This is a genomic window from Actinomadura soli (assembly GCF_005889715.1).
Lineage (GTDB): Bacteria > Actinomycetota > Actinomycetes > Streptosporangiales > Streptosporangiaceae > Spirillospora > Spirillospora soli.
The window spans coordinates 1-41925 of sequence record NZ_VCKW01000046.1; the positions used below are offsets into that span (position 1 = coordinate 1).

Sequence of the window (41925 nt, forward strand, 5' to 3'; positions counted from 1 at the left end):
CAAGGGCGGGATGGTGAAAGCCTGGAACCTCGTTGGACGGCCGTCGAGACGGGCAAGCATGCGATCTCATGTAGTGATCGATAAGAACCGCTTGCCCTTTCGGCCTCGACAGCGCGGGAACGCGCTCGCGAGGATCGGATCATGGCCGACGTCCTGCTGCTTTCCGCCGCCGACGTGCGCGCGGTGTTCGACCTTCCGGCGGCGATCGCCTCGCAGCGGGCCGCGTTCGAGGCGCTCGGCCGCCGCGAGGCGCGGCTCGCGCCGCGGCTCCTGCTGGACGGCCCGGACGGCGGCATCGCGTTCTGCTACGTGTCCCGCCTGCCCGGCACCGGCGCGGTCTCCAAGTTCGGCAGCGTCACCCCGGGCAACGCGGCGCGCGGCCTGCCGACCGTGGCGGCCCTGGTGACCGTCCAGGACCCGGTGGACGGACGCCCCGTCGCGATCATCGAGGGCGAGGCGGTGACGACGCTGCGGACCTCGGCGGCCAGCGCGGTGGCGGCCGACCATCTCGCCGTCCCGGACGCGTCCCGGCTCGCGGTGATCGGCTGCGGCGTCCAGGGGCGGGCGCACGTCCGGGCGATGGCGCGGGTCCGTCCGATCGGCCATGTGGCGATGGCGTGCCGCCACCCGGAGACGTGCGGCGTCGCGGCCGGGCTGTCGGCCGAGCTGGGGATGCCGGTGGAGACGGCGGCGTCCGCGCGCGCGGCCGTGGAGGGGGCGCAGATCGTCGTCACCGCCACGACCAGCGCGGAACCGGTCGTCCTCGGCGAATGGCTCGACCCCGGGTGCACGGTCCTGAGCGTCGGCTCCTTCGCCCCGGACCGTGCCGAGGTGGACGACGACGTCCTCACCCGCGCCGCCCTGGTCGTGGTGGACGACGTGCCGACCGGGCTGGAGCACGCCGGGCCGGTCGTGGCCGCGATCCGGTCGGGGCACCTGAGCCCGGAGCAGGTGCGGCCCCTCGGGCCGGTCGTCGCGGGCCTCGCCGCCGGGCGGGAGTCCGCCGGCGACATCGTCTTCTACAACAGCGTCGGCGTCGGCGTGCAGGACACGGCGGCGGCCTCCGTCATCGTCGAGCGGGCGCGCGCGGCCGGGGTCGGGAGGCTCGCGGAACTCTGACCCGCGCCCCGGTACAATTCGTTCGATACATGGACGGCTCACCGGCACCGCTGAGGTGGGCGGGCTGCCCGCCGTCGTCCCGGAGATCTCCGGACGCGCGTGGATCACCGGTACCGCGAACTACCTGCTCGACCCCGCCGACCCCTTCCCCGAAGGCTTCTCCTTCTGATGGCACCGGACGACGTGATCACCGCCGCCGTGTCCGCCGTGCTCGCCGGGCGCAGCGGCCGCGTCCTGTGGAACCAGTGGCCCACCGGCGTGTCCGTCACCCACGCGATGCAGCACGGCGGCCCGTTCCCGGCGACGACCTCGCCGTCCACCACCTCGGTCGGCACGGCCGCGATCGACCGGTTCCTGCGTCCGGTCGCGTACCAGGGGTGGCCGCAGGACCTCCTCCCGCCCCCGCTCAGGGACGGCAACCCGTGGAAGATCCCGCAGACCGTCCGGTAGAGGCCGTTCAGCCGACCCAGACCGTCTTGGCGTTGCAGAAGGCGTGCATGCCCTCCGCCGACAGCTCCCGCCCGTAGCCGGAGCGTTTCGTCCCGCCGAACGGCAGCTCGGGATACGACGTCACCATCCCGTTGACGAACACCTGCCCGGCGTCCAGCTCCCGGACGAACCGCTCCCGCTCGGCGTCGTCGCGCGTCCAGGCGTTCGAGCCGAGCCCGAAGCCCGTCGCGTTCGCGACCTCCACCGCCTCCGACACCCCGCGGACGCGGAACACCGACGCGACCGGCGCGAAGACCTCCTCGTGGTACATCCGCATGTCCGGCGTCACACCGGAGATCACCGTCGGCGGGTAGAACCAGCCGGGTCCGCCGGGCCGCTCGCCGCCGCACAGCACCGTCGCGCCCTTGGCGACCGCGTCCGCGACCTGCTCCTCGACCTCCGCGCGCCCCTCCTCGCTGACGAGCGGGCCCACGTCCGTGGCGTCGTCCATCGGGTCGCCCACCCGCTTCGCGCGCATGTTCTCCACGAACAGCCGCTCGAACTCGTCCGCGCAGCCGATGTCGACGATGAAGCGCTTCGCGGAGATGCAGCTCTGCCCGTTGTTGAGGCACCGCGACTCCGTGGCCGTCCGCGCCGCCGCCTCGATGTCGGCGGACGGCATCACCACGAACGGGTCGCTGCCGCCCAGTTCCAGCACCGACGGCTTGACCTCGCTCCCCGCGATCGACGCGACGGACCGTCCCGCGGGCTCGCTGCCGGTGAGCGTCGCGGCCTTGACCCGCGGGTCGCGCAGCACCCGCTCGACCTTGGACGAGCTGATGAGCAGCGTCTGGAACGCGCCCTCCGGGAACCCGGCGCGGCGGAACAGGTCCTCCAGGAACACGGCCGTCTGCGGGACGTTCGACGAGTGCTTCAGCAGCCCCACATTGCCCGCCATCAGCCCCGGCGCCGCGAACCTGATCACCTGCCAGAGCGGGAAGTTCCACGGCATCACCGCCAGCACCGGCCCGAGCGGCTGGTAGCGCACGTAGGCGTCCCGCGCGCCCACCGCGTCCGCGCCGGCGGGACGGCGGTCGGCGAGGAACTCCTCAGCGTGCGCGGCGTAGTACCTGCACGCCTTCGCGCACTTCTGCGCCTCCGCCCCGGCGGCCTTCAGGGTCTTGCCCATCTCGGTCGTCATCATCGCGGCGACCTGCTCGGACTCCCGGTCGAGGATGTCCGCGGCGGCGTTCATCCATTCCGCGCGCTGGGCGACGTCGGTCGTCCGGTAGGAGGCGAACGTCTGCGCCGCCCGCGCGATGCGCCGGTCGACCTCCTCGTCGGTCAGCGCGTCGAAGGTCTTCTCGACCTCGCCCGTCGCGGGGTTGGTCGTGGCGATCGTGGTCATGTCCCGGGACGTGCCCGGGGGACCGGACCGGAAACACCCGCCCGGCGGCGGTCAGGCGGGGATCACGCACACCGGGGACGGCACCGGCAACGGCGTCCCCACCGGCCCGGGGACGCCGTCCGCGCCGATCCGGAACGTCGCGATCGTGTCGCTGTGCTCGTTGGCCACGTGCATCCATTCGCCGTCCACGTGCAGGTCGCGGGGCCAGGCGCCGCCGGACGGGACGTCCGCGACCGGCTTGAGCGCCGCGCCGCCGTCCACGACCCGGTGGGCGGTCACCACGGCGGTCGCGCGCGTGGAGGTGTAGACGTACCGGCCGCCGTCGCCGAGCTTGAGCGCCGCGCAGTAGGCCGGATCGCCGGCCGGCCCCGCCGTCGCGGGCGACTCCGCCACGACCTCCAGGCGCGCGTACCCGTCCAGCGGACGCAGCACGAGCATGGACGCGGCCAGCTCCGCCACCACGTGGACGTGCCCGCCCGGGTGGACGACCAGATGCCGCGGCCCGCACCCGGCCGGTAGCGGCGTCTCCCCGGCGAGCCGCAGCGCGCCGTCCTCGATCCGGAACGACCGGATCAGGTCCGCTCCGAGGTCGGTCGTCAGGATCGTCCCGTCCGGGGCGTTCGCGCTCGCGTGCGCGTGCGGACCCTCCTGCCGGTCGGCCACCGGGCCGCTCCCGTGGCCCTCGGCCACGTCGGCCTCACCGGCGAACCCGCCGTCCGGGCCCAGCGGAACGGCCCTGACCGTCCCGGACCCGTAGTCCGCGACGATCAGCCGCCGGCCGCCGGGCGTCACCGACAGATGGCACGGCAGCGCCCCCGCCGCGCGCACCCCGATCTCCCGCAGCCCGCCGCCGGACGCGTCGAACGCGACGATGCCGCCCTCGTCCTCCTCACGCACCGCGTAGAGGACGTCCCTGCCCGGATGCACGGCCAGATAGGACGGGCTCACCGCCTCCGCGGCGAGCTCCGGCCCCGCGAGGACGCCGTCGCTCCGCCGCGTCACCCGGTAGATCCCGGACCCGTTCCCGGCCTCGCCCGTGTACGTGCCGACCCATAACGCCCGCTCGCTCATTCGCGCCACCCTAGCCCCGCCCCGGTGCGGCCGGTTCGGGGGCGGGGGCGGGGACGGCCTGATACGGTCACGCGCGGTCGACCTATGATCGCCGGTTGGGGACGGGGCGGCGCCGCGGGGGACGTCGGCGCGCCTCACCCGCCGAGGAGATGAGAGAGGCAATGGCAGATATCACCGAGTCGCCCGAGTGGTCCGCGCTGGCCGAGCACCAGGCGGCGCTCGCCGGGCGGCACCTGCGCGAGCTCTTCGCCGATGATCCGGGGCGGGTCGGCCGCATGACCGTGACCGCGGGGGACCTCCACCTGGACTACTCCAAGCACCGCGCCACCGCCGAGACGATGCGGCTGCTGGTGGCGCTCGCCGGGCGGGCCGGGCTGCGCGGGCGGATCGACGCGATGTTCTCCGGCGAGCACATCAACGTCAGCGAGGACCGCGCCGTCCTCCACACGGCGCTGCGGCTCCCGCCCGCCGAGGCCCTGACGGTCGACGGGCAGGACGTCGCCGCCGACGTGCACGCCGTCCTGGACAAGATGGCCGACTTCGCGGGACGCGTCCGCGCGGGGGAGTGGACGGGCTTCACCGGCAAGCGCATCACCACGGTCGTCAACATCGGCATCGGCGGCTCCGACCTCGGCCCCACCATGGCCTACGAGGCCCTCCACGACTACGCCGACGCAGGCATTTCGTGCCGGTTCGTGTCGAACATCGACCCGGCCGACATCGTCGGGAAGCTCGCGGGCCTCGACCCCGAGCGGACGCTGTTCGTCGTCGCCTCCAAGACGTTCGGGACGCTGGAGACCCTCACCAACGCCAAGGTCGCCCGGCGGTGGCTCGTCGACGGGCTCGGCGACGACACGGCCGTCTCCCGCCACTTCGTCGCCGTGTCGACCAACGCGGACCGGGTCGCCGAGTTCGGCATCGACACCGCCAACATGTTCGGCTTCTGGGACTGGGTCGGCGGCCGCTACTCCTTCGACGGCGCCATCGGCCTCGCGCTGATGATCGCGATCGGCGGGGAGGCGTTCCGGGAGATGCTCGCCGGGTTCCGCGAGATCGACGAGCACTTCCGCAGCGCGCCGTTCGAGGCGAACATGCCCGTTCTGATGGGCCTGCTCGGCGTCTGGTACACCGACTTCTTCGGCGCGCAGACCCGGGCCGTCCTGCCCTACAGCCAGCGCCTCGCCCGGTTCCCCGCCTACCTGCAGCAGCTCACGATGGAGTCGAACGGCAAGTCGGTGCGGGCCGACGGCGCGCCCGTCGTCGCGCAGACCGGCGAGATCTTCTGGGGCGAGCCGGGCACCAACGGCCAGCACGCCTTCTACCAGCTCCTGCACCAGGGCACCCGGCTCGTCCCCGCCGACTTCATCGGCTTCGCCGAGCCGTTCGAGGACCCCGTGGTCGACGGCCCGGCGGGAATGCACGACCTGCTCACCGCCAACATGCTCGCGCAGACGTCCGCGCTCGCGTTCGGCAAGACCGCCGAGGAGATCGCCGCCGAGGGGACGCCCGCCGCGGTCGTCCCGCACAAGGTCATGCCGGGCAACCGGCCGACGAGCACGATCCTGGCGCCGAAGCTCACCCCGAAGACGCTCGGCTCGCTCGTCGCCCTCTACGAGCACATCGTGTTCGTCGAGGGCACGATCTGGGGGATCGACTCCTTCGACCAGTGGGGCGTCGAGCTCGGCAAGGTCATGGCGATGGACCTCGCTCCCGCGCTCACCTCGCAGGAGCCGCCGGAGCAGGCCCCGGACGCGTCCACGGCCGCGCTCGTGCGCGCCTACCGCGCGCTGCGGGGCCGGAAGGTATAGGCGCGGGGGCCGCTAGCCCTGGGCCTCCATGACGGCGCGGAACTCCTCGAAGGAGATGAACCCGTCGAGGTTGGCGTCGGCCTTCTCGAACCTGTCCTGCGTCTCGGAACGCGTCCAGGAGAGGCCGAGGTCCTCCAGGACGAGAGTGAACTCCATCAGGTCGAGCCGCTGGTCGCCGCCGAGGTCCGCGCGGGTGAACACGATGTGCAGGTCGTCCCCGGCCGGTGTGGTCGTCATCTCGCTCCTCGTTCCGGTCCGCCCGCCCGCATCATCCCACAGGGCGGGGGCCGGACGGCCCGTCCCCGGTGAGCTCGGGGACGCGGTGCCGGTACCGCTCCAGCAGCGCGGCGTTGACCTCGTCGCCGCCGGGGACGTTCGCGCTCGTCCAGCGGGGCGGGTCCGCGCCGCGCGCCGCCGCGAGATCGTCCAGGGCGGCGAGGACGCGCGACCACGCGTACGCGCCGAGGATCGTGGAGACCGCCGCCGTGCGCGGCGCCGCCGCCGGGTGCACGACGTCGCCCGGCGGGACGCGGGTGTCGAGCACGATCGAGGCGTGGTCGGCCAGCGTCGTCGCCGTCCGCGCGGTGGCGCCCTCCGACGCCCGCGCCGAGGTCACCGCGATCACCGGCACGCCCCGCGCGGCGCACTCCTCGGCGACCTCGACCGGGTACGGGTTGCGGCCGCTGGTGGAGAACACCACCGCGACGTCGGGCGGGGCGGGCGCCGCCGCCGCGACGACCGCCCGCCCGATCCCGGTCCGCCGCTCGACGCGGGTGCTCCGCACGGCGTCGTCGAGCGGGAACACGCCCGGGTCCCAGATCGGGCGGACGGCGGCGAGCCCGCCCGCCCGGTAGAACGTCTCGAACACCATCGCCAGCGAATGCCCCGCGCCGGCGACGTGCACGATCCCGTCCGCCTCGACCGAGTCCAGCAGCAGCCCGGCGGCCTCGCCGATCGCCTCGCCGGCGGCGGCGTCGAGGTCGTCCAGCAGGGTCCGCACCCGGTCGGGGAGCTGCGGCCGGGCTTCAATCATTGGGTACGGCCTCCTTCAAGGTACGGGTCAGGTCGTCCTCGCCGGACGCGGCGCGGAGCCGGTCGGCCAGGCCGCCGGACAGCGCCCGGGCCAGCGCGGCCAGCGTCCCGACGTGCGCGTCCGGGTCGGGTGTGCAGAACGCGAGCAGCAGGTCGACGGGGTCGTTGTCAGGATGGCCGAACTCGACGGGCGCCGCCAGCCGGGTGACGCCCACGCCGACGGCGAGCCCGCCCTCCTCCGGACGGGCGTGGACGAGCGCGAGCCCCTTGGTCAGCACGATGTACGGGCCGTTCTCCTCGACCACCCGGACGCAGGCGTCCGGGTACCCGGCGCCGGCCGCGCCCGCGTCGACCAGCGCCGAGGCCGCCTTCCGGACGGCCTCCCGCCAGTCCCCGGCCGACACCTTGTCGGTGGCCGTGACCAAGGGCCGTTGCCGGGGGGTCTGGGGGGTCGCCCCCCCAGCGTGGGACGTCATGAGAGCCAGCCCTGCGCGGTCAGGTGCTCGCGGAGCTGCGCCTCCAGGCCCTCCTTGTCGAGGAAGTCGCTGATCGTGATGACGACGGGCGCGAGGTCGGCGATCTCGCTGGTGTGCATGCCCTGGCCGATCACCACGTCGGGCGACATCCCGCGCGCCGAGGACACGTCGGTGTTCTCCACCCGGGCGTCCACGCCGAGCGAGCGGAGCGCGTCCTCGGCGGTCATCTTCAGCATCAGGCTGGTGCCCATGCCGACGCCGCAGACCGCGAGGATCTCGAGTTGCCGGTCGAGTGCCATGTCGGTCCTCCTCTCCTTCAGATGGTGGTCAGGCCTTCGCGGGGGCCCTGTCCTCCGCCGCCGGGTCCGCCGCGGCGCGGCGCTTCTCGGCGCGGCCGAGGACCAGCAGCGTCGCGACCGTCGCGGCGAGCGCGACGGCGGGCACGGCCCAGACCGAGGCGTCGCCGACGACCGGGTCGATCGCCTTCAGCAGCCACGCGATCGCGTACCAGTCCGGGTCGGCGAGGGTGGCCAGCTCCGGGGCGGTCTTCTCGAACAGGTCCCAGGTGACGGCCTGCCCGATGGCGAGGATCAGCCCGGTGATCACGCCCCCGAGGACGGCGCCGCGCCAGCCCGCCACCACGTTGCCGAACAGCCCGGCCGCGCCGCCGACGAAGAACAGCATGATCATCGGCGGGGCGAGGGTGAACCAGCCGGCCCCGGCGAACACGCCCAGGCAGACCAGGAAAACGCCCGTGGACGCCACGAACCCGACCATGACGGCGGTCGGCGCGATGGGGAACACGGTCGGCGCGTCCAGCGCGGGACGGGTCCCCGGGATGACCTTGTCGCTGAACCCCTTGAACGCCGGGACGATCTCGCCGAGGAACATCCGCACGCCGAACAGCAGGATCGCGATGCCGCCCGCGAACCGCAGGCCGACCAGCAGCGCCCACACCCATGGGGACAGTTTGGGGTCCATCTCGGTCGCGGCCTTCGACACCACGCCGTCGTCGGCGAGCGCGACCCCGATCAGCATGATCACGGAGATGATCAGCGCGGTGCTGACGTTGACGTCCTTGAAGAACGACAGCTGGCGCGGCAGCTTCAGCTTCTCGGTGTCGTGCTTCTCCCGGCTGCCCAGCGGACGGGCCGCGTAGCCGGTGATCAGGCAGGCGAGCGAGCTGGTGTGCGCGAACCCGAACCGGTCGTCCGGCATGACGCGGCGCATCAGCGGCCGCATCCACAGCGGCTGGACGGTCCAGTACGCGGCGACGAACCCGGCCCCGCACAGCACCAGCGTGAGCTGGTCGGCGCCCGGCGCGATCGTCACCAGCGACGCGACCGTCACCGTGCTGACCCAGAACATCAGGTGCCCGGTCAGGTACAGGTACCGGGCCGCCGGGAAGAGCCGCACGATCAGCACGTGGAGGAGGAACGCGACCGTGATGACCAGCGCGATCGTCCCGCCCTGGTCGCCGAGGAAGCCGGCCAGCGTCTTGTCGGCCTTCGGCGGCGTGGTGCCCATCGCGCTCGCGAGGACGTTCTGGAAGCTGGTCAGCCCGCCGGTGAACACCTCGACGCCGATGAACAGGATGACCACGCCGATCGTGGCGCGCAGCGCGCCGGCGAAGACGTCCTCGAACCGTTTGCGCTGCAGGATCAGCCCGATCAGGGTGATGAGCCCGATCAGGATGGGCACCTGGCCGAACACGTTGTCGGCCAGGAAGGTGAGGATGTCCTTGATGACGTCCATGGTGAAGTCGCCTCACTTCTCGGGGGTGGGGTGGTGCGCTGTCGCCCCCGTCAGCGCGGTTGGACGGCCGTGAGTCCCGGGCGGCGTGCCCGGGTCGCGGTGGATCGGCCGGGTCGGTGGATCAGTGGTTCGGTGGTCTCAGGTCGAGTTCCAGGCGATAGCGGTCGCCGCGGTAGACCGACCTGACGTATTCGAGCGGCCGTCCGTCCTGGTCCCTGCTGATCCGCTCGAACAGGAACGCCGGCATGTGCACGGGGACGCCCAGATCGGCGGCCTCCTCGGCGGTGGTGACGGTCGGCTCGATCGTCTCGGTGCCCGAGGCGATCATGATGCCGCCGCTGCGCAGCAGGTCGTAGAACGACTGCCCCTCAAGGTCCTGTCGGCGCAGGCCGGGCATGAGCGACCGCGGCAGGTAGAGCGTCTCGATGGCCATGGTGGTGCCGTCCGCCAGCCGCAGCCGCCGAATGGTAAATACCTCTTCGATGGGTGACAGGGCCAGCCGCCTGCCGATCCGCGCCCCCGCGGCTTCCGTGCGGAACGACAGGACCCGGCCGCCGGGTTTCATCCCGCGCCTGATCATGTCCTCGGTGAACGACGTCATGGTCAGCGAGACCGCGATCCGGGGTTCGGCCACGTAGGTGCCGCTCCCGTGCCGCCGGTCGAGCAGGCCCTCGGCGACCAGACCGTCGATGGCCTGGCGCAGCGTGGGCCGCGACACGCCGAGTTCGGCGGCCAGCCGGCGCTCGGACGGCAGGGCGTCCCCGACGTCCAGGCCGTCCAGCATCGCGAGCAGCTCGCGGCGCACGGCCTGCCGTTTCGTGCTCCCGGACCGGGACTCACCGGTGGATGTCACGCCGCTCACCTCCCTTGATGCTGTTCCTGTCGTGGCACACGGTATGTCCCGATATGGCGACTGGTCAATACCACTTTGTCGATGTTTGCCGTGGTCGTGGTGCCGGGGCCGTCCTACCGTCGCGGAATGAGGAATCTCACACGCGGCGCCCTGGCGCTGGCGCTCCCGCTCGTCCTGCCCGCGGCCCTGAGCGCGGCTCCCGCCCACGCGGGCCCGCGCGCCGCCCCCGAGGGATGGCGGCTGGTGGCGGCCGAGCCGTTCAACCGGCACCTGGACGACCGGAGGGCGCCCTGGAGACCGGACGGCGACGGCCCGTCCAGCCCCTACAACGTCGACATGTACGACAACGATGGCGCCTACTTCGACACCGTCGGCGGCCCGGCGTTCCGCCAGCAGCTCGCGAAGATGAAGACCTACCGCAAGTCGTTCGCGTTCGGGAAGCGCGGCTGGCTCACCGCCGAGCTCGCCGCCCGCGACGCCGACGGGGACGGCCGCCCGGACGCGCCGCCGACGCTGACGTCCCGCGGGGGAGCCGCGCACCTGGACGAGCCGGCCCACCAGGCGGGCGTCGTCATCCGCTCCACCCGCGACCTGCCCGCCGAGTACCGGGTCGAGATGACGCTGCGCGGCCTCGACTTCGGCGGGCAGCGCGGCGGCTCGTGGGACTACCCGGACGGCCGGATCAACGGCTACTCCCCGGAGGGCTGCAAGACCAACTTCCCCTGGGCGTCCGGCGGGGACTTCGCCAGGCCGGAGTGCGAGTGGGCGGACGTCCGCACCGACTCCAACGGCTTCTACTACATGTCGATCATGGACTACCGGCAGGTGGCGCCGCACAACAACGTGTTCGTCCACGGCCACCGCAAGGTCGCGATGGACGGCTACAACCGCTACAAATACACGGGCTCCGGCCTGCTGAACTGCAATCCGGCCACCAAGCAGTACGAGCCGTACTCCGCGGGGACGGGCAACGGCGTCAACGCGATCTTCATGACCGATGACCGCCGGTACGCGACGTCACCCGGCACCGAATACCTGATGGAGAGCGAGTGCGGGCTCAGGAAGGGCGGCGCGATCGTCTCGACCGTCGACCTGAAGCCCGAGCTGCTGCCGGCGGAGCCGTACACGTTCGCGATCGAGCGGCGGGACGGCGCCTATACGATGGAGATGTCCGGAGTGTTCGCGCACGTGGGCCGCGCGACGTTCCGGTACACGCGGTCGTTCGTCCAGGACGGCGAGCCCATCTGGCACTACAACCAGCGCCCGGACGAGTACGACGGCCGGTTCAACGCCGGCTGGACGTGGAAGGGCCCGGGCGGCACGCTCACCGACCACGACACCTGGCCCGCCGGGTCCGCCTACCCGGACCGGTTCATGATCGGTGACCCGCACATGAATTTCTACGAGGGATCGGCGAAGGTGGACGATATTCGCCTCTATGTCCCGGACTGATTTGTCAGTGGCGTCGGCTAGGTTCCGTGGGAACGTGCCAAGCCATCGCTCTGGGGGGCCAGTGATTCGGCGGACGACGTGATTGCGGGAACGACGTGATCCCGGGGACGACATGATCCCGGGGACGACGGCGCCGGGCGTGCCGCCCGAGCCGTCCCTCGCCGACCCCTGCGCCGAGCGGGGGGCGGCGGGGGCGCGGCTGCGCGGCGGCGGGCCGGCCGCGCCCCCGACGCTGGACGTGTTCCTGTCCGGGCAGGTCTTCATGGACATGATCTTCACTGGCCTCCCGGGGCTGCCGCCGCCCGGCACCGAGATCGTCACCGACGGGCTCGGCTCCGCGCCCGGCGGCGTCGCCAACATCGCCGTCGCGATGAGCAGGCTCGGCCTGCGCGTCGGGCTGGCCGCGGAGTTCGGCGACGACATGTTCGGCGCCTACCTGTGGCGGACGCTCGCCGAGCAGGAGGGCGTCGACCTCGGCCTGTCCCGGCGGGTGCCGGGCTGGTCGACGCCGGTGACGGTGTCGATGGCCTACGACTCCGACCGCAGCATGGTGACGTACTCGCGCCCCGTCCCGTCCTCGCCGGACGGCCCGCCGGAGGTGCCGCCGCCGCCGTCCGCGCGGGCGTGCTTCGTCGACGTCGACCGGCCGCTTCCGCCGTGGGCCCCCGCGATGCGCGAGCGCGGCACGCTCGTCTTCGGCGACCTCGGCTGGGACCAGACCGGCGCCTGGCCCCCCGAGGTCCTCGACCGCCTCGACCACGTCGACGTGTTCCTCCCCAACGCCGCCGAGGCCATGGCCTACACGCGCACGGACACGCCGCCCGACGCCGCCGAGGCGCTCGCCGAGCGCGTCCCCGTGGTCGTCGTCAAGCGCGGCGGCGAAGGCGCCATCGCCGTCGACTCGGTGACGGGGGAGCGGGCCGAGGTCCCCGCCCTGCCGGTCGAGGCGCTCGACCCGACCGGCGCGGGCGACGTGTTCGCCGCCGGGTTCGTGTTCGCGACCCTCGCCGGGCTCCCGCTCGCCGAGCGGCTCCGGTTCGCCAACCTGTGCGCCGGGCTGTCGGTGCGCCACCACAGCGGCTCGCTCGGCTCGCCCTGCTGGGGCGAGATCGCCGCGTTCGGCGAGTCCGGCGAGGTGCCCGACACCGTGCTGGCCGACTACGCGTTCGTCATCCCGTTCATCCCCGACGCGGCGGACGAGACGGTCGTCCGCGCCGAACCCACCCTCCGCAAGGAGCGCTAGCCCTGCTTGCCCAGGGGGCGACCCCCTGGAACCCCCGTCACGGCCGGGGGGCCGTGCGACCTCCGGCGCGGGGCGCCTCCGGCCGCACGACCCGTGACTCCGGCTGGTGCGGTGGCGGATCAGGCGGTGCGGTACTCCTGGGGGCTGACGCCGTGCTCCCGTTTGAACGCGGTGCTGAGCGCGAACGCGTTGCCGTAGCCGACCTGGCGCGCCACCGCCTCCAGCGTCGCGTCGCTCTCGCGCAGCAGGTCGGCGGCCTGGGCGAGGCGGATGCCGGTCAGGTACGACATGGGCGGCTCGCCGATCAGCTTCGCGAACCGCTGCGCGAGGGCCGCGCGGGACACGCCGACCTCGGACGCCAGGTCGGCGACCGTCCACGGGTGGGTCAGGTCGTCGTGCAGGAGCCGCAGCGCCGGGCCCACGACGGCGTCGCCGTGCGCGCGGTACCAGCCGGGCGTCTCGGCGTCCGGGCGGGAGAACCAGGCGCGCAGCGTCGCGATGAGCAGCAGGTCGAGCAGCCGGTCGAGGACGATGTCCTGGCCGGGCTCGTCCCTGCCGATCTCCTCGCCGAGCACGTCGACGAGCGGCGACTTCCACGTGTCGCCGCGCACGATCGCGATCGGCGGGAGCGCGGACAGCAGCCGCTGCGTGACCGCGCCGCGCATCTGGTACGCGCCGATCAGCATGACCGTCGAGCCGTCCGGGGCGTTGCCCCAGGCGCGGACGCCGAGGTCCATCGCCTCGGACATGGGCGTCCCGTCCAGGGTGGTGCAGTGCTGGCCCGGGTGGATCACGATCTGCGGCTCGGTCGCCGGGTCGTCGCTCACCGTGTACGGGTCGGGGCCCCGGAAGATCACCATGTCGCCGGGGGAGACGCGCCGGGGTTCGCCGTCGTCCGGGATCAGCCACGCGTCGTCGCGCACCATGGACAGCAGCGTGATCGGCGCCTCGTCCTGGATCCGGACCGACCAGGGCGGGTTCAGCGACGCGCGGAGCATGAACGCTCCCCGCGCCCGCGGGCCGTCGAGGAGGTCGGTGAGCGCGTCCATGGGACCAGCGTAGACGCTCGCGTATGCGGGCGAGCTTCTCAACGATGGTGGCCGGGATCGGCCCGCTGTTGACTTAAGGGCATGACGAACAACGCGCAGAACATCGAGAACGGCCTCACCCTCGTCCTCGGCGGGACCGGCAAGACGGGCCGCCGCGTCGTCGAGCGGCTGGAGGCGCTGGACGCCCCGGTCCGCATGGGCTCGCGGTCGGCGTCCCCGGCCTTCGACTGGACGGACGAGACCACCTGGGCGCCCGTCCTGCGGGACGTCGAGAAGGTCTACCTGTCGTACTACCCGGACCTGGCCGCGCCCGGCGCGATCGACGCCGTCCGCTCGTTCACGGCGGCGGCGGCGGACGCCGGCGTTCGGCACGTGGTCCTGCTGTCGGGGCGGGGCGAGGACGAGGCGCGGGAATGCGAGCGGATCGTCCAGGCGTCCGGCATGGCGTGGACGGTCGTGCGGGCGAGCTGGTTCGCGCAGAACTTCAGCGAGGACTACCTGCTCGACCCCGTCCGCGAGGGCGAGGTCGTCCTGCCCGCGGGCGACGTCCCGGAGCCGTTCGTGGACGCCGACGACATCGCCGACGTCGCCGTCGCGGCCCTCACCCGCGACGGGCACGCCGGGGAGGTCTACGAGGTGACCGGTCCCCGCGCCCTCACCTTCGCCGAGGCCGTCGCCGAGATCGGCCGCGCCGCCGGACGCGACATCGCGTTCGTCCCCGTCCCCGTGGACGACTACGCCGCCGCGCTCAAGGACCAGGGCCTTCCCGACGAACTCATCGAGTTCCTCACCTACCTGTTCGGCACCATCCTGGACGGCCGCAACGCGCGGCCCACGGACGGGGTCCGGCGCGCGCTCGGCCGCGAGCCGATCGACTTCGCCGACTACGCCCGGACCACCGCGGCCAGCGGCATCTGGTCGAGCTGACTTCCCGCCGCTTGAGAAGAAATGGAGCACGACGATGCAATCCGCACTCGCCGCCGTCTCGGCGACCCTCTCGATCATCATGGCCGCCGGCATGGCCGGGACGTTCTTCGGCTTCTCCACCAGCGTGATGCCGGGCCTGGACGCCGCGCGGCCCGCCTCGGCGATCGACGCCTTCAAGGGCATGGACCAGAAGATCCAGAACCCGCTGTTCATTTCCATGTTCGTGCTGGTCCCGGTGGCGGCGATCGCGGCCGGGGTGCTGCTGCTGACGCTCGACGAGAACTCGGCCGCCGTCCTGTTCCTCATCGCGGCGGGCGTGTACTTTGTGGGCGCGCTCGTCCCGACCATCGCGGTCAACATCCCGATGAACAAGGCCCTGGAGGCGGTGACGATCCCGCAGGACGCGTCCGAGGCGGCGAAGATCTGGTCGGACCACTCCGGCCGCTGGACGACCTGGAACACCATCCGCACCGTGTTCACCTGGGCGAGCCTCCTCGCGATGAGCCTCGGCGTCTACCACTGGGGCAAGAACAACTGACACCGAAAACGCGAAGGAAACGCGGCCCGCGCTCCACCCGGAGCGGGGCCGCGTTCTCGTTCCGCCCGTCCCGGGGCTAGGGAATGAGCAACCCCCAATAGACCGCCCAAGGGACGAACACGACGCCCGCCGTGACCAGCAGCCCCAGCCGGACGCGCTCGCCCGCCGGGACGGTCGCGGCGGCCCGCCGCCACGCCACCGCCGTCGCGATCCCAGCGGCGACGGCCGCGACGGCGAGCGTCTGGAGCACCAGCCACGGCAGCGGCCTGCCCCCCAGGACGGGCCCCGGGTCCGGCGTCCGTCCGGCGGCCATGAGGTAGAAGATGTAGACGAAGAGGCCGAGTGCCGAGGTCAGCCCCGCTCCGGCGAGGAGCCGCGCCCACCGGCTCACCGGGCGCACCGTCCGTCCGCGGAGCCGGCGCACCAGCGCCACCAGGGGATACGCGGTGAACGCGACGACGAACAGCGCGAACGCCACGAGCTGCATCCACCCCGACGCCCACCACGGCGACGGCGAGATCTCCGCGCTCGCGTGGTCCTGCTTGGACGGCGTCGCGGCGTCGGCCACCGGCGGCCGCCCGCTCGTCGCGTCGTGGACCCAGGTGCCGACGAGGTCGGCGTATCCGGGGGCGAGCGCCTCGCCGCGGGTGACGCCGCCGTCCGGGGTGGTGTGCGCGGCGTGGTCGGCGCCGGCGAAGAAGCGGAACGTGTAGCGGGTGTTGCCGCCGCGGCGGAGCGCCCGCGCGAACAGCGGCGGGTTGTCCTCGGGCGGGGTCTGGAGGTCGCGCCCGCCCCAGACGCCGAGCAGCGGCTGCCTGACCCGTTCCAGGACGCCCTCGGCGTCGAAGAACGCCTCGGCGAACAGGCCCGCGTCCGCTCCGAGCCGGGCGAAGTTGCGCTTGCCGTGCTCGATCAGCGAGCCGGAGACGCCCGCGCGGCGCAGCGCGGACTCCTCGTTCCAGACCTGCTGCCGGATCGGCGGCATGGCGTTGCCGCCGACCACGATCACGAACGCCACGTCCGCCGACCGGGACGCGGCGAGCGGCGCCACCCAGCCGCCCTCGCTGAGCCCCCACAGCCCCACCTTCGCGGGGTCGACGCCGGGCCTGGCGCGCAGCGCGCCCACCGCCCCGAGCGCGTCGACCGCGAGCTCGGAATAGGAACGGCGGAAATCGCTGTAGCCCGCGGACCTCTTGTCGTAGATCAGGACGGCGACGCCCCGCCGCGCGAACTCCGTCGCCTCCGTCAGCAGATGCTCGCGCGGCACGCCCGCGCCGGACCCGGTGACGAGCACGACGCCCGGCACGGGCCGGGCGGCCTTCGCCGGAGCCAGGACCGTGCCATGCAGTGTGAGGCCGCCGAATCCCGTGAAGCTCACGTCGGCGGAGGTCAGGCCCGGCGGCGCCGGGATCGAGGCGGACGTCGGAGCCGGGGCGGACGCCGAGGCCGGGGCGGTTCCCTGCAGGGCGCAGGCGACGAGTGTCAACACGACCGTGATCGCTCTCTTCATGCCGAGCACCGTAGACCGCAGAGAAAGCTCTGCAAAGACTTCTCTGCAAAGATACCTCTGTAGTACTAGACTGCTCCTCATGAAGGACGACGCGGAGCCCGTGATCCTGGACGACCCGGGACGGATCAAGGCGCTGAGCCATCCGCTGCGCCGCCGGATCCTGCACCGGCTGCGCGCGCACGGCCCGGCGACGTCCACCACGATCGGGGAGGTGCTCGGCGCCAACACCGGCACGACCAGCTACCACCTGCGGCAGCTGGAGAAGTACGGGTTCATCGAGGAGATCCCGGAGCGGTCCGCCGGGCGGGAGCGCTGGTGGCGGCCCGCCGCCGCCCCGCGCGACCTGCGGCTGCCCGACCCCGCGACGGTGGCCCCGGAGGACCGGGCGGTCCTCGACGAGCTCATCCGGGTCGCGCACGCCGAGGACATGGAGCTGTTCCGGCGGCTGCCCGCCGAGTACGAGCGCGACCGCGCCTGGGCGCGGCTGTCGCGCGGCTTCGCGCACATGACCGAGGAGGGCCTCGTGGAGTTCTACGAGGCCTACATCCGCCTCCTGCACGAGCACGGCCACCGCCGCGAGGACGCCCCGCCCGGCGCCCGTCCGGTGCACATCCGGCTCTTCACGCTCCCCGCCGACGAGGACTGAACCCCGCCGCAGGGCCGTACGATCTTTGGATGAGCAGTGTCCACGCAATCAGCGACCTGCACGTCGGGTTCCGCGAGAACCGCGAGTTCGTCGAAGGGCTGCGGCCCGCGTCCGGCGACGACTGGCTCATCGTGGCCGGTGACGTCGCCGAATACGTCTCCGACGTCGAGTGGACGCTCAGAACGCTGCGCGAACGCTACGCCACCGTGATCTGGACGCCCGGCAACCACGAACTCTGGACCGTCAACAACGACCCGGTGCAACTGCGCGGCGAGGCCCGCTACGGCGCGCTCGTCGACATGTGCCGGAGCATCGGCGTCCTGACCCCCGAAGACCCCTACCCCGTGTGGGAGGGCGAGGACGGCCCCGTGACGATCGCGCCGCTGTTCCTCCTGTACGACTACACCTTCCGGCCGGAGGGGACGTCCACCAAGGAGGAGGCCCTGAGGGTCGCGCAGGAGGCGGGCGTCGTCTGCACCGACGAGGTCTACCTGCACCCCGACCCGCACCCCACGCGCGACGCCTGGTGCGACGCGCGCCTCGCCTACACCGAGAAGCGCCTTTCGGCCCTCGCACCCGGGACGCGGACGGTGCTGGTCAACCACTGGCCGCTCGTCCGCGAACCGACCCGCGTCCTGTGGTACCCGGAGTTCGCCCAGTGGTGCGGCACCGAGCGGACCGCCGACTGGCACAGCCGGTTCGGCGCGGTGTCGGTCGTGTACGGGCACCTCCACATCCCCCGCACGATCTGGACCGGCGACGTCCCGCACATCGAGGTGTCGGTCGGCTACCCGCGCGAATGGCGGCAGCGGGGCGGCGCGCCGCGCGGCCCCCGCCGCATCCTCCCCGTGCCGGAGACCTCCTGAGCGAGCGCGGCCCCGCGCTGATGTCGCGGGGTACCTGCTCTAGTGGGCGGCCTTGCCGGAAACCAGGCCGGTGGCGGCGAGGGCCAGCAGCCGGTCCGCCGTCTCGGGCTCCCGCTCGGTGACCACCGCGATCGCGCCCGTCAGCCGCAGCGCGTCGGCGAAAACGGCGTCCGCGGGCACGTCGCCTGCGTCCCGCGCGCGTGCGAACAGGGCCTCGCCCGCGTCGCGCATCGCGCGGCACGCCGCGGAAGCCCCGGATCGCCCGGGCCGCTCGTCGCGCAGCGACATTACGGCCGAGGCCGCCATCCCGGGGAACGCCGTGGTCCGCGCGATGAACGCCCGCAGCCAGGTGGTGAGCGCCTCCCCGGGCGCGGGCGAGACCAGGAGCTCGCGGCCCGTCGCGGCCAGCCCGTCGTAGACGTCGGCGAGCAGCGCCTCCAGGAGGTCCTGGCGCGTGGGGAAGTGCCGGTAGAGCGTCCCGATGCCGACGCCCGCCAGCCGCGCGACGCCCTCCAGCGAGGCGCCCGCCCCGTCCCGCTCGAACATCTCCCTGGCGGCGGCGAGCAGCCGGGCGCGGTTGCGCCGCACGTCGGCGCGCATCGCCCGGGCCGGGCCCGGCTTCGGCATGTCCTCGCTGGTCACCTGAGTCGTCGGTCCTTCCCGGTGGGTCAACGGGCCGGCGGCGATCCGGGGATCCGCGGCTTTGGAACGGTCCCTCGATAGTAGCCGCGCGCCGCCCTCGCCGGGGCGGCGGGCTTCGCCGGGACGCGGGAGGCCCGCCGCGGGGCCGTCCGCGGCGGGCCTCCCCTCCGTGTCCGGAGCCGGGCGCCGGGCGTCAGGTGCCGCCGGGGGAGAGCGGCAGGTAGACGCGGCCGCCCGCGGCCTTGAACTCGTCCGCCTTCGCCCGCATCCCCGCGGAGAGGGCCTCCTCCTCGGCCAGGCCGTGCTCGTCGGCGTACCGGCGGACGTCCCGGGTGATCTTCATGGAGCAGAAGTGCGGCCCGCACATCGAGCAGAAGTGAGCCGTCTTCGCCGGGGCCGCCGGGAGCGTGGCGTCGTGGAACGCGCGGGCGGTGTCCGGGTCGAGGGACAGGTTGAACTGGTCCTCCCACCGGAAGTCGAACCGGGCGTCCGACAGCGCGTCGTCCCACGCCTGCGCGCCCGGATGGCCCTTCGCGAGGTCGGCGGCATGCGCGGCGATCTTGTAGGCGATGACGCCGGCCTTGACGTCGTCGCGGTCGGGCAGCCCGAGATGCTCCTTCGGGGTGACGTAGCAGAGCATCGCGGTGCCGTGCCAGCCGATCATCGCCGCGCCGATCGCCGAGGTGATGTGGTCGTAGCCGGGCGCGATGTCGGTGGTCAGCGGCCCGAGCGTGTAGAACGGCGCCCCGTCGCACCACTCCTGCTGCAGGTCGACGTTCTCCTTGATCTTGTGCATCGGGACGTGGCCCGGGCCCTCGTTCATCACCTGGTTGCCGAACTCCGCGGCGATCCTCGTCAGCTCGCCCTGGGTGCGCAGCTCGGCGAACTGCGCCTCGTCGTTGGCGTCGGCGATCGAGCCGGGGCGCAGGCCGTCCCCGAGCGACCAGGTGATGTCGTACGCGGCGAAGATCTCGCACAGCTCCCGGAAACGCGTGTAGAGGAAGTTCTCCTCGTGGTGCGCCAGGCACCACGCCGCCATGATCGACCCGCCGCGCGACACGATCCCGGTCTTGCGACGCGCCGTCAGCGGCACGTACGACAGCAGCACCCCGGCGTGGACGGTCATGTAGTCCACGCCCTGCTCGGCCTGCTCGATCACCGTGTCGCGGAACACGTCGAAGGTCAGCTCCGCGGGGTCGCCGCCGACCTTCTCCACCGCCTGGTACAGCGGGACCGTTCCCACCGGCACCGGCGAGTTCCGCAGGATCCACTCGCGCGTGGTGTGGATGTCCCTGCCCGTCGACAGGTCCATGATCGTGTCGGCGCCCCAGCGGGTGGCCCACGTCATCTTCTCGACCTCGTCCTCGATGGACGACGCCACCGCCGAGTTCCCGATGTTCGCGTTCACCTTCACCAGGAAGTTCCGTCCGATGATCATCGGCTCGGTCTCGGGGTGGTTGACGTTCGCGGGCAGCACGGCGCGCCCGGCGGCCAGCTCGTCCCGGACGAACTCCGGCGCCACGCCCTCGCGCAGCGCCGCGAACTCCATCTCCGGCGTGATCTCCCCGCGCCGCGCGTACGCGCGCTGGGTGACCGCGCCGCCGGTCGCGCGGCGCGGCCGTCTCGGCGGGAAGCCGTCCTGGAGGGGCGGCGGCTGGGCCGAGGCCCTGCGGCCGTCGTCCTCGGGACGGGCGGCCCGGCCCTCGTACGGCGCCGTGTCGCCGCGCCCGGCGATCCACGGCTCCCGCAGCGCGGGCAGCCCCCGGCGGACGTCGGTCTCCCGCGCCGGATCGGTGTACGGCCCGGACGTGTCGTACAGGACGACGGTGTCGCCGCTGGTCAGCGGCACCTCCCGCATCGGGACGCGGATGTCGGGGCGCGAGCCCCGCAGATACGTCTTGCGGGCGGCTGGAACCAAAGGTTCGGTCATGACGACTCGATCTCTCCCTACGCCGGCATTACCCGGTCAGGTTCATGCGGTCAGCGGCCGTCTCAGCCGCTATCTCAGCCCGGTTCGCCGGACCCCCGCGATCTGTCGTGCTCGACGCTAACCCGGCCCACCCCCGTTGCCGCAACCGCCGCCTTTGGGATAAGGCCGCGAGGGCCGTCCCGTGTCAGGAGGACTGGCGGGCGAGCCGCACCACCATGGGCAGCGCCAGGGTGAGGGTGCGCAGCAGGTCCGGGGCGGACCGCGAGCGCTCCAGCCACATGCGGCCGTCGTCGGCGCCGCTCTTCGTCCGCAGCGACGCGGACTCGCGCCCGTCGACGCCGGTGACGATGTGGCGGTCGCCGTGCCGCCGGGTGGTGCCGAGGAGGGTCCCTCCGGCCGCGTGGAAGGACGGCTCGCGCAGCCGTTTGATCGTGCCGAGGTGCCGCCCGTCCGCGTCGAACACCCGCATGCGGCCGCCGCCCGCCAGCCGGGAGGTCTTCCTGAAGGCGAGCAGCCTGCCCGCGTGCGGGTCGCGGAGCACGATCGTCCGGCGGCCCCGGTCGGGGTTGCGGCGGAAGCGGGCCGGACCCGGCCCGCGCCTGGCGAGCCGCCCGCAGGCGACGGCGACGAGCGCGCCGCCGCCCTGGTCGCGGTAGCGGCCGGTGCCGTCCACCAGGAGGCGGTCGGCCTTGGCCAGCGCGTCCGCCCGCGGCTGCTCGACCTCCTCGCCCTTGTCATCGAGGACGCGCCAGGCGGTGCCGAGGGTCTCCGTGGCCGCGGTGCGCACGGACGGGAGCCATCCGGACGGGAGCGACCGGTCCCGGTGCAGCGCGACCGCGTCGCCGTCCATCTTCGCCACGGCGCCGACGTCCGGGGCCGCCTCGGTGTCGAACCAGACCGTCCAGACGGGGTCGGCGACCGGCCACACGATGCCGACCGCGTGCACGGCGTCGGCCGGGATGACCGCCTGCTGCTTGGCGCGCCGCAGGACGAGGCCCTTCTCCCCGACGGTCACCACCACGCGGTTGCGGAAGATCACGATGGCCCAGACGATGGCGGCCAGCGCGATCAGCGCTCCACCTCCGCCGTAGACGGCGATGGCCCGGCGCGCCTCCCCGGGCGCCCACGCCGCGCCGCCGCCGGCACGGGTGGACAGCGAGATGAGCAGGCCGACCGTCAGCGCGGCCAGGCACACGCGGAGCGGCCATCGGTAGGCGCCGCGGCCGAGCGTGACCCGGAGTTCCGGCTGGGAGCGGGACGGAGGAGGGACGGACACGGTCAGCCCTTCATGATGGAGTTTGCAGAACTATAGGCCGGGACGACCTCATTCATCCCGCTCCATCAGCAGGTCGAGTGGAAGAGCCCGCCCACGCGCTCCGTCTCGGCCAGCCGGTTGTAGAGCGCGACCGCCTCGGTCGTCTCCGCCACGTGGACCTCGACGCCGGCGTCCCGCAGCGCCTGCAGGGTCGCGGGCATCGTCTTCAGGCGGAGCTCCATGCCCCTGCTGAGGACGACGACGGTGCAGCCGTGGTCGAGCAGCTCTTGCACGTCGCCCGGCTGGATTCCCGGGTCGTGGCGGGTGCCGTGCTCGGTCCAGTCCCACTCGCGGCCGCCGCCCGGATACAGCTTGAAGTCCTTACCGCCCTGAAGCCCCTCGACCTCCATGCGGCCCCACGCGATGTGGGTGACCCGAGGTGATTTCTCCATGGGCGGAGCGTACTGAAACCCGCCGTCGTCCACCGGCGGTGCGGGGGCGGTGCGCGGAGGCCGGACGGGTCCGAGAAGATGGACGCGTGGTGACGGTGCCCAGGGTCGGTGTGACGACGAGAGACGCCCTGTTCGCGACCTTGCTGGCGTGCGCCGCCGTCGCGGTCGCGGTGATGTGGCCCGGCGTCCGGGACCTGGACGCGGCCGGGATGTTCCTGCTGCTCGCCGTGCACGCGAAGCTCGTGGTGATCAGGCGGTGGCCGACGCACGGGCTGGTGGCCCTGCTGATGCTGGCGCTGCCGTACCACCTGGCGCAGTACCAGCATCACGCGCTGGTGCCCGCCGAGGTGGTCGCGCTGTTCGCGTACGCGGTGCTCGGGCGGCGGGTCCGGGGCGTGCTCACCGTGGCGGGCGCGCTGCTGTTCGTGTGCGTGGTCGGGATGGCGCTGCAGGCGGGCGGGAAGTCCCTGCGCGAGCAGATCGCGGTCATCGAGGCCGTGATCTCCGTCGTGATCGCCGTCCAGGTGTGGCGGGTGCACCGGGCGCGGCTCGCGACGATCACCGAGCGCGCCGAGCGGGCGGAGCGGACGCGGGAGGAGGAGGCGCGGCGCCGCGTCGCCGAGGAGCGGCTGCGGATCGCCCGCGACCTGCACGACCTCCTCGCGCACAGCATCACGGTCATCGGTGTCCAGGCGGGGGCGGCGGCGCACCTCGTCCGCGGGGACCGGCCGCTCGACCGCACGGAGCTCGCGGAGGCGCTCACCTCGATCGCCGACACCTGCCGGGACGCCCGGACGGAGCTGCGCGGCACCCTTCAGGTCCTGCGCGGCACCGACGTCGGGTCGTCCGGGGCGCTGCCCGGCCCGGACGGGATCGCGGACCTCGCGCAGGCCGCGCGCGCCGCCGGGGTCGAGGTCGAGCTCGACGACGCGGACGTGGGCCCGCTGCCGCCGGAGATCGGCGTCGCGGCGTACCGGATCGTCCAGGAGGCGCTGACCAACGTCGTCAAGCACGCGGCGGCGGGGCGCGTCGCCGTCACCCTGTCCCGGGACGGCGGCGGCCTCGTGGTGCGGGTGGCCGACGACGGGACGGGTCCGTCCGGCGGGACGCCGGGCGGCTTCGGGATCCTCGGGATGATCGAGCGGGCGCGAAGCGTCGGCGGGACGCTGGACGCGGGCTCCGGCGACGGCGGCGGGTTCGTCGTCACGGCCGTCCTCCCGGTCGCGGACGTCGTCACCCCGCAATGAGCCGTCACCCGCGATAGCGCCGGTTCTCAGGGGACGCGGACCGAGGCGAGGATCTGGTCCATGTCGCCTTGGGCGCTGAAGGCGCTCGGGACGGACACCATCAGCAGCCCCGGCGGGCGGCCGTCCCCCCGGTTCCGGTCGATGATCAGGAGCGCCATCGTGTCGCCGGTGACCGGCCAGCCGTTGGCCGCGGCCTGCGGGAAGTCGAAGCGGACCTTCTCCAGCCACGCCCTGCCCCCGCCGCCCACGTCGACGGGACCGGACTTGAGCGTCGACTTGACATGCCGGGTGGTGAACAGCTCCTGGATGACGCGGGCCTTCACGCGGGCCGCGACGGCGCCGAGGTCCTGGGGGCCGGTGTAGCCGCGGCTCTCGTCGGGCCTGAGCAGCCCGGCCAGGGAGGTCGCGTTGAAGGTGGAGTCGCCGTTGCGCTGCTGCAGCGGGGAGATCTGCCCGCTGGTGAACATGCCCGGTTTCGTCCAGGCCCCGCCCGCCGTCACCCACGGCGCGCCCAAGCGGTCGTAGGAGAACCCGGCCTTGGCGTCGTCGATCCGTCCCGTCACCGCCGAGACCGGCTGCTTCCGCTGGGTCACCGACGGCGACGCGGTGGACCTTCCCGAGCCCTTGTCGCCGTCCCGGACCAGCACCAGGACGACCCCGGCCACCAGCAGCGCCACACCGGCGACGAACGCGATGCCGCCGAGGACCCACCTGGCCCGCGACCCGGACCGGCGTGGCGGCGGCGGGGGCGCGGGAGTGGTCACGGCGTGCGGCCCGGGAGCCGCGGGCGGCGGCCCGGCGGGCGGCGGCCCGGCGGGCGGCAGGCCGGCGGGCGGCAGCGGGTTCTCCGGCGGCGGGGCGGGCGTGTCGAGCTCGGTCGGCTGCGCGCTGCGCTGTGCGGTCGGCTGTGCGGTGGCCGCCACCGGGGCCATCGCGGTGGCCATGGCGAGGACGGCCGGCGGCAGCCAGTCGTCGCCCGCCGCGCCCGCGCAGCGCTCCAGGACGTCCGCCAGGGCGGGCCGGTCCGCCGGGTCCTTGGCCAGGCACGCCCCGACCAGGTCGCGCAGCCCGGCGGGGACCCCGTCCAGGCCGGGCTCCTCCCGGACGATCCGGTACAGCACCGTGTGCGCCTGGCCCTGCCCGAACGGGGCCGAGCCGGTGGACGCGAACACCAGCACCGAGCCGAGCGCGAAGACGTCCGCGGCGGGCCCGATGTCCCGGTCGCCGCGGGCCTGCTCGGGCGCCATGTACGCGACCGTCCCGGTGATCGCGCCGGTGGCGGTGCCGGACGCGCCCTCCAGCGCCCGGACGATCCCGAAGTCGATCACGCGCGGCCCGTCCGGGGCCAGGATCACGTTGCCGGGCTTGAGGTCGCGGTGCACCAGCCCGCAGGCGTGGACGGCCGTGAGCCCCTCCGCGAGCCCCGCCCCCAGGACGCGGACCGCGCGGACGGGGAGCGGCCCTTGCTCGTCCACGGCCGCCTGCAGCGAGGGACCCGGCACGTAGGCGGTGACGAGCCACGGCCGGTCCGCGTCGGGGTCGGCGTCGACGACCTGCGCGGTGAAGAACCCGCCGACCCGGCGGGCCGCCTCCACCTCCGCCGCGAACCGGCGCCGGAACTGCGGGTCGTCGCCGTACTCGGGGCGCACGAGCTTCACCGCCACCGGCCGCCCGCCGGGGGAGCGGCCGAGGTACACCTGGCCCATGCCGCCGCCGCCCAGGCGCGCCGACAGCACGTACCCGCCCACGGCGCGCGGATCGTCAGCCTGTAGGGGACCCAACACGACACCCCTTCTGGGTGGCCCCGGCCGAGCGGGGCTTCCGGAGAGATCTTTCCGGAGAAGAAGACGCGTCCGGAAGCCCCTTTGTTGGCGGCCGATCGTCGCGGGCCGCATCCGGACGCGCGCCGGTCCCCGCCCGCGCACGCCCGTTCCGAGTGCCCGCTCGTGCGCGGACCTGCCCGGACGTGCCGTCCGGGCGACGCCATGAAGGGCTTTCAAATTCCTTACCGGTAGGGTCAGGATCAAGGCACCAGGGGAGGCGAAGGCGTCGGTGAGCACACAGCAGGAAGCCCCGCAGGACCGGATCTTCACTGTGCCCAACAGCCTCAGCCTGGCCCGGCTGGTCGGCGTCCCGCTGTTCCTGTGGCTCGTCCTGATCGAGGCGGACTGGTGGGCGCTCGGCCTGCTGGTGTTCGCGGGCCTGTCCGACTGGCTGGACGGCAAGCTCGCGCGGATCCTCAACCAGACCAGCAAGCTCGGGGCGGTGCTCGACCCGGCCGCCGACCGGCTCTACATCCTGGCGACGCTGATCGGGCTCACCATCCGCGACATCATCCCGGTGTGGCTGGTGGTGCTGCTCGTCGCCCGCGAGCTGGCGATCGTGCCGATCGCGCCGATCGTCCGGCGGCTCGGGTACAGCGGGACGCTTCCCGTCCACTTCATCGGCAAGGCCGGCACGATGTGCCTGCTGTACGCGTTCCCGCTGCTGCTGCTCGGCGACCATGACGGCGGGGCGGCGACGGCGGCGAAGGTCTTCGGCTGGTCGTTCGCCATCTGGGGCGCGGGCCTGTACTGGTGGGCGGCCGTCCTGTACTGGGAGCAGACGCGGCAGCTCGTCATGGCCGGCCGGGAGGCCGCCCGATGAAGGCCGTCGTGATGGCGGGCGGCGAGGGGACGCGGCTGCGCCCGATGACCGCCAACCAGCCGAAGCCGCTGCTCCCGCTCGTCAACCGGCCGATCATGGAGCATGTGCTGCGGCTGCTGAAGGCGCACGGGTTCAGCGAGACCGTCGTGACCGTCCAGTTCCTGGCCGCGCTGATCCGCAACTACTTCGGCGACGGCGAGGAGCTCGGCATGTCGCTGAGCTACGCGACGGAGGAGATCCCGCTCGGCACCGCCGGCAGCGTCAAGAACGCCGAGGAGGCGCTCCGCGACGACCGCTTCCTGGTGATCTCCGGGGACGCGCTCACCGACATCGACCTGACCGACATGGTGCGGTTCCACGAGCGCAACGGCGCGCTCGTCACCATCGGGCTGAAGCGCGTCCCGAACCCGCTCGAGTTCGGGATCATCATCGTGGACGACGAGGGCCGCGTGCAGCGGTTCCTGGAGAAGCCGACGTGGGGCCAGGTGTTCTCCGACACCGTCAACACCGGCATCTACGTGATGGAGCCGGAGGTCTTGGAGCACGTCGCCGCGGGGGAGCCGGTCGACTGGTCCGGGGACGTGTTCCCCGCCCTGCTCGCGGACGGCGCCCCGCTGTTCGGCTACGTCGCCGACTGCTACTGGGAGGACGTCGGCACCCACGAGAGCTACCTCAAGGCGCAGGCCGACATGCTGTCCGGCCAGGTCGGCATCGACCTGGACGGTTTCGAGGTATCGCCCGGCGTGTGGGTCGCCGAAGGGGCGGAGGTGGACGCGGAGGCCGTCCTGAAGGGCCCGCTCTACATCGGCGACTACGCCAAGGTCGAGGCGGGCGTCGAGCTGCGCGAGTACACCGTCCTCGGCAGCAACGTCGTCGTGAAGGAGGGCGCGTTCCTGCACCGGGCGATCGTGCACGACAACGTGTTCATCGCGCCGTCCACGAACCTGCGCGGCTGCGTGGTCGGCAAGAACACCGACATCATGGCCGGCGCCCGGGTCGAGGAGGGCGCGGTCATCGGCGACGAGTGCGTGATCGAGGCGGAGGCGTACGTCTCGTCCGGCGTGAAGGTCTACCCGTTCAAGACGATCGAGGCGGGCGCGGTCGTCAACACCAGCGTGATCTGGGAGTCGCGGGGGCAGCGCAACCTGTTCGGGCCGCGCGGCGTGTCCGGGCTGGTCAACGTCGAGATCACGCCCGAGCTCGCGGTGCGGCTCGCCAGCGCCTACGCGACGACGCTGAAGAAGGGCACGACCGTCGTCACCGGACGGGACGTCTCCCGCGCCGCCCGCACCCTGAAACGCGCCGTGAACAGCGCGCTGACCGCCAGCGCCATCAACGTCAACGACCTGGAGGCCACGCCGCTGACCGTCGCCCGGTTCGAGACCGGCCGTATGGACGCCGTCGGCGGCATCTACATCCGCACCACGCTCGGCGACCCGCAGGGCGTCGACATCATCTTCATGGACCCCGACGGCGCCGACCTGTCGCAGAACGCGCAGCGCAAGCTGGAGCGCGTCTTCGGGCGGCAGGAGTACCGGCGCGCGTTCCCCGGCGAGATCGCCGAGCTGACCTACCCGCCCCGGGTCGTCGAGACCTACACCCGCGACCTGCTGCGGCGCGTCGACATCCGCGGGGTCCGCGAGGCCGGGCTGAAGATCGTCCTGGACTGCGCGGGCGGCGTCGCCTCGCTCGTCCTGCCGAACCTGCTCGGCAAGGTCGGAGTGGAGGTCCTCACCCGCAACGCCGGGCTGGACGAGGCCAACCCGACCGAGACGCTCGCCGTGCGGATGCGCGACCTGGAGCGGCTCGGCGACCTCGTCTCGTCGTCGCGGGCCGCGTTCGGCGTCCGCTTCGACACGGTCGGGGAGCGGATCTCGCTCGTGGACGAGAACGGCGAGTTCGTCGGCGACGACCGGGCGCTGCTCGTCATGCTGGACCTGGTCGCGGCCGAGCGCGGCGGCGGCCGGGTCGCGCTGCCGGTGACGACGACGCGGGTCGCGGAGCAGGTGTGCCGGTTCCACGGCGTCCAGGTCGAGTGGACGTCCACGTCCCAGGACGTCCTCACCAAGGCCGCCGCGCAGCGCGGCGTGATCTTCGCGGGGGACGGCCGGGGCGGGTTCCTGATGCCCGAGTTCAGCGGCACCGTGGACGGGATCGCGGCGTTCGTCCGGCTCGTCGGGCTCGTCGCCCGGACGCGTCTGACGCTGTCGCAGATCGACCGCCGCATCCCCGAAGCGCACCTGCTGCGCCGCTCCGTCCCGACGCCGTGGGCCGCCAAGGGCAGCGTGATGCGGCACGTCGTGGAGGCGGCCGGGGACCGCACGGTCGACACCACCGACGGCGTCCGCGTGGTCGAGGACGACGGCCGCTGGGTCCTCGTCCTGCCCGACCCGGCGGAGGCCGTCACCCACCTGTGGGCCGAAGGCCGGGACACCGACGCGGCGCAGGCGCTCCTCGAGGAATGGGCGGTCGTCGTCGAACGCGCGGGAACGTGATCCTCGCGCGGGGTCTCAGCAGCGTTCGCGGGGTTTGAGGCCGCTCGCGTCCGGTTCCCGGTCGCGGTAGGCGGTGTCGAGGAAGCCGATGAGGCGCTCCACGTCCGCGATGTTCGAGACCAGGCCGAGGGACGCGCGGACGGCGCCGCCGCTGGGCAGTCCGAGCACGCCCAGGTAGTCGTCGAGCGTCCGCATCCGCCGGTGCGCGGTCAGGCGCAGCGCCCGCTCGGAGATCTCGAACGCGCCCTCGCCCGCGCCGGGGTTGCAGAAGCAGCCCGTGCGGACGGAGATGCCCGCGGCGGCGGTGTCGCGGGCGATGATCCGCTCGTCGACGATCCCGCCCCGCGCGTCGAGGACGTTGAACGCGACCGTGCCGCCGCGCCGGTCCGTGCCGTCCGGCCCGTACAGCCTGATCATGGGGGAGCCGTCGGAGTGCCGCAGGCCCGCCAGCCCCCGCAGGAGCAGGGCCGTCAGGCAGGTCACGCGGAGGTGGATGAGGTCCATGCCGATGCCGTCGACCCAGTCGATGCCGAACTCCACGTCCGGGATGGACAGGAAGTTCAGGGTGCCGTCCTCGAACGCCGTCTCGTCGGGCGCGAGGACGTGCCAGCCGCCGAACGCGCTGACCGCCTGGATCGTCCCGCCCGCGAACCAGGGCCGCCGCAGCCGCGCCAGGGCCGCGCGCCGCGCGACCAGGCAGCCGACGCCGGTCGGGTACCCGAACACCTTGTACCAGCTCACGGGGACGAAGTCGGGGCGCGTCCGGCTCAGGTCGAGGCGGGTGGCGGAGACGAACGCCGCCGCGTCCAGCAGCACGTCGTAGCCGCGGGCGTGGGCCTGGTCGATCCAGGCGAGCGGGTGCCGGACGCCGGTGAAGTTGCTCTGCGCGGGGAAGACGAACAGGCCCCGGCGGTGCGCGAGCGCCGCGCCGACGTCCTCGCCCGCGACGCGCAGGTCCGGCCCGCGGACGGGAACGTGCACGGTCTCGGCTCCGCGCGCCCGCGCGAACTCCCGGAGCCCGTTGGCGGAGTTGTGGTTGTCGCCCGTCAGGACGAGCCGGGTGCCGCGCCCGAACGGGTACGCCTCGCCGACCAGCCGGCACGCGCCGCTCGCGTTCGCCGTGAACACCACCGCGTACTCGTCGGGGGAGGCGTTGAAGAACGCGAGGACGCGCTCCCGCGCCCGCTCGACCAGGACCGTGGAGGCGCTGGACGTCGGGTTCTCCGAGTGCGGGTTGCCGTAGCAGCGGCCGGACAGCCGCTCGACGTGCGCCCGGAGCTGGGCCGCGGCCACCACGCCCGATCCGGTGTAGTCGAGGTACGTCTGCCCGCGCTCGTCCAGGTGGCGGTATTCGGTGGCGCGGAGATCGTCCAGGCGCCGGGTGTCCTCGTAGCCGGGCATGGCGACGTAGAAATCGGATGAAGCGCTCATGGTGCACTCCCGAATACGTTAAGCCGCATCCACACCAGAACGCTCCAAAATCGGCACAGCAACCGCAAGGGAGTAATCTGGCCGTAACTGGCCCATCACTGGGTGTTTGTCAGGTTCGCCGGGCGAGGACCAGGCACGTCGCCGCGAGGAGGACCGCCGTGAACCCGGTCAGCACCGCCCAGTCCACGGCCACCGCACGCGCGAACGTGTGCCCGTACGAGGCGAGCAGCGGCGGCCCCAGGGGCGAACGCCCGGACCCCCACAGCCGCTCCACGCCGAGGCTGTGCCCCAGCCCCTCGAACGCCCACCGGTTCGACATGGCGTAGCTCAGCCACCGTCCCGGCGCCGCCATCACCGGGACGGGCAGGACCGCGCCCACGAACAGCACCTGCGGGAAGCACAGCATCGGCAGCGCCATCGTGGCCTGCGCCGGGTCGGTGACCGCCGCCGACACCAGAAGACCCAGCGCCAGCGCGGCCAGCGAACACAGCAGCAGCGTGACGAACAGCTCCGCGTACGTGCCCCAGCCCATCGCGGGCAGCCTGTCCAGGCCGCGCAGGACGCCGAGCATCAGCGCGTCCACCGCGGCCAGGAGCGGCAGGAGCACCGCCACCTTCGCCAGCACGTACGAGCCGACCCGCAGCCCGGTCAGCCGTTCACGCCGGACGACGGGCAACTCCGTGCAGATCTGCAGCAGCCCGTAGGTCAGGCCGAAGAAGAACCCGCCGAACGCGATCCAGAAGAGGATCATCACCGTCGCGCCGGGGCTCGGCGACTCCGGCGCGAACGCGCCCGGACGGAACAGCACCGCGAACATCGCCAGGACCATGACCGGCGACCCCGCCAGCACGGCGAGCGTGAGCCGGTTCCGCGACAGCAGGTCGAGGTTCCGCCGGGCCAGCAGCGCCCACTGCCGGAACGCCCCGACGTTCGGGCCCGCCACCGGCGCGGGGGCGGCGCCGAACCGTCCCTCCCACTCGTGCGGCTCCGCTTTCGCGAGGCGCAGGTAGATGTCCTCGATGGCCGTGACGCGGAACTCCTCCCGCGCCTTGTCCGGCTCGCCGTAGAACGCCAGCCGCCCCTCCTGCGTCAGGACGGCCACCCGGTCGCACACGGCCACGTCCGGCGGATGGTGCGTCGTGAGCACGACGGTCGTCCCCGAATCGGCCAGGCCGCGCAGCAGCCGCATCAGGTCGGCCGCCGTGGCCGGGTCGAGCCCCGAGGTCGGCTCGTCCAGGAAGAACACGCGGGGGCGTGTCAGCAGCTCGACCGCGATGCTGGCGCGCTTGCGCTCGCCGCCGCTGAGCGACCCGACCCGCTGCCCGGCGCGTTCGGTGAGCGCGAGCGCGTCCATGACGGCGTCCACGGCCCGGTCGGCCCGCTCCGGCGGCGTCCCGGACGGCAGCCGCAGCCCCGCCGCGTACCGCAGCGTGCGCCGCAGCGGCATCTCCAGGTGGACGATGTCGTCCTGCGGCACGTACCCGAACGCCCCGGCGCCGCCGTTGGAGCGAGCTTCGCCGTCGAAGGAGACCTTGCCCTCCGCCGGGGGCCGCACGCCCGCGATGGCGTCCAGCAGCGTCGTCTTGCCCGCCCCGCTGCCCCCGATGATCGCCACCAGCTCGCCGGACTCGATCGTCAGCGACACGTCCCGCAGCGTGCGGCGCCCTCCGCCCGCGCGCTGCCCCACCCCCCGCACCTCGATCATCCGCCTGGCTCCCGCCTGGACTCGCGTCCCTCGCGTCCGCCGTGCCGGGCATCGCACCCACAGCCACGATGAACGACCGCACCCCGACAGTCCAGACACTCCTGCCTCACCCGTCCGGGCCGGTGGCGGTCAGTCGACGGGCGTGTCCTCGGGGGAGCCGGCCGCGATCCCGGCGAGGACGCCGAGGGCCCGCCCGAGCGTCTCCAGCGGGGGCGACGCGAGGCCGACGCGGACGGCGCGGGGCGCGGCGGCCGTTCCGGCGGCGAAGGCGGCGGCGGGCGTGACGGCGATGCCGTGCCGCGCCGCCGCGGCCACGAACGTGTCGGCGCGCCACGGGGACGGCAGCTCCCACCAGCAGAAATAGCAGGGCTGGCCCGCCGTGGCCGCACCGGGGAGGCGGTCGGCGGCCATCCGGGTGCGGGACGCGGCGTCCGCGCGCTTGGCGCGGGTCACCGACGCGACGGTGCCGTCGGCGATCCAGCCGGACGCCGCCGCGAGCGCGAACCCGGCCGGCGCCCACGCGCCGGAGCGCAGGGCGGCGGCGACGCGCCCGGCCAGCGCGGACGGCGGGACGGCGAACCCGACGCTCAGGCCCGGCGCGAGGCGCTTGGAGAGGCTGTCGACGACGACCGTCCGCCGCGCGGCGAAGGACGCCAGCGGCGCGGGGCCGTCCTCGACGAGGAACGCCCACACGCGGTCCTCGATCGCGTGGAGGCCGAGCCGCTCCAGGGCCGCGGCCAGCTCGGCCCGGCGTGCCCGCGGCATCGTCGTCCCGTACGGGTTGTGCAGCGTGGGCTGGACGTACACCGCGCCGAGCGGGGCGGCGCGGTGGGCGTCGGCGAGGGCCTCCGGGCTCAGCCCGTTCTCGTCGGAGGCGACCGGGACGAGCGTCACGCCGAGCCGCGCCGCGATGCCCTTGACCACCGGATAGGTCAGCGCCTCGACCGCGAGCCGCCCGCCCGGCGGCACGAGCGCGGCCACGGCGCCCGCGATGGCCTGCCGCCCGTTCCCCGCGAACAGGACGGCGGACGGGTCGGGCCGCCATCCGGGCGCGGCGAGCAGCTCCGCCGCCGACTCGCGGGCCGCGGGCGTGCCAGCGACGCCGGTGGGGCCGAGCGCGGCTCCGAGGACGTCCGGGCGCAGCAGCCGCTCCATCCCGGTCGCCAGCAGCGCGGTCTGCTCGGGCACCGTGGGATAGCTGAGCTCCAGGTCGACGCGGGCATCCCCGGGCTCGGCCAGCGCCGGGACGGCCGGACGCTCCGCCGCCCGCACGAACGTCCCCCGGCCCACCTCGCCGACCACGAGACCGCGCCGGCCCAGCTCCCGGTACACGCGGCTCGCCGTCGAGGCCGCGATGCCGCGCTCGCGCGCGAAGGCGCGCTGCGGAGGCAGCCGATCGCCCGGACGGAGCCGTCCGGCCGCGATGCCGGCGGCCAGCTCGTCCGCGACCCGCCGGTAGTCCTCCATCGCACCTCCGATTGCACCGAGATCAATGTCATTATTGCACTGATATTACTCGGACATTTAGTATCGGATCACATCGACGTCGTCAGGAGTGCAATGATCTCGTCCAGCGCGGTGGCGGCCATCGCGGTCTTCGCCCTCGGGCTCGTGCTCACCCCCGGCCCCAACATGGTCTACCTGGTGTCGCGGTCGGTGACGCAGGGCCGCCGCGCCGGCATGATCTCGCTCGCGGGCGTCGCCGCCGGGTTCCTCGTCTACGTCACGGCCGTGACCGCCGGCGTCGCGACCGTGTTCGCGCTCGTCCCGGAGGTCTACACGGCGATCAAGGTCGCGGGCGCGGCGTACCTGCTGTGGCTCGCCTGGCAGGCGGTGCGGCCGGGCGGGACGACGCCGTTCGCCCCGAAGGACCTGCCCGCCGACCCGCCGCGCCGCCTGTTCGCCATGGGCCTGGTCACCAACCTGCTCAACCCCAAGATCGCGATCCTGTACGTGTCGCTGCTGCCGCAGTTCACCGACCCGGAGCGCGGCCACGTCGGCGTCCAGATCATGCTCCTCAGCCTCACCCAGATCACCATCGCGATCACCGTGAACGCCCTCATCGTGCTCGGCGCCGGCGGCATCGCGGTGTTCCTCGCCCGGCGGCCCGGCTGGCAGCGGGCCCAGCGCTACCTGATGGGCTCGGCGCTCGCCGGGCTCGCCGTCCACCTCGGGTTCACCCGCACCGCCGCCCACTGACCGCCCGCCCCCGCGGGGCGGCCAGGGGCCGCCCGGTCAGACGGGGACCGGGACGCGGTCCTCGCCGTCCGGCTGCGGGAGGGGCGAGGGCGGCACGCGCAGGACGCGGGCGGCCCAGCCCGGCAGCCACCAGTTCCAGCGGCCGAACAGCGACACCGCCGCCGGGACGAGCAGCGCCCGCACCACGGTCGCGTCCAGGAGGATGCCCAGCCCGAGACCGGTGGCGAAGATCTTCACCTCGACGATCGGCGCCGCCGCGAGCGACGCGAACGCCAGGAACAGGATCAGCGCCGCGCTGGTCACCAGCCGTCCCGTCCGGCCGAGGCCCTCGACGACGGCGGCCTCAGTGGAGCCGGTGCGGTCGTACTCCTCCCTGAGCCGGGCCAGGATGAACACCTCGTAGTCCATCGACAGCCCGTACAGGAACGCGAACACCATCGCCGGGACGAACGCGGCGATCGACCCGGTCGCGGAGATGCCCCAGAACAGGTCGCTGCCGTGGCCCTGCTGCCACACCAGGACGATCGCGCCGAGGACGGCGGCCAGCGACAGCAGGTTGAGCACCACCGCCTTGAGCGCCAGCAGCAGCGACCGGAACGCGCGGGCCAGCAGGACGAACGTCAGCAGGCAGATGAGCCCCAGCATGTACGGGAAGGTCCCGTAGACCTTGGCCGCGAAGTCGATGTCGTTCGCGGCCTCGCCGCCGACCCGCGCGCCCGGCGGCACCGCGTCCCGGACGGCCTTGACGAGGTCCTTGCCGGCGTCGGTCCCGCCCTCGTCGACGGGCACGACGGTGATCAGCGCGGACCCGTCCCGCCGCCACATGCCGCCGCCGGGCGCCGCGACGGCGTGGACGCCCCGCAGCCCCCGCAGCTCGGACGCTGCCGCGGCCGGGTCCGCGCCCGGCGGCAGCAGCACGTCCACCGGCGTGAGGACACCGGTCGGGACCCCCGCCCCGCGCAGCTCCGCCAAGCCCTCATAGGCGGGCCCCGACTTCGCCAGGGCGCCGCTGTGCGGCTCGCCGAGGTTCATCCCGAGCGCCGCGAACGCGAGACCGCCGAGGACGGCCAGCGCCGCCAGCGCCGCCGGGATCCGGAACCGGACGATCCGCCGCGCCCACGCCGTCCAGGCCCGGCCCGCGCGGGCCCCGTCGCCGCGCCACCGGGGCGCGATCCGGTCGAGGGCCGGGCCCATCGTGGCGAGGACGACCGGCAGCAGCGTCAGCGTCGCGAGCGCGCTCACCCCGGGGATGATCACGCCGCCGTACGCCATGCTGCGCAGGAACTCGACCGGCATCACCAGCATGGAGACGAGCCCGATCCCGACGGCGACGGCGCTGAACACCACCGCGTGCCCGGCCGTGGCCATCGCGCGCCTGGTCGCCGCGTCCGCGGACAGGCCGCCCGCCCGTTCCTCCCGCCACCGCGTCACCAGCAGCAGCGAGTAGTCGACGGCGACGCCGAGCCCGATCAGCGCCACGACGAACTGCACCATGAAGTTCACGTCGGTGACGCCCGTGATCCCGTAGACGAGCAGGAACGAGGTGAGGATCGAGACGGTCGCGATCACGAGCGGCACGACCGCCAGCACCGACCCGAACACGAACGCCAGGACGACCAGCGCCCCGAGCCCGCCGATGAGCGTCTCGGTCAGGACGCTCGGCCCCTCGCCGCCCGCCTCGTCCGCCAGCCCGCCCATGCTCGTCACGCGCAGCCCGGCCCCGGCGGGCAGATGCGGCCGCATCGCCTCGGCGAGCGGCCCGGCCGGTTCGGGCCCGTCGTCGATCTCGCTCGCCCCCGGCTCGACGCGCGGGTACACGAGGCCGTAGACGACCCGGCCGCCGCCAGCGGTGAAGCGGGCGTCGCCGGTGGTCCCGTAGGAGACGACGCGGGCGCCGAGCCGCTCCCCGCCCGCAGCGAACGCCTTCGTCAGCGCGTCGCGGACGCCGGGCGAGTCCGCCGTCGTCCCTGCGGGCAGCGTGACGACCGAGACCTCGGGCTTCTCGTCGCCGCCCGTCCCGTAGGCGGCGAGGATCGCCGCGTTGGCGTCGCGCGCCGCCGAGCCGGGCGGCGCGAAGTCCTCGGTGAGCCGGTCGGGCACCCGCGTGACGGCGAACGCGCCGGCGCACGCGGCGGCCAGCCACACCAGGCCGATCAGCAGCCGGTGCCGGAGCACGAAATCGGAGAATCTGTCCATGCGCACAACTGCAGCGGCCCGCTCTTCGGGCGCCGTGTGAGCGTCCTTGGGGATCCCTGTGAAACCGGCTTCACAGGGATCTCTCAGACGTCCCGCAGAACGCCCGCAGTGCGCCCGGCGGCGCCCACCGGGAAGACTGGCCCCGTGACGCCCACCAAGATCCTCGTCGTGGACGACGAAGCGTACCTCGCCGACCTCGTCGCGACCGCGCTGCGCTACGAGGGCTTCGAGACGGCCGTGGCCGGGTCGGGCGCGGAGGCGCTGGCGAGCATCCCGCGCTTCGGCCCCGACCTGATCGTCCTGGACGTGATGCTCCCGGACGGCTCGGGCCTCGACGCCTGCGCCCGGCTCCGGCGGGACGGCTGCCAGGCCCCCGTCGTGTTCCTCACCGCCCGCGACGCCACCGAGGACAAGGTCAAGGGCCTGACGGTCGGCGGCGACGACTACGTCACCAAGCCGTTCAGCCTGGAGGAGCTGATCGCCCGGATCCGCGCCGTGCTGCGCCGCACCCGGCCCGCCGGGCGGGACCGGGCCCGGCTGTCGTTCGCCGACCTGGAGCTCGACGAGGACACCTACGAGGTGCGGCGCGGCGGCGTGCTGGTCGACCTCACCCCCACCGAGTTCAAACTGCTGCGCTACCTGCTCCTCAACTCCGGCCGGGTGCTGACGAAGCGGCAGATCCTCGACCACGTCTGGCAGTACGACTTCGGCGGCGGCGACGGCGTCGTCCAGACCTACGTCAGCTACCTGCGCCGCAAGCTCGACGACCGCGACCCCCGCCTGATCCACACCGTCCCGCGCGTCGGCTACATCCTCCGCATGCCCCGGGAGGGCTGATGTCGCTGCGCAGGCGCATCGTGCTGACCCAGCTCGCCCTGCTGGCCCTCGGCCTGCTGATCGCCGGCGCGTCCAGCTTCGCCGCGCTGAACGACTGGAAGAACGACAGCGAGCACCAGCGGATGACCGCCGTCGGACGCGAGGCCGCGGCGCTGTTCGCCGAGAGCGGCCCCGGCGGCTCGTGGTCGCGGCTCGCGGAGGCCACCTCGGACCTGGACCGGCTGTGGCGCGCCGCCGGCGACGGCGGCGGCCTGCCGCTGTTCCTCCAGGTCCGCCGGGCCGACGGCACGGTCGTGGAGACCGTCTCGTTCGTCGGCGAGCCGCCGCTGCCGGACGATCCGCGCCCCGGCCCCGCGACCGGCGGCAACCCGGACGGCGAGCGGTTCGTCCGCACGGAGGACCGGCCCCGCCCGGGCAAGGACGACGACGGCCTGTTCGGGCGGGAGGGGCCCGGCTGGCTGGTCCGCACCGCCTGGGTCCCCGGCGGGCGGCACTACCTCGTCACGTCCATGCGCACCACCGAGCAGGACGAGTTCTTCGGCCGCACCCTCGGGACCCAGGTCGTCGTCACGCTCGTGGTCCTCGTCGGCGTCGGGCTGCTGGTGTGGCATGCCGTCCGCCGTGCGACCCGCCCGCTGGAGGAGATCGCCGCGACCGCCGCGCGGATCGGCGACGGCGACCTCGGCCGCCGGCTCGCCGTGCACGGCCCGAAGACCGAGGTGGGACGGCTCGCCGGCGCGCTGAACGGCATGCTCGCGCAGATCGAGGCGTCGTTCCGGGAACGGGAGGCGTCCCGGGACCGGCTGCGCCGCTTCGTCGCCGACGCCTCCCACGAGCTGCGCACCCCGGTCGCGACCGTCCGCGGGTACGCCGAGCTGTTCCGCCGCGGCGCCGCGGACCGGCCCGAGGACCTCGCCAAGGCGATGCGCCGCATCGAGTCGGAGGCCGAGCGGATGGGCCGCCTCGTCGACGAGATGCTGCTGCTCGCCCGGCTGGACGAGGGCCGCCCGCTGGAACGCGAGCCGGTCGACCTGGCCGCCCTCGCCGCCGACGCGGTCGCCGACGCCACCGTCGTCGAACCGGGCCGCCCCCTCACGCTGGAGACGGACGGCCCGGTCGTCGTCACCGGCGACGCCGGACGGCTCCGCCAGGTCCTCGACAACCTGCTGGCGAACGTCCGGCGCCACACGCCGCCCGGCACGGCCGCCACCGTCCGCGTGTCCGAACGGGACGGGGACGCGGTCCTGGAGGTCGCCGACGAGGGCCCGGGAATCCCGGCCGGCGATCGCGCCCGCGTGTTCGAGCGCTTCTACCGCGCCGACCCGTCCCGGTCCCGCGACGTGACCGCCCAGCCGGGCGGCTCCGGCCTCGGCCTGTCGATCGTCGCGGCCGTCGCCGCGGCCCACGGCGGCCGCGCCGCCGCCGCGGACGCCCCCGGCGGCGGCGCCGCGTTCACCATCGCCCTGCCGAGCCGAAACCCCGCGTCCTTGCCATGATGGGCCGGTGATCGCACCACGAGAGGACGACGACCGGCCCGGGCGGCGGCCCGACGCGTCCATGTCGCTCCTCGCCGACCTGTTCAGCGGCAAGCTCCTCGATCACGGCTACGCGGAGGCCGCCGCACGGCGCGCCGCGGCGGGCGATCCCGACCCGGCGCGGGGACGGCTGCGCGGCGGCGGCGTCCTGCTCGTCCTCGTCCTCGCCGGGACGCTGGTCGCCGTCGCCGGGGCCGAGGTGCGCCGGAGCGAGCCCGTGGCCGCCGAGCAGCGCTCGCGGCTCGTCGACGAGATCAACGCCCGCACCGCCGAGACCGACGGCCTCCAGCGCCGCCTCGGCCGCCTGCGGGCCGAGACGGAGCGGCGCCGGGCCGCCGCCCTCGCCCGCAGCGAGGACGGCCGCCGCGCCCGCCGGGACCTCGCCATCGCGGCCGCCGCCGCGGCCGCCGCGCCCGCCGGCGGCGACGCGCTGGTCGTCACCCTGGACGACGCGGCTCCGAGCGGCGGGCGCGACGACCCGGAGGGGCTCCCCGCCGACGCCGGCGGCCGGGTCTATGATCAGGACCTCCAGGTCCTGGTGAACGGGCTCTGGGCGGCGGGCGCCGCGGCCATCGGCGTCAACGGGCAGCGGCTCACCCCGGCGACGGCGATCCGCGCCGCAGGCGAGGCGATCCTCGTCGACTACCGGCCGCTCAGCCGCCCCTACGAGGTGACGGCGCTCGGCGACCCCGGCCGCCTCCGGGAGGCGTTCTCCGGCTCGGCCGCCGACCGGCGGCTGCGGGCCCTGAACGAGCGCTTCAAGATCAGATACGACACGCACCGGTCGGCCGCGGTGAGCCTGCCCGCCGCGGGCGCCGTCCGGCTGCGCTACGCCCGCGCGGCGGGCCGGTGAGCGGGGGAGAGGAGGCTCGATGACCGGAGCGGAGCGAGGATCTTCGGGCCGACTTCCCGGGGGTCTGGGGGTCGCCCCCCGGAAAGGCGGGGTCCGACGGTGATCGCGCTGATCGGGCTGATGATCGGCGTGGCGCTGGGCCTGCTGCTCCAGCCGGACGTCCCGCTCTGGCTGGAGCCGTACCTGCCGATCGCGATCGTCGCGGCGCTCGACGCCATGTTCGGCGGGATCAGGGCCCGGCTGGAGGGCATCTTCGACGAGAAGGTGTTCGTGGTGTCGTTCGTCAGCAACACCGTCATCGCCGCACTGATCGTCTTCCTCGGCGACAAGCTCGGGGTCGGCTCGCAGCTGTCCACCGGCGTCGTGGTCGTCCTCGGCATCCGGATCTTCTCCAACGCGGCGGGCATCCGGCGCAGGCTGTTCGGCGCATGACCGGGGACGAGCACGAGAAAGAGCGCCCGGACGAGCCCGCCGGCCTCCGCGGCCTCATGGATTTGTTGAGACCGCGAGTCAGCATGGGCCAATTGGCCGGAGGACTCCTCTGCCTGGTCCTGGGATTCGCGGTCGTCGCGCAGATCCAATCGAACGAGCGCGACACCACGTTCGCCACCGCGCGGCAGGACGAGCTCGTCGGAATCCTGTCCGATCTGGGCCAGCGGTCCGAGCGCCTGCGCGGCGACCTGCGCGACCTGGAGGACACCAAGGCGCAACTGGAACGGGACGCCGAGGGAGGAACCGCCCTTGAGGAGGCGCGCAAGCGGGCGACCACCTATGGCCTCCTGGCGGGCACCGTCCCGGCCGAGGGCCCCGGCATCGAACTGCTGATCACCGACCCGCGCCGCGGCGTCAAGGCGATCAACCTCCTGGACGCGCTGCAGGAGCTCCGCGACGCGGGCGCCGAGGTCGTCCAGGTCAACGACGTGCGCGCCGGCGTCGACACCTACTTCCTGGACGGACCGGACGGCGTCCAGGCCGACGGGAGGGCCCTCGCCGCCCCGTACCGGTTCCTCGCCATCGGAGACCCCCACACCATGACCACCGCGCTGAACATCCCCGGGGGACTGGTCAAGACGCTCCAGGGGGCCGGCGCCGACGTCTCGATCACCCCGCGCGCGAAAATCGCCGTCGACGCGATACGGTCTCCGTAGGGGAAACGGGGAAGCGGTAACCGGACGCCGGGCTCGGGCGTCACGATCGGGGACGTCCGCGCGGCGGCGTAGACCTGCGATCATCGGCGAATGTAGTTTGGTCCAGCCGGCTCACCGTTCCAGTTGACCCCTCGGGTAATACCCGCGTAAGTTGCGGCGACCGTCCCGTAAGCGGCCGGTGAGTTGGACCGTGGTCGGGGCGGGTCCCCGGCGTGGGTTGGTTGAAGGATGCGCGTGGCGCAGGCGGCTCCCGTTCCGGCGGGCGCCCGCGGGCGGCACGCCGATGGTAGGAGGCCGAGCCGATCGATGCCGAGCGTCTACTGCACGCAGTGCGGTCACGCCAACCCGGATGATGCCCGCTTCTGCTCGAACTGCGGAACTCCGCTCACCCGGAGCCCGCTGCCTCCCCGGGAGTCGCCCGGCGAGTCCACGTCCACGATCTCCATCGGCGGGTTCGAGGCGCTGGACACCGACGCGGGCGCCGAGGAGCCGTCGCTCGGCCCCGACCAGATGGCCATGGAGGCGCTCCCCCCGGGCACGGCGCTCCTCGTCGTCAAGCGGGGCCCCAATGCCGGCAGCCGCTTCCTGCTCGACAAGGACCGCACCTCCGCGGGCCGGCACCCCTCGAGCGACATCTTCCTCGACGACGTCACCGTGTCCCGCCGCCACGCCGAGTTCGCCCGCCAAGGCGCCGCGTTCACCGTCCGCGACGTCGGCAGCCTCAACGGCACCTACGTCAACCGGCAGCGGATCGACCAGGCCGGCCTGTCGGGCGGCGATGAGGTCCAGATCGGCAAGTTCCGGCTGGTGTTCCTGATCAACCCGGCGCACGGCTGACCGGGAGAACGGGGCCGCGGCGACGATGGGAGGGGCCATGAACGCGCAGCCAGCCCGGTCCCTGATGACGATCGGGGACGTCCTCGGACTGCTCAGGCCCGAGTTCCCCGACATCACCATCTCCAAGATCCGTTTCCTGGAGTCCGAGGGCCTCGTCGAACCGGAGCGCAGCCCGTCGGGCTACCGCAAGTTCGGCGACGCCGACGTGGAGCGGCTCCGCTTCGTCCTCACCGCGCAGCGCGACCACTACCTGCCGCTGCGCGTCATCAGGCAGCATCTCCAGGCCCGCGACCGCGGCGAGAGCGTCCCGCCCCTCGGCGCCCTCCGCGCCTGTC

Annotated in this window: 38 protein-coding genes, 2 pseudogenes and 1 riboswitch; of the genes and pseudogenes, 21 read left to right on the forward strand and 19 right to left on the reverse strand. The window is 73.6% G+C overall.

Annotation, left to right across the window (positions count from 1 at the left end; genetic code table 11):
• Positions 1-141: 141 nt before the first annotated feature.
• From ETD83_RS11745 to ETD83_RS11755, 3 genes and pseudogenes are all read left to right on the forward strand, one after another.
• Positions 142-1119: an ornithine cyclodeaminase family protein gene (locus tag ETD83_RS11745; RefSeq protein ID WP_138645123.1), complete on the forward strand. Its 978-nt coding sequence runs from the start codon at positions 142-144 to the stop codon at positions 1117-1119.
• Positions 1120-1150: 31 nt separating this feature from the next.
• Positions 1151-1288, forward strand: a pseudogene (locus ETD83_RS11750) (proline racemase family protein); the annotation flags it as partial.
• Between the two features lie 47 nt (positions 1289-1335).
• A pseudogene (locus tag ETD83_RS11755) lies at positions 1336-1569 on the forward strand (aldehyde dehydrogenase (NADP(+))); the annotation flags it as partial.
• Positions 1570-1576: 7 nt separating this feature from the next.
• On the opposite strand, the gene ETD83_RS11760 reads toward ETD83_RS11755, so the two are convergent.
• Both ETD83_RS11760 and ETD83_RS11765 read right to left on the reverse strand, forming a co-directional pair.
• Positions 1577-2956, reverse strand: a complete 1380-nt coding sequence (locus tag ETD83_RS11760; protein ID WP_138645125.1) for an NADP-dependent succinic semialdehyde dehydrogenase — start codon at positions 2954-2956, stop codon at positions 1577-1579.
• Between the two features lie 51 nt (positions 2957-3007).
• Positions 3008-4027 (reverse strand): lactonase family protein, encoded by a 1020-nt coding sequence (locus ETD83_RS11765; RefSeq protein WP_138645126.1) that lies wholly within the window; start codon positions 4025-4027, stop codon positions 3008-3010.
• 161 nt (positions 4028-4188) lie between these two features.
• Here ETD83_RS11765 and pgi point away from each other — a divergent pair, with 161 nt between their 5' ends.
• A complete protein-coding gene (gene pgi, locus ETD83_RS11770; protein ID WP_171064153.1) occupies positions 4189-5835 on the forward strand; it encodes a glucose-6-phosphate isomerase in 1647 nt (548 codons plus the stop codon).
• A gap of 12 nt (positions 5836-5847) precedes the next feature.
• Here pgi and ETD83_RS11775 read toward each other — a convergent pair whose 3' ends face one another.
• The 6 genes from ETD83_RS11775 to ETD83_RS11800 all read right to left on the reverse strand — a co-directional run bounded on the left by ETD83_RS11775 (position 5848) and on the right by ETD83_RS11800 (position 9951).
• Positions 5848-6072 carry an EF-hand domain-containing protein gene (locus tag ETD83_RS11775; protein WP_138645128.1) on the reverse strand — a complete coding sequence of 75 codons (225 nt, stop codon included), beginning with the start codon at positions 6070-6072 and terminating at the stop codon, positions 5848-5850.
• Positions 6073-6103: 31 nt separating this feature from the next.
• Positions 6104-6868: a sugar isomerase domain-containing protein gene (locus ETD83_RS11780; protein ID WP_138645129.1), complete on the reverse strand. Its 765-nt coding sequence runs from the start codon at positions 6866-6868 to the stop codon at positions 6104-6106.
• Positions 6861-7292 carry a PTS sugar transporter subunit IIA gene (locus tag ETD83_RS11785; RefSeq protein ID WP_171064154.1) on the reverse strand — a complete coding sequence of 144 codons (432 nt, stop codon included), beginning with the start codon at positions 7290-7292 and terminating at the stop codon, positions 6861-6863. The genes ETD83_RS11780 and ETD83_RS11785 overlap by 8 nt, the downstream gene beginning before the upstream one ends.
• A 47-nt stretch (positions 7293-7339) precedes the next feature.
• Positions 7340-7642 (reverse strand): PTS sugar transporter subunit IIB, encoded by a 303-nt coding sequence (locus ETD83_RS11790; protein ID WP_138645131.1) that lies wholly within the window; start codon positions 7640-7642, stop codon positions 7340-7342.
• A 28-nt stretch (positions 7643-7670) separates the two neighbouring features.
• The gene (locus ETD83_RS11795) at positions 7671-9098 is read right to left on the reverse strand and encodes a PTS ascorbate transporter subunit IIC (RefSeq protein WP_138645132.1); all 1428 of its coding nucleotides are present in this window, start codon (positions 9096-9098) and stop codon (positions 7671-7673) included.
• Positions 9099-9219: 121 nt separating this feature from the next.
• Entirely contained in the window at positions 9220-9951 is a 732-nt protein-coding gene (locus ETD83_RS11800) for a GntR family transcriptional regulator (RefSeq protein WP_230420839.1), read from the reverse strand.
• A gap of 126 nt (positions 9952-10077) precedes the next feature.
• On the opposite strand from ETD83_RS11800, the gene ETD83_RS11805 reads away from it, so the two are divergent.
• Both ETD83_RS11805 and ETD83_RS11810 read left to right on the forward strand, forming a co-directional pair.
• A complete protein-coding gene (locus ETD83_RS11805; protein WP_138645133.1) occupies positions 10078-11403 on the forward strand; it encodes a hypothetical protein in 1326 nt (441 codons plus the stop codon).
• A gap of 112 nt (positions 11404-11515) precedes the next feature.
• A complete protein-coding gene (locus ETD83_RS11810) occupies positions 11516-12646 on the forward strand; it encodes a carbohydrate kinase family protein (RefSeq protein WP_138645134.1) in 1131 nt (376 codons plus the stop codon).
• Between the two features lie 119 nt (positions 12647-12765).
• Here ETD83_RS11810 and ETD83_RS11815 read toward each other — a convergent pair whose 3' ends face one another.
• On the reverse strand, positions 12766-13695 hold the full coding sequence (locus ETD83_RS11815; RefSeq protein ID WP_138645135.1) for an AraC family transcriptional regulator: 930 nt from the start codon (positions 13693-13695) through the stop codon (positions 12766-12768).
• A gap of 81 nt (positions 13696-13776) precedes the next feature.
• Here ETD83_RS11815 and ETD83_RS11820 point away from each other — a divergent pair, with 81 nt between their 5' ends.
• Together ETD83_RS11820 and ETD83_RS11825 are read left to right on the forward strand one after the other, a co-directional pair.
• Positions 13777-14622, forward strand: a complete 846-nt coding sequence (locus ETD83_RS11820) for an NAD(P)H-binding protein (RefSeq protein ID WP_138645136.1) — start codon at positions 13777-13779, stop codon at positions 14620-14622.
• A gap of 34 nt (positions 14623-14656) precedes the next feature.
• Positions 14657-15160 carry an anthrone oxygenase family protein gene (locus ETD83_RS11825; protein ID WP_138645137.1) on the forward strand — a complete coding sequence of 168 codons (504 nt, stop codon included), beginning with the start codon at positions 14657-14659 and terminating at the stop codon, positions 15158-15160.
• A 76-nt stretch (positions 15161-15236) separates the two neighbouring features.
• Here the strand turns inward: ETD83_RS11825 and ETD83_RS11830 are convergent, their stop codons facing one another.
• Positions 15237-16670, reverse strand: coding sequence for an alpha/beta hydrolase family protein (locus tag ETD83_RS11830; RefSeq protein WP_138645138.1), 1434 nt, complete (start codon positions 16668-16670; stop codon positions 15237-15239).
• 79 nt (positions 16671-16749) lie between these two features.
• Between ETD83_RS11830 and ETD83_RS11835 the strand changes: the two genes are divergently transcribed.
• Both ETD83_RS11835 and ETD83_RS11840 read left to right on the forward strand, forming a co-directional pair.
• On the forward strand, positions 16750-17316 hold the full coding sequence (locus ETD83_RS11835) for a winged helix-turn-helix domain-containing protein (protein ID WP_138645139.1): 567 nt from the start codon (positions 16750-16752) through the stop codon (positions 17314-17316).
• Between the two features lie 29 nt (positions 17317-17345).
• The gene (locus tag ETD83_RS11840; RefSeq protein ID WP_138645140.1) at positions 17346-18182 is read left to right on the forward strand and encodes a metallophosphoesterase family protein; all 837 of its coding nucleotides are present in this window, start codon (positions 17346-17348) and stop codon (positions 18180-18182) included.
• A 39-nt stretch (positions 18183-18221) separates the two neighbouring features.
• On the opposite strand, the gene ETD83_RS11845 is transcribed toward ETD83_RS11840, so the two are convergent.
• From ETD83_RS11845 to ETD83_RS11860, 4 genes are all read right to left on the reverse strand, one after another.
• Positions 18222-18824 (reverse strand): TetR/AcrR family transcriptional regulator, encoded by a 603-nt coding sequence (locus ETD83_RS11845; RefSeq protein ID WP_230420840.1) that lies wholly within the window; start codon positions 18822-18824, stop codon positions 18222-18224.
• A gap of 193 nt (positions 18825-19017) precedes the next feature.
• A complete protein-coding gene (gene thiC, locus ETD83_RS11850) occupies positions 19018-20754 on the reverse strand; it encodes a phosphomethylpyrimidine synthase ThiC (protein WP_138645141.1) in 1737 nt (578 codons plus the stop codon).
• Positions 20750-20863, reverse strand: a riboswitch (TPP riboswitch). Its footprint overlaps the gene before it by 5 nt.
• 75 nt (positions 20864-20938) lie before the next feature.
• Complete coding sequence (locus tag ETD83_RS11855; RefSeq protein ID WP_138645142.1) at positions 20939-22030, reverse strand: hypothetical protein; 1092 nt, start codon at positions 22028-22030, stop codon at positions 20939-20941.
• A 65-nt stretch (positions 22031-22095) separates the two neighbouring features.
• Positions 22096-22461 carry an Mth938-like domain-containing protein gene (locus tag ETD83_RS11860; RefSeq protein WP_138645143.1) on the reverse strand — a complete coding sequence of 122 codons (366 nt, stop codon included), beginning with the start codon at positions 22459-22461 and terminating at the stop codon, positions 22096-22098.
• A gap of 110 nt (positions 22462-22571) precedes the next feature.
• Between ETD83_RS11860 and ETD83_RS11865 the strand changes: the two genes are divergently transcribed.
• The gene (locus ETD83_RS11865) at positions 22572-23708 is read left to right on the forward strand and encodes a sensor histidine kinase (protein WP_205717603.1); all 1137 of its coding nucleotides are present in this window, start codon (positions 22572-22574) and stop codon (positions 23706-23708) included.
• Positions 23709-23734: 26 nt separating this feature from the next.
• Here the strand turns inward: ETD83_RS11865 and ETD83_RS11870 are convergent, their stop codons facing one another.
• Positions 23735-25489: a serine/threonine-protein kinase gene (locus ETD83_RS11870; RefSeq protein WP_205717604.1), complete on the reverse strand. Its 1755-nt coding sequence runs from the start codon at positions 25487-25489 to the stop codon at positions 23735-23737.
• Positions 25490-25760: 271 nt separating this feature from the next.
• Between ETD83_RS11870 and ETD83_RS11875 the strand changes: the two genes are divergently transcribed.
• On the forward strand, positions 25761-26354 hold the full coding sequence (locus ETD83_RS11875) for a CDP-alcohol phosphatidyltransferase family protein (RefSeq protein WP_138645144.1): 594 nt from the start codon (positions 25761-25763) through the stop codon (positions 26352-26354).
• Positions 26351-28849 carry a mannose-1-phosphate guanyltransferase gene (locus ETD83_RS11880; RefSeq protein WP_138645145.1) on the forward strand — a complete coding sequence of 833 codons (2499 nt, stop codon included), beginning with the start codon at positions 26351-26353 and terminating at the stop codon, positions 28847-28849. Before ETD83_RS11875 ends, ETD83_RS11880 begins: the two co-directional genes overlap by 4 nt.
• Before the next feature lie 15 nt (positions 28850-28864).
• On the opposite strand, the gene ETD83_RS11885 is transcribed toward ETD83_RS11880, so the two are convergent.
• The 3 genes from ETD83_RS11885 to ETD83_RS11895 all read right to left on the reverse strand — a co-directional run bounded on the left by ETD83_RS11885 (position 28865) and on the right by ETD83_RS11895 (position 33452).
• Positions 28865-30280, reverse strand: a complete 1416-nt coding sequence (locus ETD83_RS11885) for an aminotransferase class V-fold PLP-dependent enzyme (protein ID WP_138645146.1) — start codon at positions 30278-30280, stop codon at positions 28865-28867.
• 109 nt (positions 30281-30389) lie between these two features.
• Complete coding sequence (locus ETD83_RS11890; RefSeq protein WP_138645147.1) at positions 30390-31985, reverse strand: ATP-binding cassette domain-containing protein; 1596 nt, start codon at positions 31983-31985, stop codon at positions 30390-30392.
• Positions 31986-32114: 129 nt separating this feature from the next.
• Positions 32115-33452, reverse strand: coding sequence for an aminotransferase-like domain-containing protein (locus tag ETD83_RS11895; RefSeq protein ID WP_138645148.1), 1338 nt, complete (start codon positions 33450-33452; stop codon positions 32115-32117).
• Positions 33453-33545: 93 nt separating this feature from the next.
• Here ETD83_RS11895 and ETD83_RS11900 point away from each other — a divergent pair, with 93 nt between their 5' ends.
• The gene (locus ETD83_RS11900; protein ID WP_138645149.1) at positions 33546-34184 is read left to right on the forward strand and encodes a LysE family translocator; all 639 of its coding nucleotides are present in this window, start codon (positions 33546-33548) and stop codon (positions 34182-34184) included.
• 36 nt (positions 34185-34220) lie between these two features.
• Here the strand turns inward: ETD83_RS11900 and ETD83_RS11905 are convergent, their stop codons facing one another.
• Complete coding sequence (locus ETD83_RS11905) at positions 34221-36380, reverse strand: MMPL family transporter (RefSeq protein ID WP_138645150.1); 2160 nt, start codon at positions 36378-36380, stop codon at positions 34221-34223.
• Positions 36381-36524: 144 nt separating this feature from the next.
• Here ETD83_RS11905 and ETD83_RS11910 point away from each other — a divergent pair, with 144 nt between their 5' ends.
• From ETD83_RS11910 to ftsR, 7 genes are all read left to right on the forward strand, one after another.
• Positions 36525-37217 carry a response regulator transcription factor gene (locus ETD83_RS11910; protein ID WP_138645151.1) on the forward strand — a complete coding sequence of 231 codons (693 nt, stop codon included), beginning with the start codon at positions 36525-36527 and terminating at the stop codon, positions 37215-37217.
• A complete protein-coding gene (locus tag ETD83_RS43615; protein WP_205717605.1) occupies positions 37217-38713 on the forward strand; it encodes a sensor histidine kinase in 1497 nt (498 codons plus the stop codon). The genes ETD83_RS11910 and ETD83_RS43615 overlap by 1 nt, the downstream gene beginning before the upstream one ends.
• Before the next feature lie 7 nt (positions 38714-38720).
• Positions 38721-39605 carry a DUF881 domain-containing protein gene (locus ETD83_RS11920; RefSeq protein ID WP_138645152.1) on the forward strand — a complete coding sequence of 295 codons (885 nt, stop codon included), beginning with the start codon at positions 38721-38723 and terminating at the stop codon, positions 39603-39605.
• Positions 39606-39704: 99 nt separating this feature from the next.
• Positions 39705-40037, forward strand: coding sequence for a small basic family protein (locus tag ETD83_RS11925; RefSeq protein ID WP_138645153.1), 333 nt, complete (start codon positions 39705-39707; stop codon positions 40035-40037).
• A 92-nt stretch (positions 40038-40129) separates the two neighbouring features.
• A complete protein-coding gene (locus ETD83_RS11930) occupies positions 40130-40753 on the forward strand; it encodes a DUF881 domain-containing protein (RefSeq protein ID WP_171064155.1) in 624 nt (207 codons plus the stop codon).
• Positions 40754-41059: 306 nt separating this feature from the next.
• Positions 41060-41590, forward strand: coding sequence for an FHA domain-containing protein (locus ETD83_RS11935; RefSeq protein ID WP_138645155.1), 531 nt, complete (start codon positions 41060-41062; stop codon positions 41588-41590).
• A 37-nt stretch (positions 41591-41627) separates the two neighbouring features.
• Positions 41628-41925, forward strand: a 298-nt coding sequence (gene ftsR / locus ETD83_RS11940) for a transcriptional regulator FtsR (protein ID WP_138645156.1), incomplete at its 3' end; no start/stop codon positions are given.

Coding starts and splice junctions, on each gene's coding strand:
- ETD83_RS11860 (WP_138645143.1), bottom strand. CDS start 22,461: ATGGAGAAATCACCTCGGGTCACCCACATCGCGTGGGGCCGCATGGAG.
- ETD83_RS11935 (WP_138645155.1), top strand. CDS start 41,060: ATGCCGAGCGTCTACTGCACGCAGTGCGGTCACGCCAACCCGGATGAT.
- ETD83_RS11905 (WP_138645150.1), bottom strand. CDS start 36,380: ATGGACAGATTCTCCGATTTCGTGCTCCGGCACCGGCTGCTGATCGGC.
- ETD83_RS11840 (WP_138645140.1), top strand. CDS start 17,346: ATGAGCAGTGTCCACGCAATCAGCGACCTGCACGTCGGGTTCCGCGAG.
- ETD83_RS11765 (WP_138645126.1), bottom strand. CDS start 4,027: ATGAGCGAGCGGGCGTTATGGGTCGGCACGTACACGGGCGAGGCCGGG.
- ETD83_RS11780 (WP_138645129.1), bottom strand. CDS start 6,868: ATGATTGAAGCCCGGCCGCAGCTCCCCGACCGGGTGCGGACCCTGCTG.
- ETD83_RS11900 (WP_138645149.1), top strand. CDS start 33,546: ATGATCTCGTCCAGCGCGGTGGCGGCCATCGCGGTCTTCGCCCTCGGG.
- ETD83_RS11820 (WP_138645136.1), top strand. CDS start 13,777: ATGACGAACAACGCGCAGAACATCGAGAACGGCCTCACCCTCGTCCTC.
- ETD83_RS11775 (WP_138645128.1), bottom strand. CDS start 6,072: ATGACGACCACACCGGCCGGGGACGACCTGCACATCGTGTTCACCCGC.
- ETD83_RS11760 (WP_138645125.1), bottom strand. CDS start 2,956: ATGACCACGATCGCCACGACCAACCCCGCGACGGGCGAGGTCGAGAAG.
- ETD83_RS11805 (WP_138645133.1), top strand. CDS start 10,078: ATGAGGAATCTCACACGCGGCGCCCTGGCGCTGGCGCTCCCGCTCGTC.
- ETD83_RS11795 (WP_138645132.1), bottom strand. CDS start 9,098: ATGGACGTCATCAAGGACATCCTCACCTTCCTGGCCGACAACGTGTTC.
- ETD83_RS11815 (WP_138645135.1), bottom strand. CDS start 13,695: ATGGACGCGCTCACCGACCTCCTCGACGGCCCGCGGGCGCGGGGAGCG.
- thiC (WP_138645141.1), bottom strand. CDS start 20,754: ATGACCGAACCTTTGGTTCCAGCCGCCCGCAAGACGTATCTGCGGGGC.
- ETD83_RS11830 (WP_138645138.1), bottom strand. CDS start 16,670: ATGAAGAGAGCGATCACGGTCGTGTTGACACTCGTCGCCTGCGCCCTG.
- ETD83_RS11885 (WP_138645146.1), bottom strand. CDS start 30,280: ATGAGCGCTTCATCCGATTTCTACGTCGCCATGCCCGGCTACGAGGAC.
- ETD83_RS11825 (WP_138645137.1), top strand. CDS start 14,657: ATGCAATCCGCACTCGCCGCCGTCTCGGCGACCCTCTCGATCATCATG.
- ETD83_RS11880 (WP_138645145.1), top strand. CDS start 26,351: ATGAAGGCCGTCGTGATGGCGGGCGGCGAGGGGACGCGGCTGCGCCCG.
- ETD83_RS11895 (WP_138645148.1), bottom strand. CDS start 33,452: ATGGAGGACTACCGGCGGGTCGCGGACGAGCTGGCCGCCGGCATCGCG.
- ETD83_RS11890 (WP_138645147.1), bottom strand. CDS start 31,985: ATGATCGAGGTGCGGGGGGTGGGGCAGCGCGCGGGCGGAGGGCGCCGC.
- ETD83_RS11835 (WP_138645139.1), top strand. CDS start 16,750: ATGAAGGACGACGCGGAGCCCGTGATCCTGGACGACCCGGGACGGATC.
- ETD83_RS43615 (WP_205717605.1), top strand. CDS start 37,217: ATGTCGCTGCGCAGGCGCATCGTGCTGACCCAGCTCGCCCTGCTGGCC.
- pgi (WP_171064153.1), top strand. CDS start 4,189: ATGGCAGATATCACCGAGTCGCCCGAGTGGTCCGCGCTGGCCGAGCAC.
- ETD83_RS11810 (WP_138645134.1), top strand. CDS start 11,516: ATGATCCCGGGGACGACGGCGCCGGGCGTGCCGCCCGAGCCGTCCCTC.
- ETD83_RS11745 (WP_138645123.1), top strand. CDS start 142: ATGGCCGACGTCCTGCTGCTTTCCGCCGCCGACGTGCGCGCGGTGTTC.
- ETD83_RS11790 (WP_138645131.1), bottom strand. CDS start 7,642: ATGGCACTCGACCGGCAACTCGAGATCCTCGCGGTCTGCGGCGTCGGC.